Origin of the sequence: Microbispora rosea, assembly GCF_900156315.1 — a bacterium.
In the GTDB taxonomy this organism is placed as follows: domain Bacteria; phylum Actinomycetota; class Actinomycetes; order Streptosporangiales; family Streptosporangiaceae; genus Microbispora; species Microbispora rosea.
The window spans coordinates 190165-246966 of record NZ_FTNI01000007.1 but is presented as its reverse complement, the minus strand read 5'-3'; the positions used below and the strand labels follow the sequence as shown (position 1 = coordinate 246966).

Here is a 56802-nt window from a genome sequence, read left to right as displayed (position 1 = left end):
GGCCAACGCCTGGATGAAGCACCCGGTCGGCTACGAGGTCGTGGACGGCAGGGCCAGGATGACCGACCTGTGGGCGGTGCTGACCAACTCGACGGCCCTCGCCCAGGTGCCGCACGTCGTCGCCGCCTCGTTCGTCGTGGCGGGCGGGTTCGTCATCGCCGTCGCGGGCTACCGCATCCTGCGCGAGCGCGGCCTCACCGTGCTGCCCGGCCGCCGCAACGCCCCGGCCGCCCAGGACGCGACCGTGCCGGTGCGCCGTCTCCCGGACATGTGGCGCACGAGCCTGCGCGCCGCGCTCGTCATGACGGCGATCGCGGGGGCCGTCGTCGCCGGCAGCGGCGACCTGTCCGGCCAGCTGCTGCGCGAGCAGCAGCCGATGAAGCTCGCCGCGGCGGAGGGCCTGCGCCACGACACCGCCGGCGCGCCGTTCTCGATCGCGCCCGGCGTCGAGGTGCCCGGCCTGCTCAGCCTGCTCGCCGCGCACGACCCCCGCGCGACGGTCCAGGGCATCGACGACATCCAGGCGCGGTACGAGAAGACCTTCGGACCGGCCGACTACACCCCGAACGTGCCGGTCGTCTTCTGGTCGTTCCGCGTGATGATCGGCTTCGGCATGACCACGGTCGGCCTGTCCGCGCTCGGCCTGTGGCTGACCAGGCGCCCCCGGCGGCAGCGCGGCGGAACGGCGAAGCCGGTGCCCGGCTGGTTCGCCCGCCTGTGCGTTCTGGCGCTCCCGCTGCCCGCCGTCGCGATCATCTCGGGCTGGCTGCTGAGCGAGATCGGCCGCCAGCCGTGGACCGTGCAGGGCGAGCTCATGACGGCCGCCAGCGTGTCGCCCGGCGTCTCGCTCGGCGAGGTCGCGATCACTTTGGCGGTCTTCACGGTCCTGTACGGCGTGCTGGCGCTGGCCGAGGGCGTGCTGCTGGTGCGGCACGTCAAGGCGGGCCCGGAGCTGCCGCCGGTCGAGAACGCGCCCACCGGCGCCGTTCCCGCCCGCCCCGACGAGGCGCGGCTCACGCCGACGCTCATGTACTGAGGAGCCACGAGATGACGACCTTCTGGTTCATCGTGATCGCGTTCCTCTGGACGGGTTACTTCGTCCTGGAGGGGTTCGACTTCGGCGTGGGCGCGCTGCTGCCGCTGCTGTCGCGGTCGGAGGCCGACCGCAAGCAGGTGCTGGGCACCATCGGGCCGGTCTGGGACGGCAACGAGGTGTGGCTGATCACCGCGGTCGGGGCGATGTTCGCCGCCTTCCCCGCCTGGTACTCGGGCCTGCTCAGCGGCTTCTACCTGCCGGTCTTCCTCGTCATCGCCGGCCTGATCGTCCGCGGGGTGGGCCTGGAGTGGCGGGGCAAGGTCCACTCCCGGCGCGAGGTCGCGCTGTGCGACGCCGGGATCGTCACCGGCAGCGTGCTGCCGGCGTTCCTGTGGGGCGCGATCTTCGGCAACCTGCTGTTCGGCACGGCGCTGGCGACCGTGCTGGGCGGCGCCCTGTCGCTGTCGGTGGCCGTGCTGCACGGCGCGGTGTTCGTGGCGCTCAAGACGACCGGCGGGGTCCGCGCCCGGGCCCGCCGCGCCGCACTGCTCGCGGCCGTCGGCGCGGTGCCGGTCGCGCTCGCCACGCTGCCGTCCGTGCCCGGCAAGGGGCCCGGATGGACGCTGGGCACCGCCCTGCTCGCCGCCGCGGCGCTGGCTGCCGGGGTGACGCTGGTGTGGGGCCGCCGTGAGGGCTGGGCCTTCACCGCGACCGCGACGGCGATCGCCGCGACGACGGCCACCGTCTTCGGCGTGCTGTGGACCGCTCCCCTGCCCGGGCTCACCCTGGCCGAGGCGGCCTCGGCGCCGTACACGCTGACGGTCCTCACCTGGATCGGCCTGCTCGCCCTGCCCGGCGTCATCGCCTACCAGGCCTGGACCTACTGGGTCTTCCGCAAGCGCCTCACCGCCCACGTGTCCTGAGTCAGGAATGGCAGAAGGGGTAGATTTGGAAGGTAGACAGGGTAGAAGGGGGCGGCCGTGAGCTTGAACATCAAGAATCCCGAGGCCGAGCGACTTGCGGCCGAGATCGGGGCGCTCACCGGTGAGAGCAAGACCGCCGCCGTCATCTCCGCCCTACGGGAGAGGCACGAGCGGCTGCTCGCGAAGCTGCAGCAGACCGAGGACGCCACGATGGCAGACGACATCCTCGCCCTTGCCGCGAGGATCCGCTCGGGAGTAGGCGAGCTCGACCTGTCCAGCGACTTCCTCTATGACCCTGAGACCGGGCTTCCGTCGTGATCATCGACACCAGCGCGATCATCGCGATCATCAACGGAGAGCCGGACGCCATCGACCTGGCCAGAACCATCAGGGATGCGCCGACGCGACGGATCTCGGCGGGGACCTACGTCGAGTTGGCCGCGGTGGTCGAGCGTGCCCGCGACCCCGCTGCGTCACGGCTCCTGGACGACCTTCTCGCCCGGATGAGGGTGCAGATCATGCCGGTCACGCCTGAGCAGGCGCGGACCGCGCGCCGGGCCTACTGGGACTACGGCAGGGGCAGCGGTCACAAAGCAGGACTGAACTTCGGCGACTGCTTCTCCTACGCGCTCGCGAGAGAGTGCCGGGAACCACTCCTGTTCAAGGGTGACGACTTCACTCACACGGACGTGACCCCGGCGCTCTGACGGTGGTCACCGGTCCTGACGCAGGGCGTACAGGTCGGAGGGGGAGATGGGCATCCGGGCGATCGTGATGTCCTCGGCGTCCTCGACCGCACCGGCGATGACGGCGGAGACGGGGATGACCCCGGCCTCCCCCGCGCCCTTGATCCCGAGCGGGTTCAGCGGCGAGGGCGTCTCCAGGTGGGCCGTCTCGATGCGCGGCACCTCCGTGGCGTACGGCATCAGGAAGTCCATGAACGAGGCGTTCAGCAACTGGCCGTGCTCGTCGTAGGCCATCTTCTCGTACAGCGCCCCGCCGACGCCCTGGGCGACCCCGCCGTGGATCTGACCCTCGACGATCATCGGGTTGATCAGCTTGCCGCAGTCGTGGACGACGGCGTACCGCAGGATCCTGATCTCCGCGGTGTCCCGGTCGGTCTCCACGATCGCCGCGTGCATGCCGGCCGCGAAGGTGGACCTGACCGGTGAGTAGTAGTCCCGGCCCTCCAGGCCGGGCTCCTCCCCCTCCGCCACCGGCGGCCTGTCGTCGGAGGCGGCCCCGGCGAACTGGGTGGCCCGTCTGGCCTCCTCGTCGAAGGCGTACCGCAGCGGGTTGGACAGCACGGCGACGGTCGCCAGCGGGATCGACGCCGACGGCACGCCGGCGACGTGGACCATCCCGTCGGTGATCTCCAGGTCGCGCGGGTCGGCCTCCAGCGCCTCCGCCGCGATCCGCAGCGCCTTCTCCCTGACCTTCCGGCAGGCGAGCGCGATCGCGTTGCCGCTCATCACGGCCGCCCGTGAGGCGAAGGTGCCCACGGCGTAGCCGAAGCGCCGGGTGTCGCCGGTGACGACCGACACCTTCTCGATCGGCACGCCGAGCTCGGTGGCCGCGATCTGCGCGAACACCGTCTCGTGTCCCTGCCCCTGCGAGGTCAGGCCGGTCGAGACGTGCACCCGGCCGTCGGACGTGACCTGCACATGCCCGCCCTCGTAGGGGCCGACGCCGGTGCCCTCGACGTAGCAGCCGACGCCGATGCCGATCCTGCGGCCCTCGGCCGCCGCGCGGGCCTTCTCCTCGGGGAAGGAGTCCCAGCCGATCAGCTCCTTGAGCAGGCGCAGCGCCTCGGGGTAGTCGCCGCTGTCGTAGATCAACGGCCGCCCGTCCTGGAACGTCATGCCCTGGTCGTACGGGAACTCGTCCGGCTGGATGAAGTTGGCCGCGCGGACCGCGGTGCGGTCCCTGCCGAGATGGGCGGCGATGCGGTCCATCGTCCGCTCCATGCAGAACACGCCCTGCGGGCGGCCCGCGCCCCGGTACGGCGTGACCTGCACGGTGTTGGTGTAGATCGAGGAGAACTCGACCCGGTAGGCCCCCACCTTGTACGGCCCGAGCAGCTGCGTCGAGGTGATGATCGGCACGATGATCCCGTACGGCGTGTAGGCGCCGTGGTCGTGCAGGATCTCGACGTCGAGGCCGAGGACGCGCCCCTCGTCGTCGAACCCGACCCGCACGTGCTGGACCTGGCCGCGCTCGTGGGAGGAGGAGACGAAGTGCTCGCGCCGGTCCTCGGCCCACTTGACCTCGCGGTTCAGCAGCCGCGCCGCCCACGGCACGAGGACCTCCTCCGGCCACGGATGGACGATCTTGACACCGAACCCGCCGCCGACGTCGGGCGCGACGACCTCCACCTTGGGCAGCGGCAGCCCGAGCTTGGCCGCGATCGCCATCCGCACGCTCGTGGACGTCTGCGTGGAGGAGTAGACGCGCAGCGACCCGTCGTCGGCGTCCCAGCGGGCGTACACGCCCTTCCCCTCCAGGGGCATGCACGCGCTGCGCTCGATGTCGAGGCGGAACTCCAGCGTGTGCGGGGCGGCCGCGATCGCGTCCCGCGCGGTCACGCCACCCGGTCCCGGCACCTCCTGGACGAGGTGCGCGCCGACGTTGCCCGGCACGTCCTCGTGCACGAGGTGGACACCGCGCACGGCCTCCTCGATGCCCACGACCGGCTTGAGGATCTCGTAGTCGACCCTGATCAGGGCGCAGGCGTCCTCGGCGAGGTAGCGGTCGCGGGCGACGACCATCACGACCGGCTCGCCGACGTGCCGGACGATCTCCCGGGCCAGCGGGTACGCCGTACGGCCGTGGGTGAGCGCGGGGTGCGGGATCAGCAGCGGCAGCGGCTCGGCCAGCGCGCCCGGCAGGTCCTCCCACGTGTAGATCGCGACCAGGCCCTCGACGTCGAGGGCGGCCGACACGTCGATGTCGAGGATCCGCGCGTGGGCGTGCGGCGACCTGACGAAGGCGGCGGCCAGCGCGCCTTCGCCCAGGTCGTCGAGGTAGCGCCCCTGCCCGGTGATCAGCCGGCCGTCCTCGCGCCGCCGGACCGGCTCACCGAACAGCTTCGTCGTCACCGGTCCTCCTCCGCGTGAAGCTCCGCCTGCAACTCGGCGGCGCGGTGGACCGCCTTGAGGATGTTCTGGTAGCCGGTGCACCGGCACAGGTTGCCCGCCACGGCCTCCAGCGCCTCCTCCTCGGTCGGCACGGGGTTGTCCCGCAGGAACGCGGTGACCGTGCACAGGAACCCCGGGGTGCAGAACCCGCACTGCAGGGCGTGGCACTCGGTGAAGGCCCGCTGCACCGGCGACAGCTCGCCGTCGCGCGCCAGCCCCTCCACCGTCGTGATCTCGTGGCCGTCCACCGTGACGGCGAACGTCAGGCACGACCGCACCGGCTCGCCGTCGAGCAGCACCGTGCAGGCGCCGCAGACGCCGTGCTCGCAGCCCACGTGGGTGCCGGTGAGGCCGAGGTCGTGGCGCAGGCAGTCGGACAGCAGCCGCCGCCCCGGCACCGTCGCCTCCCGCAGGACCCCGTTGACCGTCAGCGTCACGTGATGGCGTGTCTCGTTCACGATTCCTCCCCGCGGGCCGCGGAGGCCGCGTCCCGCAGCGCCCGGGCGGCGAGCACCCCGGCGAGGTGCCGCCGGTAGTCCGCCGTCGCGTGGATGTCGCCCTCCGGATCGATCCGGTCCCGTACGGCTTCCGCCACGGCCTCCCACTTGATCGAGGCGGCCGGACGCGGGCCGCATGCCGCGGTCACGTCCAGGACGACCGGGACCGGTCCCACGCTCACGCAGGCGACGCGGGCGGCGGCGACGCGCAGGTCCTCGTCCAGCGTGACGGCGGCGGCCACCCCGGCCACCGCGTAGTCGCCGTGCCGCCGGGCCACCTCGTGGAAGGCCGTGCCCGACCGAGGGGGCAGCGCGGGGAAGAACGCCGACAGGGCCAGTTCGCCGGGCCGCAGCGCCGACTCCATCGGGCCGGTGAAGAACTCCGCGGCCGGCACCTCCCGCTCCCCGCCCCGGCTCGCCAGCCGTACGGATCCGCCGAGCAGGGCGAGCACGGCGGGCATCTCGGCGGCGGGGTCGGCGTGCACGAGGCTGCCCACCACCGTGCCGCGGTTGCGGATCACCGGATGGGCGACCAGCCGCAGCGCCTGCCGCAGCAGCGGCTGCGCGGCGGCGGCCCCCGGCGAGCGTTCCACCGCGGCGTGGCGGGCCAGGGCCCCGACGCGTACGCCCGGCGGCCCGGCCTCGATCCCTTCCAGGCCGGGCACGCGGTTCACGTCGACGATGTGGGCGGGCGCGGCCAGCCGCATGTTGAGCAGCGGGATCAGGCTCTGGCCGCCCGCCAGCACCTTCCCGCCCGGCCCGGCCTCGGCGAGGACGTCGAGCGCCTCGCCGAGGGTGGCCGGGCCGTGGTAGACGAACGGAGGCGGTTTCATCGCGTCCGCACCCGCGGCGCGGGCCGGTCAAACGGCCGGGTCGCGTTCGAGTCCGATCTCCCCACCCGTGACCTCCTTCGCTCGTCTGCCCGCGATGGCGCGGAGCAGGTGATAGCCGGCGAGCACCACGATCGTGCCGAGCGCGATCCCGGCGAGCGAGAAGTCGCCGGTGATCTGGTGGGTGACCGGCCCGATCGCGAGGATGATGCCCGCGCCGATCGGCACCATGTTGACCGGGTCGGCGAAGTCCACCCGGTTCTCCACCCAGATCTTCGCGCCGAGCAACCCGATCATGCCGTACAGGATGACCGTGACGCCGCCGAGCACGCCGCCGGGCGTGGCGGCGACCAGCGCGCCGAACTTGGGGCACAGGCCGAACAGGATCGCGATGATCGCGGCGATGTAGTAGGCGGCCGTCGAGTAGACCCGGGTGGCCGCCATGACGCCGATGTTCTCAGCGTAGGTCGTGGTGGGGGAGCCGCCGACGGCGGTCGCGACCGCGGTGCCGACGCCGTCGGCGATGACCGCCCTGCCCATCTGGGGGTCGACGTCCGCGCCGGTCATCTGGCCCACGGCCTTGACGTGGCCGACGTTCTCCGCGATCAGGGCGATCACGGCGGGCAGCACGACCAGCACGGCCGACGCCTGGAACGACGGGGCGTGGAAGTGCGGCAGCCCGATCCAGTCGGCGTCGGCGACGGCCTGGAAGCTCACCCGGGGATGGGTGTCGATCTTGCCGGTGCCCGCGTTGTAGGCGGTGATGTTCCCGAGCACCTTGTCGGCGAGCCAGGACAGGACGAACCCGAAGACCAGCCCGAGCAGCACGCCGATCCGGCCGAGGAAGCCGCGGAACAGCACGATGAACACGAACGTCGCGACCATCGTGATCAGCGCGATCCACGGGTCCTGCGGCCAGTAGACGTCGGCCACGACGTACGCCAGGCCGAAGCCGATCAGCATGACCACGGCGCCGGTCACGACCGGGGGGAAGATCCGGTGGATGATCTGCACGCCGAGCACGTGGATCGCCACGCCGCACAGGGCGAGCACCAGGCCGGCGACGAGGATCGCGCCGGTCACGACCTGGTCGGCCGCCGGGGTGTCGCCGCCGAACGCCGCACGCACCGCCACCACGCCGCCGACGAACGAGGCCGACGTGCCCAGATAGCTGGGAATCCGCCCCTGGGTGAAGAGCAGGAACAGGATCGTCGCGACACCCGACATCATCACGGCCGTGTTCGGGTCCAGCCCCATGACGAGGGGGAACACGAAGGTCGCGCCGAACATGGCGATCACGTGCTGGGCGCCGATGCCGACCATGCGCGGCCAGCTCAGCCTCTCGTCGGGTTTGACGACCTCACCGGGAGCCAGCCCTCTGCCGTCGCCGTGCACCGTCCATCTGAAAGCCATATACGCCCCTCTTGCTCACTGGGCCGTGGGCCGGTCGGCCACCCCGCAGGCGTCCCTCCGCGGCGTTCACCGTTTGGGGCACTGTAGGACTGGCGTGCGCGTCAGACATGGGCATGATCTGCCAAACCGGTGACCTCCGGGGCGTCACACCACGCGGATCGTGTACCCGTCGCCGGTGACGACCTGGCCCGCCCGGATTTTGCAGGCCTTGCGCAGCTCCACGCGTCCGTCGACGCGCACCCGGCCCTCCGCGACGAGGTGCTTGGCCGCGCCGCCGCTGTCGGTGATCTGGCAGAACTTGAGGAGATCGCAGAGCGGGATGTAGTCGCCGTCCAGCTCGAAGGTGATCGCTGGGGCCTTCGCGTCGTTCACCCCGCCAGCCTAGGAGTGTCCGGGGGTGCCGCCCGTCTCGGGGCAGGAGACTCGGGGCAGGACACTCAGATGCCTCGCATGCGCAGGACGTGCAGGGCGAGGGTGAGGTTGAGCCGCAGATGGGCGTCCTCGGTGAAGTTGCCCAGCATGCGCTCCAGCTTCCCGATGCGGTAACGCAGGGTGTTGTAGTGGAAGTGCAGGCGGCGCGCGGTCTCCGCGACGTTGAGGTTCGTCTCCAGCAGCGCCTGCAGGGTGCGACGCAGGTCGGCGTTCTCCGCGTCGTCGTCCCCGGCCAGCGGGCCGAGGGTCTCACGGACGAAGGCGTGCAGCTCATCGGTGTCGTTCACCAGCGAAAGCAGCCGGTAGACCCCCAGCTCGTCGAAGTGGGCGACCGCGCCGGCCCCGTGGAGCTGGCGGCCCACCCGGGCGGCCTTCAACGCCTGGCCGTACGCGCCGGGCAGGGCGTCCGCGCCGGAGGCGACCCGGCTGAGGCCGGTGGAGAACGTGCCGTCGGTGACGGCGGCGAGCGCGTCCCTGGCCACCTTGGCCGGGTCGGCCGCCGCCCCGACGATCGCCACGACCTCGTGGGAGAAGCCGGCGACCGCGCCGCGCGGGTCGTGCTTGCGCACCGACGCCTGCCACGCCGCCAGCATGCGGTCCTGGACCGGTCGTTCCTCGGCGTCCGGATCGATCTCGGCGACCAGCACGCTCACCGGGCGCTCCAGGTCCCAGCCGAACGCCTGGGCGCGCTCGGCCACCCGCAGCCCGCCCCTGCCGGTGAGCACGTCGCGAAGGAAGTCGGCGCGATATTTGCTCTCGACGGCGGTGACCGCCTCCTGCTTGGTGATCACCAGCGCGGCGACGGTCGCGGCGCGCTCCAGGATGCCGATGTCGCTGGGGGTCAGCGTGCCGTGGGCGCTGAAGGCCGCGATCTTCCCGTGGTGGTGCCCGCCCGCGACGACGGGCACCGCCGCGTAGTGACCGTCGCCGCCCGGCGGCGGGGCCGACGGCGTGCGCGCGAGGGCCGCGGTGATCTCCCGCAGCCGCGCCACCTGCGCGGACTCCCCGGCGGCCGCGAGGAGATGACCCGCGGCGTCGGTCGCCCCCACCGCCACCTGCAGCAGCCCGGCCACCTCCGCCGTGACCTCCCGCATCCCGCCCCCGGCCAGCACGATCTGCACGAGCGCCCGGTGCGCCTCCTCCGCGCGGGCGAGGATCGCCGCCTGGCGGTTGAGGATGTCGGTGAGCACCTGGTTGAGGATGTCGTCGAAGCCCACGTCGTTGGGCAGCAGGATCAGCGGGAAGCCCAGCCGGTCGGCCTGCTCGACCATCTCCCCCGGCAGCTCGTCCAGGTAGCGGCCCAGCTTGATCGCCAGCGCGGCGAGGCCGCGCTCGTCCAGGTCGGCCACGAGCCGGTCGAGCGACTGCGGCGTGTTGCGCAGCGGGTAGCCCGTGGTGAGCAGCAACTCGTGCGGCTTCACCCAGGCGAGGATGTCGGGCACCTCCATCACGTTGAGGCGCTGCACGATGCGGTCGAGACCGCTCCGCCCGGCGATCAGGCGGGCGTCCGCCAGCGTCGAGACCCCGAGCACCTCGCCCACCGACACGCCGTGGAGGATCGTTCCGGTGCTTGCCAGGCGCATCGCGGGCGGGGCCGGGTCGTTCTGCAATGCCGTCTCCGAGAGTGCCGTCACCGGGTCGCGACGTCCTCGGGCCGTCGGCCGCTCACCGCTCCTCGTTCGCTACGCGGGCCGCTCGTGCCTCGCGGACCGCTCCGGGGACGTCTCAGGCCGATTGTGCCCGACGGCGGTCCTGGCAGGAAGAGCCAAGCATTCGGCCGACTGTTGGCATCTTTCTCCGTACGGAGGGGGGAGGGCGGGGCTTAGCGTCGGCAACGACTGCTTCGGGAGGTCCGGTGAGTGTTGGCACGCGCCCGAGAGGGCGGCGGGCGGCGACGCCCGCGTCCCGCCCCCCGGCGGCCCCCACCTTCATGAGCGGCGCCGCGAGCGTGGCCGTGCGGCCCGCGCTCGAGGCGCCCCGCCGCCCGGCCAGAGTGCTCGCGGCCTTTCCCCTCGCGCTCTACCTGGAGATCAGGAGCGAGTCCGAGCCGCACGTCGTCGCCGTGGTCACGGGCGAGGCCACCCGCCTGCCCAACGCCGTGCTGCTCCCCGAGCGCCTCGACGGGGTGTCGGCGGGCGACGACGCCTGGGTCGGCGAGGGCTCCGTCGATGTCGGCGGCGTCTCGATCTGCGTGCGCCGCTGGTGGGACCCCGCTCCCCCGCTCGGCCCCGCCGATCCCGTACGGCTCGCGCCCGCCCTCGGCGTGCTCGGCCGTGTCCGCGGAGCCTCCCCCCGGCGGCCTGGACTCGACCCGGACGGCGCCCCGGCGCTGCTGGAGCGCGGCTGCCGGGCCGGTTCGCTGGTGGAGAGCATCACCGCGGCCGAGCGGCTGATCGGCCTCGGCCCGGGACTGACGCCGAGCGGCGACGACATGCTCGCCGGCCTGCTGGTCGCGCTGCGGCACCTCGGCGCGGCGGCGGGCGTGCCGCGCGCCGTCTGGCTGGCGGACTGGCTCGCCGCGGTGGTCACCTACGACGCCCGCACCAGGACCACGCCCATCTCGGCCACCCTGCTGCACTGCGCCGCGAGGGGGGAGGCGAGCCCGGAGGTCACCGGGGTGCTGCGCGGCGTGGCCGGGCACCAGCCGCTGGAGCCCGCCGTGCACCGCCTGCTCCGCCTCGGCCACACCTCGGGCGCGGATCTGGCGTGGGGCGTGCAGATCGGGCTGTCCGCCGTCCTCGCTCATCGGGAGGGCCGTTGAACGACCTGGTCGAGGTGCGCCCAGGGGTCTACCGCGACTCCGTCACGCTGATGCGGGTGAGCCGGGCGCTCACCGAACGGCCCGGGGTGGCCGTCGCCGTCGTCGCGATGGCGACCGAGCTCAACCTGGGCCTCGCCCGCGACCTCGGTTTCGCGGTGCCGTCCGCGACGCCCGGCGACCTGCTGGTGGCGGTCCGGGCCGGTTCGCCGGCGGAGCTGGAGGACGCCGCCGCCGAACTGGAGCGACAGCTCGCCGCACGGGCGCAGGCGAGCGGGACGCGGGGCGAGGCGCCGCCGCGCACCACCCGGGCGGCGGCGCGGGCCTTCGACGCGAGCCTGGCGCTGGTGAGCGTGCCGGGCGAGCACGCCTTCGCCGAGGCGCTCGACGCCGTGGAGGCCGGGCTATCCGTGATGATCTTCAGTGACAACGTGCCCGTGGAGCAGGAGATCCTGCTCAAGGACCTGGCACGGGCCAGGGGCGTGCTCGTGATGGGGCCCGACTGCGGCACCGCGGTCGTGGGCGGGGCCGGCCTGGGCTTCGCCAACGTCCTGCGCCCCGGGCCCGTCGGCGTCGTGGCCGCCTCGGGGACCGGCGCCCAGCAGGTGACGAGCCTGCTCGACCTCGCCGGCGTCGGCGTCTCCCACGTGCTCGGCGTGGGCGGCAGGGACCTGTCCGCCGCGGTGGGCGGGCGCTCGGCCGTGCAGGCGCTGCGCGCGCTCGACGACGACCCGGCGACCGAGCTGATCGTGCTGGTCTCCAAGCCCCCCGCCCCCGAGGTGGCCCGTGCCGTGCGGGACCTCGACCTGACGACGCCGGTCGTCGCCGCGCTGCTCGGGCCGGGGCAGGACGACCTGACCACCGCGGCGGAGAAGGTGCTGCGGGCCCTCGGCCGCGACGTGCCCGAGTGGCCCTCCTGGCCCGCGCCCGCGCGCGACGGAGCCGCGGAGCCGGGCAGGGCCCTGCGGGGGCTCTATGCCGGGGGCACGCTGTGCGCGGAGGCGGCCCTCGTGGCGGGTGCCGGCGGGTTCACCGACTTCGGCGACGACTCCTACACCCGGGGCCGGGCCCATCCCATGATCGACCCGGCGCTGCGCCTGGAGGCCCTGCGCGGCGTCGCCTCCGGCGTCGTGCTGATGGACGTCGTGCTCGGGCACGGCGCCGACCCCGACCCGTCCTCCTGGCTCGCGCCCGCGATCCGCGACGCGGTCGCCAGGGGCGTGGACGTGGTCGTGGCCGTCGTCGGCACCGACGGCGACCCGCAGGGGCTGCGCGCCCAGGCCGCCCGGCTGAACGACGCCGGGGCGGCGGTCTTCACCTCCAACGCCGCGGCCGCCCGGCACGCCCGTCACCTCGCGGGCGGGTGACGGGCGTGGCCGCGCCGACCCGGATCGGAGCCCGATGACCCTCTCCATGCTGTACGGCGAGCCGCGCGTCATCACCGTCGGCGCGCAGGTGCTGGGCGAGGCGCTGGACCGGCAGGCCGTGCCGCGGCGGGAGGTCGACTGGCGGCCTCCGCTGCCGGGCGCCTCCGCGGCGCTCGCGCGGGTGCTGGCCGACCCCCGGCGCGAGAGCGCCAACGCCACCGCCGTCGGGAGGATGCTGTCGGCCCGGCCCATGCTGACCGGCGTTCGCCCGGCGCGCGAGGTCCTCGGATTGGGGGCCGGGGAGTTCTTCCACGCCGGTCCGCCGATCACCTGGGAGCGCGCCTCCGGCCCGATGCGGGGGGCGCTCACCGGGGCGATGCTGTTCGAGGGCCTCGCGGCCACGCCCGAGGAGGCGGAGGAGCGCCTGGCCTCCGGCGCGGGGATCACTCTCGACTCCTGCCACCACCACCGCACGGTCGGCCCCATGGCGGGGGTGGTCAGCCCGTCCATGTGGATGCTGGAGGTCGCCGACGCCGAGCACGGCGGCACGGCCTACTGCTCCCTGAACGAGGGTCTGGGCAAGGTCCTGCGCTACGGCGCGTACGGGCCCGAGGTGATCGAGCGGCTGCGCTGGATGGGCGAGGTGCTCGGACCGGTGCTCGCGGCGGCGCTGGAGCGGTGCGGCCCCCTCGATCTGCGCACGCTCATCGCGCAGGCGCTGCAGATGGGCGACGAGCTGCACAACCGCAACCGCGCCGCGACGTCCCTGCTGGTACGCGAGATCGCGCCCGCGATCGTGGAGGCGGCCCCGGACCGCGCGGCCGAGGTGCTGCGATTCATCAATGGAAATGATCATTTCTTCCTGAACGCGGGAATGGCGGCGGCGAAAGTCAGCGCCGACGCGGCCCGCGGCGTGCCCGGATCGAGCCTGGTCGTGGCGATGGCACGCAATGGAACCGATTTCGGAATACAGGTGTCGGGCCTCGGCGACCGGTGGTTCACCGGCCCCGCCGGCGTGCCCGACGGCCTGTACCTCGGCGGGTACGGCCCGGACGACGCCAACCCCGACATCGGCGACTCCACCATCACCGAGACGGCGGGCCTGGGCGGCTTCGCGATGGCGGCGGCCCCCGCGATCGTCCGGTTCGTCGGCGGCGAGGTGTCCGACGCCGTGGCCGCCACCACCTCGATGTACGAGATCACCTTGGCCGAACACCCGGCGTACCAGATCCCGGGGCTGGGCTTCCGCGGCACGCCCGCAGGCATCGACGTCGCGCTCGTGGCCAGGACCGGTCTGCTGCCCGTCGTGAACACCGGCATCGCGGGCAGGATCGCCGGAACGGGGCAGGTGGGAGCGGGTCTGGTGAGCCCGCCGTCCGGGGCCTTCACGGCCGCCCTCGACGCCCTGTGCGACGCGTGAATTCCCATTGACCGTCATCAGACCGTAATATCGTCGTCAACCTCAGATATCCGATGCAATTCGCACGGTCCGTTCGGGAGATCTTGCGGAGCGAGCGTGAATTGGGGACCTAATCTATGACGACAGATCGCCTGCTCGGTATGGTCCCCCCTATGCCAGAGGGTCAGGGACCTGTGGGTCGCGCCCCCGCGGGGGGCGCCCCCGAAGGGCAGGGACGTCTCGTCGGCCGGCGCTACCGGCTGCTGTCCCCGGTGGGCCGCGGCGGCATGGGGATGGTGTGGCACGCCCACGACGTGCTGCTCGACCGGGACGTCGCGGTCAAGGAGCTGCTCCTGCCGTTCGGGCTCGACAACGCCGGCGCGCAGACCGCCCACCGGCGCATGCTGCGCGAGGCGCGCTCGGCCGCCCGGCTCAGCCATCCCGGCATCGTCACCGTCCACGACGTCGTCGAGGAGGACGGGCGCCCCTGGATCGTGATGGAGCTCGTCCGCGCCTGGTCCCTGGAGCAGGCCGTACGGCAGAGCGGGCCGCTGCCGGTCGTGCAGGCCGCCGAGATCGGCATCCGGGTGCTCGACGCGCTGCGTCACGCCCACGCCGCCGGCATCCTCCACCGCGACGTGAAGCCCGGCAACGTGCTGCTCACCGCCGACCGCGTGGTGCTCACCGACTTCGGCATCGCCGCCATCGAGGGCGATGTCACGATCACCCAGACCGGGCTCCTCATGGGCTCGCCCGCCTACATCCCGCCGGAGCGCCTCCAGGGCCGCCCGATCACCCACGCCGCCGACCTGTGGAGCTTCGGCGCGACGCTGTACGCCGCCGTGGAGGGCCGGCCGCCCTACGAGGGGCCGGACGCGGTCGCCGTGCTCGGCGCGGTGCTGACGCAGGAGCCCAACCGGCCGCGCCGGGCGGGCGCGCTGCTCCCGGTCATCGAGGGCCTGCTCCGCAAGAACCCGGCCGACCGCCTTCCGGCCGCGCAGGTCGCGGAGATGCTGGAGCGGGTGCTGCACAGCCACGGCGCCGGGCTGCCGGGCCGCGCCGGCACGCCGACGTCGGTGCCGACCCCGCAGGACTCCACGCCCGCCGGGTTGCTGCCGCCGCTCGACATCCCCTCGGGGCCGCTGCCCTCGCGCATCATCGAGACGCCCTCGGGTCCGGTCCGCGTGCCGCTCACGGCGGAGAGCCTGCCCGCGGGCGTGGCCGTCCCGCCCGGCACCGTCCCGCCCGGCACCGCAGCGCCCCGTCCCGCCGAGCCCCGTCCCGCCGGGCCCCATGCCGGGGAGCCGCGGCCCGCCGGCCCCGCGTACGAGCCCCCGGGCGCGTTCGGGCCCGTGAACGCCTTCGGGCAGGCCCCGCCCTTCGACACGGCCTTCGACACGGCCTTCGACCCGCTGTCGTCCCCCTCGGGCTCGACGCACGCGCCGGAGCGGCCGAAGGAGGCCATGTGGCCGACGCCCACGCCGGGCGACATGCCCGGCGACCTGGGCGGCACGCCGCGGCCGCAGCACCGGTCCGGGCAGCACGCGATGCCCCAGCAGACGGGACCGCAGCACACGGGGCCGCAGCACACGGGGCCGCAGCACACGGGGCCGCACCAGGCCGCCGCACCGCAGGGCCCCACACCGCAGGGCCCCACACCGCAGGGCCTCTCGTCACAGGGCCTCTCGTCACAGGGCGTCTCCTCGCAGGGCGGTGACTTCGGTCCCGTCGGCGACGCCACGGGTCCGCACGCGCCCCGGGCCGGGCGCAGGCGCAAGGAGCAGGCCGACGAGGCCCCCGGCGGAGAGGGCCGGTCGAAGCTGCTGCTCGCCGTCGCCGCCGCGGCCGTGGTCGCGGTGATCGCCGCGATCGTGTTCGTGCTGCTGCCGAGCGGCCCGGACGAGGCCGTGGTCTCACAGCAGGACGGCAGGTCGGGCGCCACCCTCACGCCCCCCGACACCGCCGCGCCGACCGCGCGCCCCCTGTCGGCCGTACGCGTGCCCGAGGGCTACCAGCCGGTGACCGAGGGCGGGGTGTCGCTCGCGGTGCCGAAGGAGTGGAGCACCGCGGTCGAGGACGGCACCGTCAGGCTCACGGGCCCGAAGGACAGCGGGCAGAGCATCACGATCAAGAGGATCCCCGACGGCAGCCTGGCGGCGCTGCAATCCGCCGAGCAGAACCTGGACATCAAGGACTTCACCGACTACACGCAGGTCCAGCTGCGCCAGGTGGACTACCGCTACCCCGCGGCCGAGTGGGAGTACACCTACACCAACGCCAGCGAGGTCACCGTCCACGCGGTCATCCGCTACTTGGAGGCGGGCGAGCGCGCCTACGCGATCATGTTCGCCTCGCCCGACTTCGACTGGAACGAGTCGGCCGCACCGGTCCGGCAGACCCTCTGGAGCAGCTTCCGGCCCTCCTGACGCCCGGTCCCCGCCGGGGCGACGCGGCAGCGCGCGCTCGCCTCGGCGGCGTCGCGTGGCGAGCGGTTCCCGCGCTCTTTGGACAGAATGTCCTGATCGACCACGCGTGAGTCCGGATTCCAAGGAGTGCCGGTGCGGACCTTCGAGGCGCTGCGGGAGGACGATCCCCGGGAGGTGGGGCCCTTCCGGATCGAGGCACGCCTGGGTGAGGGCGGGATGGGCCGTGTGTATCTCGGGCGTTCGCGGAGCGGGCGTGCCGTCGCGGTGAAGGTCGTGCGGCCCGAGCTGGCCGGCGACGCCGATTTCCGCCGCAGGTTCGACCGCGAGGTCGCCACGGCCCGCAGGGTCAACGGCTTCTTCACGGCCGGAGTGGTGGACGCCGACCCCCAGGGGTCGCCGCCGTGGCTCGCCACCGCGTACGTGCCCGGGATGTCGCTGGAAGACGCCGTGGACGAGCACGGGCCCTGGCCGGAGGAGTCCGTCCTGGCCCTGGCCGCGGGGCTGGCCGAGGCCCTGGAGTCGATCCACGCGGCCGGGGTCGTCCACCGGGACCTCAAGCCGTCGAACGTGCTGCTGGCCGACGACGGCCCCCGCGTCATCGACTTCGGCATCTCCTTGGCCGCCGAGGGCGGCTCGCTGACGAAGACCGGCATCACCATGGGATCTCCCGGGTTCATGTCCCCTGAGCAGCTCAAGGGCGCCCGGGTCGGACCGGCGAGCGACGTGTTCTGCCTGGGGCTGGTGCTCGCGTTCGCCGCGACGGGCAGCGGGCCCTTCGGACAGGGGTCCTGGCAGGGGCTGTGGTATCGCATCGTCCACGAGGAGCCGGCCCTCGACGCGCTGCCGCCCACGGTACGGACGCTGGTCGCGCGGTGCCTGGCCAAGGAACCGGGCGGGCGGCCGACCGTGTCGGCCGTGCTGGACGAGCTCTCCGACAGCGGCCGAGTCTCCGCCTCGCCCGTCCAGCAGAGCGGGTGGCTCCCCCCGAGCGTGGCGCAGGCGGTGCGTACGCGCGTCGCCCCGACCCGCGCCCTGACCGCGTCACCGGAGACGCCGCGCTCGCTGCTGTCCGACGGGCCCGGCGCGGCGGCGTCCGATGCGGCGGCGTCCGGCCCGGGGACGCCGAGAGCTCCGGGAACGCCGTGGACACCGGGAACGCCTGGAACGCCGGGAACGCCTGGAACGCCGGGAACGCCGGGAACGCCGTGGACACCGGGAACGCCGCGTCCGCACATGGCCGGCCCGCCCGGGGATCCCCGGGCGGGCGGCGGATCGGCCCCGCCGACGTTCACCCCCGGTCCGCGGCCGGCCTATCCGGCGCCGGGCCCTCCGTTCTCGCGCCCCGTGCCCTACCCGGCGGGACCCGCGCGCCGCCCCGCGAGGCCGTACGCGCCGCCGGTGCGTCCCGCGGCCGGGCGACGGCCCAGGCGGTACCCCGCCTGGTTGCGGCGCACCACGCGCGCCTGGGCGGTCCTCTGCGGGCTCCTCGTGGCCGTCGCCGCCGTGTGCGAGGTCGGCATGGGCATCTCCGCCACGCCGAGGAGGATTTCCACCGACGGTTCCGCGCTGACCGTCACGCTGAATCCCACGCTGAAGCCGGCGATCTACGTCTCCGGCGCGTCACCGGGCCCGCGCTGCGAAGTCGCGAACGGCCGCGGGCGGAACGTCAGGCTGGCCCGGCCGGCGGCGAGCTACCGGCCGTTCACCACGGGCGACACCGAGTGGCGGCTGCTCTACGAGATCCGCCCGCCGAAGACGGACACCTACACGGTGACGTGCTCCGGCGACGACACCGTGTTCGGCGTGGGAGCGGCGCCCTCCTCCGGCGCCCGGAACGTCTCCGCCGCCGCCGTGGCACTCCTGGTGCTCCTCGCCGTCTTCGGAGCGCCGGCCCTGCTGGTGGCCGCTTTCATCACCAGGAAGTGACGTCCGGCCCCCCTGGGCCGAAGGCGCCCGGCCTCCGCCTGTCACTTGGCGTCGGCGTAGCAGGTGACGGCCACCGCCTCCATCGGGAAGCGGACCGTGGTGTCGCCGAACAGCAGCCGGGTCGCCTCGTCCGCCGCGCGGCCGACGGCCTGCCTGACCTCGCCCGCTACGTCGAGCGGGCAGTGCACCATCACCTCGTCGTGCTGGAAGAACACCAGCCGGGCCGGGTCCGGCAGCAGCCCACGCAGCACGGCGAGGAGCGTCAGCGCCCACTCGGCCGCCGTCGCCTGCACGACGAAGTTGCGGGTGAACCTCCCCCGGTCCCTGGCCGCCCTGGCGCCCTCGGGACCGGCGACCAGGCGCCGCCACCGGTCCGACGGGGGCGGGCAGGTGCGGCCCAGCCACGACCGGACGAGCCGTCCCTCCTCCCCCGCGCGGGCGGCGTCCTCCACGAACGCGTACGCCTTGGGGAACCGCTGCCGCATGACGGCCAGCAGCTTGCTGGCGTCGCCGCTGGTCCCGCCGTACATCGCGGACAGCATGGCGATCTTGGCCGACTCGCGGACCCCGCCGAACGCCTGGGCCAGCGCGGCGTACAGGTCGATCTCCCCGGCCGCCCGCGCGAGCCCAAGGTCACCGGACAGCGCGGCCAGCACCCGGGGTTCGAGCTGCGCGGCGTCGGCGACCACGAGCGTCCAGCCGTCGTCGGCCATCACGACCTTGCGCATGACCTTGGGGATCTGCAGCGCGCCGCCGCCGCTGGTGGCCCACCGGCCGCTCACCACCCCGCCCACGACGTACTCGGGCCGGAAGCGGTCGCCGCTGACCCACTGCGCGGCCCAGGTCCAGCCGTGGAAGCTGTACAGGCGGGCCAGTTCCTTGTACGCCAGCAGCGGCGCGACGGCCGGGTGGTCGACCGTCTTCAGCACGTGGGAGCGGGTGGACGGGATCTCGATCCCCGCGGTCTTGAACGCCCTGACGATCTGCTGCGGGGAGTCGGGGTTGACCAGGTGGCCCAAGGCGGCCGACACCTCGTCGGCCAGGGCCTGGAGCTTCGCGGGCCGCATGCCGTGGGCGGGGCGGGGCCCGAGCAGGTCGGTCAGCAGCGCGTCGTGGACGTCCTCGCGCCAGGGCATGCCGTCGTGGCCCATCTCCGCGGCGATGAGCGCACCGGCCGACTCGGCGGCGACGAGCAGGCGGAACCGCCCGGGATCGGGCTTGCGCGCGACGCGGCGGCGCTGGTCCTCGAAAACCTCGGCGACCATGTCGGCCTCGGGCACTCCGTGCCGCGGCGGCGCCGGGTCGAACAGGCTCGCCTGCGTCCCGCCCCCCTGATGCGCGTCAGAGGCCTCGTGCGGGTCGTCGGGCACCGGGAGGCCGCGCAGGCGCGCGTAGGCCGCCTGGACCCCTCTGGGCTCCCCGTAGCGCCCGTCCGCCGCCAGCAGCAGGTTCTCGGTCAGCGTGACGTCGTGACAGCGCGACAGCCGCACCCCGGCGGCCAGCAGCGCCGGGTAGACCCGGCGCGCGTCGGCCCACACCCAGCGGGGCCGCTCGGCGGCCTCCAGCGAGCCCACGGCCGCCGCGAGATCGGAGACGCGGCTCGCCGGCCCGCCGAGGGGCTTGACGGTGCCGCCCCCCTCGGCGTCGGCCGCCACCACAACGTGCACCCCACCAGCGTGCCAGGCGGCGCCGACATTTCCCCAGCCGACGTCTCCAGCCGACGTTTTCCCAGCCGGCGTCTCTCCGACCGACGTCTCCCCGGCCGATGCCTCTCCGACCGTCGTTTCCCGGCCGTCGTTTCCCGGCCGGGCCTACCGGTCAGAGCGGTATCTCGACCTCGTCCTCCAGCGGCGGCTCCTCCTCCTGCGGGAGGCAGCCCGTCGCGGCGAAGCAGCGCAGCCGGACCGTGTCCCCGGTGACCGACAGGTGGAGGAAGCTCTTGAAGAAGGGCGGAGTGTCCCAGTCGGACAGTTCGGAGATGTACCGGTGGAAGACCCGCCCCACCGGCAGGCGGAACGGCATCGGCCAGCCGCCGAGCAGCCGGGCCGCCCACTTCACCCGCGCGCCGATCGGCGCCCCGGGCGTGGGCCTGGGCGGGGTGTTGCCGATCCGCCGGGACATCAGGGCCAGGCCCTCCTCCGGCGTGACGTACAGCCCGGGCAGGCGCAGCCTCCTGCTGTAGAGCAGGCTGTAGAAGGACAGCGAGTCGCCGCGCAGGGGATAGCACTTGAAGTCGTCCTCGTGCACGCCCGCCACGTCCACCCGGGGGATCGTGTGGGTGGCGTGCATGAAGGCCCCGCCGCCCCCGGACACCACGTACTGGATGAGCCGCCCGTCCACGCGGACCGGGTAGCGCTGGTAGTTGTGCACGTCGCCGCCGATGGCCGCGACGTAGTTGTGCGCCGGGTCGCGGACCACGTCGTCCACCGTGCCGCCGCCCTCGATCTCGCACGGGTGGTAGGCGTTGTTGACGTAGATCGGCTTGCCGGTGATCAGGATCTTGGGCCGGGGGTCGGCGGAGACCCGGCGCAGCCAGTCGCCCTGCTCGCGGTCGAGCGTGCCCTTGATGCCGGTGTCGATGCCCACGAGCAGCAGGCGGCCGGTGTCGATCACCCAGTAGGGCCCCGGCAGCGCCGGGCCCGGGTTGGGCCGCATCTTCCTGGCCTGGGCGAGGGCGTCCTCGTCGATCGTCTCCGGCTTCTTCCACAGCAGCCCGCGCAGCCCGTCCGGCGAGAGCCGGAACCCCCGCTGTTCGGCGGACAGGGAGTGGGCGTCGCAGAAGACCCGCATGAAGCCGCCGAGCCCGTCGTACCAGTCGTGGTTGCCGGGCACGGCGAAGATCGGGGCCGGGTAGTCCTTGTAGGGCCGGAAGAACTTGTCGCCGTATTCGTTGCCCGAGCCGGTCGGGTAGATCACGTCGCTGGCGATGACGGCGAACGCGGTGTCCGCGCCGAGTTTGAGCAGCCCGGGCACCACCGCGTACTGCGAGGCGTCGCCCTCGCCGGTGTCGCCGAGCACCAGGAACGAGAACTCCTCCCCCAGATCGAGCCTGATGCGGAAGTCCTCGTCCACGCCGCGGTCGCGCTGGGCCGCCACCCAGCGGCGGCGGACCTGCGGCGAGGGGTCGCCGAACAGCTGGGCGAGCACCTCGTTTCGGGAGCGCCACAGCGTCGCGGGGTTCAGCCAACTGAAGGAGCTCCGGGTGGGTCTCAGCGCGTCGAACGTGCCGATCTGCGCGCAGTCCCAGCCCGCTCCGGCCTGCGACACCCGTGACGAGACCTGCTTCCCCCGCGCGGCGGCCGCGCCCATATCGACCATGGGAACAATCTTGGCAATTTCACGGGATCAGCACACCCGGGTTGAGGATCCCGGCGGGGTCGAGCCGCTCCTTGACGCCCCGCAGGATCTCGCCGCCCAGGTCGCCGATCTCCGCGGCGTACGCCTCGCGATGGTCGCGGCCGACGCCGTGGTGGTGCGAGATCGTGCCGCCCGCCTGCACGATCGCCTCGTTCGCCGCGCGCTTGGCGGCCGCCCACTGCCCGAGCGGGTCGCCGGTCTGCGCGGTCACTACCGTGAAGTACAGCGAGGCCCCCGTGGCGTAGACGTGGGAGATGTGGCACATCACCAGCGGGGACCCGAGCGCGCCGAGCAGGGCCAGCCGTACGGCGTCGTACAGGCGCGGCAGGTTCGACCAGAAGCAGGCGGTCTCCAGGGTCTCCACCGTCGCCCCCGCGGCCAGCAGGGAGTCGCGCAGATAGGGGGCGGAGAACCGGCCCTGCGCCCACGCGTCCCCCGGCTCGGGCCCGAGGTGCACGCCGCCCGCCTCCACCAGCACGGCGGCGGCCAGGTCCCGCCGGTAGGCCACGTCGCCGGTGGAGCCCTCGAAGCCCGCCACCAGCAGGCAGCCGGAGTCGCGCCCCGCCGCGCCGAGGTCGGTGGGTTTCGCCAGCCCCACCATGGTCTCGGTCTCGTCCGACAGCCTCAGCACCGTGGGCGGCGGGGCCTCCTGCTGCGCGAGCCGCCGCATGGCGGCCGCGCCCTCGGCGAAGCCCGCGAACCGCCAGCCCTCGTACGCCCTGACGGCCGGGGCCCGCCGGACGCGCAGCCGAAGCGAGGTGATCACCCCGAAGGCGCCCTCTGAGCCCAGGAACACCTGGCGCAGGTCGGGCCCGGCGGCCGACTTGGGCGCGCGGCCGATCTCCAGAGTGCCCCGGGGCGTCGCCACGGTCATGCCGGCGACCATGTCGTCGAACCTGCCGTACCCGGCCGAGGCCTGCCCGCTGGACCTGGCCGCCGCGAAGCCGCCCAGCGTCGCGTACTCGTACGACTGGGGGAAGTGCCCGAGCGTCAGCCCGTGCGCGGTGAGGAGCTGCTCGGCCTGCGGCGCGCGCAGCCCCGGCTCCAGCTCGGCGATCATGGACACGGGATCGACGGAGACGAGCCGGTTGAGCCTGGCCAGGTCGAGCGCGACGACGCCGGTGAAGCCCCCCTCGGAGCCACACCGGGCCGCCACGAGGCCGCCGACCACCGAGGTGCCCCCGCCGAACGGCACCACGGCCACCCGATGCTCCGCGCACAGGCGGAGCACGGCGGCCACCTCGTCGTGCGAGCCGGGGAGCACGACGGCGTCGGGCGCGTCCGAGGCGTCCCCCGCGCGCATGAGCAGCAGGTCGGGGGTGGACTTGCCCCGGGTGTGGCGGATGCGGGCGTCGTCGTCGGCCCGCACATGCTCGTCCCCCACGATCGCGGCCAGCGCGGCCAGGAGGGGCGGCGGCAACGCGACCGGCGGCAGCCGCACCTCGCCGAACGTCGCCGCCGGTGTGGCGGGCGCCCGGACGCCGAGGAGTTGCGCGAGCAGGTCCCGCACCGGCGCGGGCAGCTCGGCGGCCTTGGCGGGATCACCCCAGCCCGACCAGAGCATGGGTTCCGCCGCGGTGAGAGGGGATTCCATAGCCGTCACGCCTCCAGGTAGGTTACTAAAGAGTAATGCGCAAGTAGTGGAGGGGAAATGAACTCCTCACTGAACGCGGCCAGGCGCCGGTGGGAGCTCGACGAGGCACGTACGGACGTCGTCGACGTCCTCGTGGTCGGTCTGGGGGCCACGGGGGCCGGAGTCGCGCTGGACGCCGCCTCACGCGGGCTGTCGGTCGCCGCCGTGGACGCCCACGACCTGGCGTTCGGCACCTCCCGGTGGAGCTCCAAGCTGATCCACGGCGGGCTGCGCTACCTGGCCAGCGGGCAGGTCGGCGTGGCCTGGGAGAGCGCGGTGGAGCGCGACGCCCTGCTGCGCTTCATCGCGCCCCATCTGGTCGCCGCCCACCCGTACCTGCTGCCGCTGACGCCGGACGTCCCCCGGACCCAGGCCGCGGCCCTGATGGCCGGCTATCGCCTGGGCGACGCGCTGCGGGCCGCCTCGGGCACGCCGCGGCGGCTGCTGCCCGGCCCCTCCCGGGTCGCGGCCGGCCGGGCGCTCGCGCTCGCCCCGTCGCTGCGCGCGGACGGCCTGCGCGGGGCGCTGCTGTCGTGGGACGGGCGGGTGGTGGACGACGCCCGCCTGGTCGTCGCGCTGGCGCGTACAGCCGCCGCCCACGGCGCGCGGATCCTGACCCGCTGCCGGGCGCTGGCGCTCGGCGGGGACGGCGCCCGGGTGCGCGACGAGCTGACCGGCGAGGAGTTCGACATCCGGGCCCGTGCGGTGATCAACGCGACCGGTGTGTGGGCCGGAGAGCTGACGCCGTCGGTGGCGCTGCGTCCCTCGCGGGGCACGCACCTCGTCCTGCGCCCCGGGGCGCTCGGCGCGCTGCGCGCGGGGCTGCACGTGCCGATCCCCGGTGAGCGCGCCCGCTTCGCGCTGGTGCTCCCCCAGGCCGACGGGCGGGTCTACGCCGGGCTGACCGACGAGCCGCTCGACGGCCCGGTCCCGGACGTCCCCGAGGCTCCCGAGAGCGACGTCGCGTTCCTGCTCGACGTCGTCGGGACGGCGCTCGACCGGCCGCTGCGGCGCGCCGACGTCGCCGGCGCCTTCGCCGGGCTGCGGCCCCTCGTCGACGGCCGCGTCGGCGCGGCGGACGCGGCCTCCGGCCCTGCGGGGGGACGCAGCGCCGACCTGTCCCGCCGCCACGCCGTGCTGCGCTCGCCGGACGGCGTCGTGACGGTCGTGGGCGGGAAGCTCACCACCTACCGGCGGATGGCCGAGGACGCCGTCGACGCGGCCTGCCCGCACGCGCGCGCGAGCCGTACGGCGCGGCTGCCCCTCGTCGGCGCCGGACCGGTGCGGCCGGGCACGCCGGGCCGGCTGGCCCGCAGGTACGGCTCGGAGGCCTGGGCGGTGCGCGACCTGATGCGCGAGGACCCGGCCCTGGCCGAGCCGGTGGCGCTGGGGATCACCCGGGCCGAACTGGTGTGGGCCGTGCGCCACGAAGGCGCCCTGGACGCCGCGGACCTGCTGGACCGGCGGACCAGGATCGGACTGGTGGCCGAGGACCGCGCGGCGGCCCTGCCCGCCGCCGAGGCCGCCCTGGCCTACTCCTGATCGTCGCCCGCCTGCATACGGGGGCGGGCGTGCCGGCCCCCATCATGGGCCCCTTCCCGCCGCGCGCGTCCCGTTCCCCGCTGCGCGGGCCCCCTTCCCGCCCCGCGGGCCCCTTTCCGCCGCCCGGGTCCGTTCCCCGGCTGCCTGGCACATACCGACAGCATCGGGATATTTACGGATTTAACGTGGATTTACGGACCCACTCCCACACCCCCCGGCGTCATTGGTTAAGGTTAGTCTTACCTAAGAAACGCGAGAGAAGGACGGGACCGGATGGCCAACGGGTGCGAGCACCCCGCCGCCTGCCACACGGGGGAGGCGCCGATCCTCGCGAGCGCGACCAAGAAGGGCCGGTTCTGGCTGCTCATCGAGCACGCGGGGCCCTGGGCCGCGGAGCTGGAGGAGTCCCGCCTGCCCGATGCGATCCACCGGCTGATTTCCCGCGCCAGGGCTCTTGACATCCGGCCGCAACTGATCCGCCGCCCCGGCCGCCGCGAGGCCGTCACGGGCCCCCTGCACGTCTACGTCGCCGCGTCCGCGGTGGACCATCCGTGGCTCGCCGAGGGCTTCGTGGAGCGCCCCGACGATCTTGACCTGGGCGCTCTCGTGCACGGAGTGGTTCCGGAGTCCTGCATACTGGTGAACGAGCCGATGTACCTGGTCTGCACGCACGGACGGCACAACGCGTGCTGTGCGCGTCTCGGACTCCCGCTGGCGCGGTTCCTCGACGAGAACCTGCCCGGCGAAGTGTGGGAAACCACACATGTCGGCGGCGATCGATACGCCGCCAACCTCGTATGCTTGCCACACGGGCTTTACTACGGCAGCATGTCTCAGGCTGCTGCGATCGCGGCGGCAAACGCGTACCGGCACGGCGAGGTCGTCCTCGACCGTTTCCGGGGACGCGCGGGTATCCCTGAGCCACTGCAGGCCGCCGAGCACTTCGTCCGGACTCACACCGGCGAGATCTCGGTCGGCGGGGTGGCCGTGGAATCCTCCCGGTCGGTTGACGACTCCACGATCTGCGTCGTGCGTTGCACGACGCGGCGTGGGACGTCGCGGTTTCGGGTCGTGGTCGAGCCCACGGTGTGCACAGCACCGTGCGGATCGATCTGCGCCGACGGAATCCCGACCTACAGGTTGGCCGAGCTGAGCGAGCTCACGCCGGTATTGACCTGAGGGCTCCGCCCCGGAGCCGGGAACACCACGGCCTATCCCGGCGTTGGCACAAGGGACGCCACAAGCGTCCAATGCGGCACAAACACTGAAATACCTCTCACCAAAGGTGGTTTCTCATGTCTCAGGTACGTCGGCAGCTCGCCCGCCCGCGCCCCAGCTGGGGTTGGCAGGATGATGCCGCGTGCCGGGGAGAGGACCTGGTGCTGTTCTTCGGTCCTGACGGTGAGCGTCAGCCCGAGCGCGACATCCGGGAGCGCAAGGCCAAGGCCATCTGCGCTCAGTGTCCTGTGCGAGCTGAGTGCCTCGACTACGCGCTCTCCCGCCCGGAGAAGTACGGCACGTGGGGCGGCCTCAACGAGGACGAGCGCGCGTCGGAGCGTCGCCGTCGTATGCGCCGCGCGGCCAGCGCCGGCATCAGCGCCGTCGCCTGAGCGTTTCCCCCTTCCCCGACACGCGTCACCGCTGGGCGCTTCGCGTCCCGTCCCCCGAATGCGGGCGACGGCGCACGCGGAGCGCCCTTCAGGTGTCATCCGTCCCGCCCCGCCCCGGCCAGCAGGCCCAGCACGTCGTCATCGGAGAGCTGGTCGAACCGCCGGTACCACTGACCCACCGCGCGGAAGTTCTCCGGCGTGACCGGCACGACGATCTCGTCCGCCTCGCCCCGCATCGCCTCCACCGTCTCCGGAGCGGCGACCGGCACCGCCAGGGTCACCCGTCCCCGCCCCGCCTGGATCGTCCGTACGGCCCGCAGCGCCGCGCGCGCCGTTCCCCCGGTCGCCAGGCCGTCGTCCACCACGATCACGTCACGGCCGCGCAGCTCCGGCAGCGACCGGTCTCCCCGGTAGACCCGCACCCGCCTGGCCAGCTCACGCCGCTCCCGCCCGGCCACCTCCGCCACGTCCTCCGGCTCCAGTCCGAGCCGGTCGAGCATCTCGGAGTCGAACACGGGCCGCCCGCCCTCCGCGATCGCGCCCACTCCGAGCTCGGGCCGGGCCGGGTGCCCGATCTTCCGGGTCACCAGCACGTCGAGCGGGGCGCGCAGCCGCTCCGCGACCGGTGCGGCCACCGCGACGCCGCCGCGCGGCAGGGCGAGCACCACCGGATCCCGCGGGGCCATGTCCCACAGGATCTCGGCGAGGAGCGCACCCGCCTCGGCGCGGTCGGCGTACGGCAGCCGCACCCGCATCGTCTTCACGTTCCGGTCATACCCGCCGGGGACGGGAGCCACCCGGACCTACGGGCGGCTCATGCCCCGCATCTGCTTGTGGATGGTCTTCCACTTGCGGGTCTCCTCGGCGCGCAGCCGGGCGTCGGTGCGGCGGGCCATCCAGGCGGCCTCGCGCTGGAGCCTGTTCCAGCTCTCCAGCCGCCGCTCGGGCAGCTCGCCCGACTCGACGGCCGCCAGCACCGCGCAGCCCGGCTCCGACCGGTGCCGGCAGTCGGAGAACCGGCAGTCCTCGGCCAGCTCCTCGATGTCGGAGAAGACCAGGCCGACGCCCTCGCTCATCTCGTACAGCCCGACCCTGCGGATGCCGGGCGTGTCGATGACGAGCCCGCCGCCGGGCAGCGGGATGAGCTGCCGGTGGACGGTGGTGTGCCTGCCCCGCCCGTCGGCGGCCCTGACCTGCTGGGTCTCCATGACCTCCGCACCGGCGAGGGCGTTGACGAGCGTGGACTTGCCCGCGCCCGACGGGCCGAGGACCACCGCGGTCCCCGAGGGACCGAGGTGGGCGCGCACCAGGTCCACACCGTCGCCGGTGAACGAGCAGACCGGATGGACGTCGACGCCCGGCGCCGCCGCGGCGACGTCGGCGAGGAGATCGTCCAGCCCCCGGTTCGGCAGATCGCCGAAGAGGTCGGCCTTGGTGACGAGCACGACCGGCCGGGCGCCGCTCTCCCAGGCGAGCGCCACGAGGCGCTCGATCCTGCCGAGATCGGCGAAGTCCGTGGCGTGCATGGACGGCTCGGCCACGAAGACCACGTCGACGTTGGCGGCCAGCACCTGGCCCTGGCCGTCTCCCGACAGCCCCCCGCGCGAGTCGCGGCTCACGCCGCCCCGGACGAAGGCCGTACGGCGGGGCAGCACCTCGGCCAGTTCGTAGCGGCCCCCCTGGGATGAGGACAGGTCGAGCCGGGCGAGCGCGACCCAGTCCCCCACGCACGGAAGCGCGAGCGGATCGGCCGCCGCGGCCCTGCGTACGCGGGCGCCGAACCGCGCCTGATGGGTTCCGTCGGCGGCGATGACCTCGGCGGCGCCCCGGTCGACCCGCGCCACACGGGCGGCAACGGCGCCGCCGGGCAGGTCGGGGAGCTGCTCAGCGAGCCCGTCGTGCCAACCGAGAAGAGAAAGATCGTTGAACACTGCTGGTGAACACCCTTCGGAAACCGGGTGTCCCAGCGAGAAGAGCTTAGGCGGGCACCCGGGAGTTGACGGACGGCATGGTCGTCAGAAAGACCCGCATAGTCCTCACCTCCCTGGTCCCGGCCGCGTGGTCGCGGCGACGGGGGAACACTAACAGCCCCGCACTCACCCGCCGCAACCCATTTATCCCCCACCCATGCCGGTGATCTTGTAGTTTGTCGCAGAGCGAAGAGAAAGCGCAGGTAGACGACATAGCAGCGCAGTCGTGATCTTGCAGAGATTCATCGAATCAGCCGCCGACCCGGCCTTCAAGTGCCCGTGATCTTGCAGTCGGCGGAGACCGCAAGATCACGCTGCGACTATCAGCAGGCCAGGTGGGCAGCCGCGACATCTCGTGCAAGATCAAGCACACGGACGGCGCAGGTGACCGGCTGTCGATGCGACAAACCGCAAGATCACGGTGGTTGGGGGGTCAGGAGAGGCCGGGCGCGGGGAAGCGGCCGGTCAGCTCGGTGACCTCGCCGTGCACCCGTGCGATCACGTCCTCCGCGTCGCCCTTCGCGACGGCGGTGACGACCTCGTCCATCCATGCGGCGATCTGGCGCATCTCGGCCTCGCCCATTCCGCGCGAGGTGACCGACGGCGTGCCGATGCGGATGCCGGACGGGTCGAACGGCTTGCGCGGGTCGAAGGGCACGGTGTTGTAGTTGGTCTCCAGACCCGCCCGGTCGAGGGCCTGCGCGGCCGGCTTGCCCCCGACGCCCTTGGACGTGAGGTCCATCAGGATCAGGTGGTTGTCGGTGCCGCCGGAGACCAGGTCGAACCCGCGGGCGAGCAGCTCGTCGGCGAGCGCCTGGGCGTTCTTCACGATCTGCGCGGCGTACGCCTTGAACGTCGGCTGGGCGGCCTCGTGCAGGGCGACCGCGATGGCGGCGGTGGTGTGGTTGTGCGGGCCGCCCTGCAGGCCGGGGAACACGGCCTTGTCGAGCGCCTTGGCGACCTCGTCGGTGTTCGCCATGAGCATCGCGCCGCGCGGGCCGCGCAGGGTCTTGTGGGTGGTCGTGGAGATCACGTCCGCGTGCCCGACCGGCGAGGGGTGGGCGCCGCCGGCGACGAGGCCCGCGATGTGGGCGATGTCGGCCGCGAGCACCGCGCCGACCTCCTTGGCGATCTCGGCGAAGGCCGGGAAGTCGATCGTGCGCGGGATCGCGGTGCCGCCGCAGAAGATCAGCTTGGGCCGGTGCTCGAGCGCCAGCGCGCGCACCTCGTCCATGTCGATGCGGCCGGTGTCGCGGCGCACGCCGTAGCGGACCGAGTTGAACCACTTGCCGGTGGCGGACACCGACCAGCCGTGGGTGAGGTGGCCGCCGAAGGGCAGGCCCATGCCGAGCACGGTGTCGCCCGGGTTCAGGAACGCCAGGTAGACGGCGAGGTTGGCGGGCGAGCCCGAGTAGGGCTGGACGTTGGCGTGGCTCACGCCGAAGACCGACTTGGCCCGCTCGACCGCCAGCGTCTCGATCTTGTCGATGACCTGCTGGCCCTCGTAGTAACGCTTGCCCGGGTAGCCCTCGGAGTATTTGTTCGTGAGGACGGTCCCGGTCGCCTCCAGGACGGCCCTGGACACGTAGTTCTCTGACGCGATCAGCTTGACGGTGTCGGCCTGCCGCCGCTCCTCCGCCCTGATCAGTTCGGCGATCTCGGGATCGACGACGTTCAGCGAGTTCTCAGCCATGGCGCCTTCCTTCTCCACGTCGACGTCGGCGGCGACCCAGGCGCACGGCCTCCGCAGATTCGCTCCCCGGTGGTGCCCCACCTGCGCCCATCGGGCGCTCCAGCGCCAGTCGCGATGCCTTCAACCCTATCGGAGCGCGCCTCGTCCGAGAGCCGGGCGCGGGACCGGCGGATGCCGGTCGAGGAACCGCCGGGCGACGCGGTACAGGCCCTCCGGGCCGGGCCGGGCCACCGCCGCACGGCGGTCCGCCGGGGGCGGCGTACGGGGGCGGCGTACGGGGGCGTAGGGCCGATCATCGCCGGTGCGTCGCGGTGGGGTCACCGGGGGAAGGCTGTGCGCCCATCGGCGCCCGCTACCGGGACAGATCAGCCTTTACCAGACTTGCGGTGATGGTGCTCGTGCCTGGTGGCGCCGCGCAGCGGCCAGAGCCGGTCCACCTCCGCGTTCAGCGTCGCGCCGATGAGCACGGCGAGCGCGGTGATGTAGAGCCACAGCAGCACGGCGATCGGCGCCGCGAGCGAGCCGTAGATCGACAGCGGCGTGAACCAGGCGGCCAGCACCTCGCGCAGGAACGCGGCGCACACGATCCAGATCAGCAGCGCCAGCACGGCCCCCGGGACCTCGCGCCACCAGCGCGTGCGGTGCGGCACGCTCACGTGGTAGAGCAGCGTGAGCATCAGCACCGAGCCGATCACGAGCACGGGCCAGTAGAGGATAGTCACGAGCGCGGCGTACTTGGGCAGGGCGTTGGACATCAGGGTGGGCCCGATGACCAGGATCGGCATGACCACCAGCCCGATCAGCAGCGCCGCGAGATAGAGGACGAACGACAGGACCCTGGTGCGGATGATCCCCCGGGTCTCCCCCAGGCCGTACGCGATGGATATCAGGTCCACGTAGACGAACAGGGCCCGCGAGCCCGACCACAGCGACAGCAGGAAGCCGACGGAGATCAGCGAGACCTGCCCGCCGCTCAGCACGTCGGCGAGCAGCGGCTTGACGACCCGCTGAACGGTGTTGTGGGTGAACAGCAGCTCGGACTGGTCCACCACCCAGCGCTTGATCTCGGCGATGGCGGCCGGGCCGAGCAGGCCGCTCAGGTGGCCCATGACCCCGAGCAGCCCGAGCACGAACGGCGGCAGCGACAGCAGCGCGAAGAACGCCGCCTCGCCCGCGAGGCCGGTCACCCGGTAGTTGACGCCCGCCATCGTGGTCGCCTTGACCAGGGACCAGAGGTTCGTGTCGCGTATCCAGGTGAGACGCGCCCGGGCGAGCGCCATGCCCTTGCGCGTAAGCCGCGGCCTGCGCGATGGCGCGTCCGTGGAGGTCATGGCACCCAACCGGTCATGAGAACTGGGCTCTACCCGCTGCCGCGGCGGTTAGTACGTGACCTGCGGGCGGATTGTCGCCGCCAAGAATAGGGGCCCCCACCCCCTGCTCGCGAGAACCGTCGCTCGCGAGAATCGTGTCCGTATCTCGGCCGGGACCGGCGGCGCGCCCCTCCGGTTCGCTCGGTCTGCAGCACGGCGTTCACAATGGAGACATGATCTGCCCAGCGTGCAGGGAGCACCGGCACGAGGAGTGCCGCGGCGGGTCCTGGTGTGACTGCCAGCATCAGGAGCCGTCCGAGAGGGAGCACGAGGCCGAGCCGCCGGAGAACTGGGTCCGCAAGGGCTGACGCGCGTTACATTGCCGTCACAATCCCGCATCCTGGACACGAACTTGGACATCCAGGATCTCAGAGGTATCGTTTGGGACATGCCAGCGGACCCGTTGCTCGTCGTGCGACGCCACGTCGATCTCCTGCGTGTCCGTAGCGCGATCTGTATCGACGCCGGCTGACCGTCGCCCTCCGCTGTTCCATCCCGGGCGCTCGGCCAGGCGTCGTTTTTGTATGCCCTCACACTCGACGGCGAGGTGAGAGGCCGCCTGCGCCGGTGTCCGCCGAAACCCGATCTCAGACCGAGCCTCGGAGAAGGACGTGTGCCCATGAGCACCCCGGCCCGCCCGGCGAACCGCCACCACAAACGCCCGCGTGGCGAAGGTCAGTGGGCTCTCGGTTACCGTGAGCCGCTGAACAAGAACGAGGAGAACAAGAAGGCCGATGACGGGCTTAACGTCCGCCAGCGGATCATCGACATCTACTCGAAGGGCGGGTTCGACTCCATCGACCCCGCCGACCTCCGGGGACGCTTCCGCTGGTTCGGCCTCTACACCCAGCGCAAGCCCGGAATCGACGGCGGCAAGACGGCGATCCTGGAGCCGGAGGAGCTGGACGACCGCTACTTCATGCTGCGCGTCCGCATCGACGGCGGGCAGCTCAGCCTGGAGCAGCTCCGCGTGATCGCCGACATCTCCAACGAGTACGCCAGGGGCACCGCCGACATCACCGACCGGCAGAACATCCAGCTCCACTGGATCGACATCGAGTCGGTGCCGGACATCTGGCGGCGGCTGGAGGCGGTCGGCCTGTCCACCACCGAGGCGTGCGGCGACACCCCCCGCGTCATCCTCGGCTGCCCGCTGGCCGGGATCGACGCCGGCGAGGTGATCGACGGCACGCCGCAGATCCGCGACATCTACGACCGGTACATCGGCGACAAGGCGTTCTCCAACCTGCCGCGCAAGTTCAAGACGGCGATCAGCGGCTGCACGGCCCACTGCACCGTCCACGAGATCAACGACGTGGCGTTCGTCGGCGTGGTCAACGAGCAGGGCGAGCACGGCTTCGACGTCTGGGTGGGCGGCGGCCTGTCGACCAACCCGATGTTCGCCAAGCGGCTCGGCGCATTCGTACGGCCCGAGCAGGTCCACGAGGTGTGGGCCGGGGTCGCGGGCATCTTCCGCGACTACGGCTACCGCCGCCTGCGCCACCGGGCGCGGATCAAGTTCCTGGTCAACGACTGGGGCGCGGAGAAGTTCCGTCAGGTCCTTGAGACCGAGTACCTGAAGTACGCCCTGCCCGACGGCCCGGCTCCGGAGGCGCCCCGCGGCGGCCGGCGCGACCACGTCGGGGTCCACCCCCAGCGGGACGGCGGCTTCTACGTCGGCTTCGCCCCGCGCGTGGGCCGGGTGGACGGCGACACGCTGCACCGCATCGCCGACATCGCCGAGCGGCACGGGTCCACCCGGGTCCGTACGACCGTCGAGCAGAAGATGGTCATCCTCGACGTCGCCCCCGACAAGGTGGAGTCGATCGTGGCGGAGCTGGAGGCGGCCGACCTCCAGGTGAACCCGTCCACGTTCCGCAGGCAGACGATGGCCTGCACCGGAATCGAGTTCTGCAAGCTCGCGATCGTCGAGACCAAGGCCACCGCCTCGGCCCTGATCGACGAGCTGGAGCGGCGCCTGCCCGACTTCGCCGAGCCGCTGACGATCAACGTCAACGGCTGCCCGAACTCCTGCGCGCGCATCCAGACGGCCGACATCGGCCTCAAGGGCCAGCTGGTGGTCAACGACAGGGGCGAGCAGGTCGAGGGCTTCCAGGTGCACCTGGGCGGCTCCGTGGGCCTCAACCCGAGCTTCGGCCGCAAGGTGCGGGGGCTCAAGGCCACCGCCGAGGAACTGCCCGACTACGTCGAGCGGGTCGTCCGCAACTTCCAGAAGCAGAAGAACGAGGGCGAGACCTTCGCCGAATGGGTCCAGCGGGCCGACGAGGCCGACCTCAAGTGACCGAGCGGAGCGAGCGAACCGGTGAGCACAGCGCGTTTCGCGAATGCGACCCCGAGCCGCCAGGCGAGGGGGAGACATGAGCGAGCGCGCCGCGCCGTTCTACTGCCCGTACTGCGGCGAGGAGGACCTGGAGCCCTACGTGACCGAGGAGGAGAGCCACGGATGGTATTGCAGGTCCTGCGCCCGCGCCTTCCGGGTGAAATTCCTCGGCCTCGGCGTGCGTTCGTAATCCCCAAAGGCTTTTCAGCCCATCATCCGATGAATCAATGAACGACGTGTGAGGAGTAACAATGTCGGTGGCGGAGATAGAGGCAGGACTGGAGCGGCAGCGGGTGACGCTGGACCTCCAGGGCATCGTGGAGTCCGCGGCGCGCTTCCTTGAGGACGCGCCCGCCCGGGAGATCATCCGTTGGGCCGCGGCCACCTTCGGCGACCGCCTCTGTCTCACCTCGTCGATGAGCGACGCCCTGCTGATCGATCTGGTCAGCAGGGTCAAGCCCGGCGTCGACGTGCTGTTCATCGACACCGGCTACCACTTCGCCGAGACCATCGGCACCCGGGACGCGGTCGAGGCGGTCTACCAGGTCAACGTGATCAACGTGAAGCCGTCCAGGACTGTCGAGGAACAGGACCGCGACCTGGGGCCGCGCCTGTACGGGCGCAACCCCGACCTGTGCTGCTACCTGCGCAAGGTCGAGCCGCTCAACCGGGCGCTCGAGCCGTACCTCGCCTGGGTGTCGGGCATCCGTCGCGACGAGTCGCCCACCAGGGCGAACACCAAGGTCGTGGAGTGGGACGCCAAGCGGCAGATGGTGAAGATCAACCCCATCGCCCGCTGGACCCAGGAGGACGTCGACAACTACATCGCCGACAACGGCGTCCTGATCAACCCCCTGCACTACGACGACTACCCCTCGATCGGCTGCGCCCCCTGCACCCGCCGGGTGGCGGCGGGCGAGGACCCGCGCAGCGGCCGCTGGGCCGGCCTCGGCAAGATCGAGTGCGGCATCCACCTCTGATGACCGTCCCGCACGAAGGCGCGCCGCTGATCGCGGTGGCGCACGGGTCCCGCGACCCGCGCGCCACCGCGACCGTGGAGGCGCTGCTCGACGGCGTACGGCGGGCGCGGCCCGGCCTGGACGTCCGCGCCGCCTATCTCGACCACTCCACGCCGTCGCTGCCGCAGGCGCTGTCGGGGCTGGACGAGGCCGTCGTGCTCCCCCTGCTGCTCACCGCCGCCTACCACAGCCGGGTGGACATCCCGGCGGCGCTGCGGGAGGCGGCCGGCCGCACGCCGCGACTGCGCGCCGTCTGCGGCCCCACTCTCGGCCCGCACCCGCTGCTCGTCCGGGCACTCGAGCGCCGCCTCGCCGAGGCCGGCGTGGAGATCGGCGACCCCGGCACCGCCCTGGTGCTCGTCTCGGCCGGCTCCAGCGACCGCCGGGCGAACGCGACGATCGCCGCCGTCGCCCGCGAGTGGGCGCGCACCCGCCCCTGGTGGTCGGTCAGCGCCGCCTACGCCTCGGCCGCCGCGCCCACCCCTCGGGACGAGGTCGTACGGCTGACGCGCGCGGGTGCCCCGAAGGTCGTGGTGGCGCCTTACCTGCTGGCTCCCGGCTACTTCGCCGACAGGGTGGAGCGCGACACCCTGGAGGCCGGGGCGCACGCCGTGGCCGGCGTCCTCGGCCCCGCTCCCGAACTGGTCACGCTCCTGCTCGAACGCCACGCCCAGGCCGTACGCGCCGCCTCCGAGGCCGCCTGACCGCGCGACCGGGGCTAGGTGAAAAGGTCGTCGGCGGAGGCGACGGTGGCGGCCCTGCGGACCCAGGTGCTGAGCTGGCTCAGGTCCTCACACCGGCGGATCCGTTCACGCGCTTCGTCGGAGATCTCCAGACCACGGGCGTCGAGCACCGTGAGAATCGAGTTGATCTCGCCTTCCGCACGGCCCTCCTCACGACCTTCCGCACGACCTTTGTCAACCCAGTGGGAGAAGTACTTCTCGCCGAGGTAGTCGAAGTCCTGAATGGTGGTCACCATCTCCTCCAGACGCTTGACGGTCACTTCGGGTAGCGAGCCGAACACGTGGTTCAAATATATTCTGACCCGATCCTCGTCCAGGGTCGCCAGCCCTGCCAGCATCGCCTCCAGCACCTGCTCGCTCTCGGCCTCGTCGGAGTGCGCCACGGCCGACAGCACCGCGAGCTCGGGGCAGGCGCGGGCCTGCTCGGGGTCGGTGATCAGGGGCATGCGGCCGGGGTGGATCGCCAGCGGGATGATGACACCGTTCGGGCCCAGCCGGATCGCCTTCTCGCACCAGCGGGCCATCGACTGGTCCGGGCAGATGACCAGCAGTGCGGTGTCGCACTTGTGCTGCGATCGCAGCGTTGCGACGTAGACAGGCCAGCTGAACCTCTTGGCGGCATCCCGTCCGAGCTGCACCTCCACGATCACGGCCAGGAGCGCCGTTCCGGTCTCGTCCCGCACGACCACCACCGAGTCGGCGCGGCGCTCGATCGGTCCCGGCTGGGTGCAGTCGGCCGCCTCGACCCGAGCGACGGCAACGGGCGGCATCCGCATCCCGGTCACACTGTGCAGTAGCTCAAGTGCGGTCTCCGGCCGGTTGCGGATGAGCTCGATCGGCATCTCGTGATCAATACCAGGCATGGCCGAGATATTACGTAGAGCATTCGTACAATCACGCAGAGTTTGCCAAAATGGCGGTGATTGGCGGCTATTGAATGTCGACGGACCTCGGCCGATTCGGTCAGGGCCGAGAGGAACCTCCGGTCCTCGCGATACCCGCTTCGCTCCCTCCACCCTCGGTGGACATTGGCGGACAGCACGCTGGCGCATGACAACCTGGACGAATCGGGACGTATTCGTTTAGTGCTGTGACCGGCATCATTTACCGGGGCAACCGCTGGACCGAGTTTCGCAGGGCTTATAGGTTCCCGACGTGACTGATGACGGCAAGACGCGGATCCGATTCGCAGAGGAAGCAGATGCAGCCGTGATCGCGCGGATCCACATGACCTCTCGGTCGGCGACGATGCCCTACCTGCCTCCGCAGAAGCGCAGTCACGAGCAGGTGACCAGATGGATCCAGAACGTCCTGCTCAAGCTGTGTCGCACGTGGGTCGCAGTGCGTGATGCGGAGATCATCGGCTATGCGGCCCTCGACGGCGACATGCTCGAACACCTCTATCTGCGCCCGGACGTCCGCCGCCAGGGAGTCGGCACGCTACTGCTCGACGAGGTCAGGCGGCACAGCCCTGACGGGGTGTCACTGCACGTCTTTCAGCAGAACACCGATGCCCGCGCGTTCTACGAGAGCCACGGTTTCACCGTCCTCGACACCAACGATGGTGATCGCAACATGGAGAACCTGCCCGACATGACGCTTCGCTGGACGCCGAACAGCGCTCAGTGATCTGTACCGGCCAGACGAGCCGAAGGCTCCGCCGCGGCTGAGAGTGGTCGGCCGCCCCCGCCGGACATGACAGACCGAACATCCAACGGAGCTCCTGTTGGACTGTGATCTTGGTCGACGCTGCTCTAGCAGGAGCTCCGTTGCTGTCTCCGCCACCCTTGGCAATCCTTACTGATCGGCAGCTGAACGGCATTGGCACTAGCCCTGCGGGGATGGCGGCTTCTCGCTGGGCTGGTCGCAGGCCGAGGACAGGATCTCCCGCCCGTTCGGCCCGCGGATCACGATGTCCCTGTCGCAGTTGATGGGCGTCGGCGCCACGGTCAGCAGCCACGCCTCCCGGATCGTCACCCTGCCGCCGGTCCGGTATTCGCCGGTCTCGCCGACGACCCGCTCGGCCTCCTGCTCGCCCAGCGCGGGAATCGGCGCGCCCGGGTCGCCGTCCGCCGCCACCCGCTGGACCGGCACCAGCGCGACGTCCACCTCGTTGTCTCCCCTCAGATCCCCGCCGGACTCGTCGATCCACGAGATCAGGTGGTCGACCTGGTCCCTCTGCACGCCGCAGACGCCCTGCGTCTCCAACCGGCCGTTCAGCCAGACGAACGCGTACGACGGCTCGCGGCAGTCGACCTGCACGTTCACCGAGGTGCTGATGCCCGTGTAGGGGAACCGCAGGACGCGCCCGCCCGTCTCGATCTCCTTTTCGAGGAACACCCGCTGCCCCGCGAAGTACGACACCCCCGGAGTCAGCGCAGGGCCGGCCATGGCGGCGGCGGCCGGGCGCTCGTCGGGCGCGATCGTGACCGTACGCGGCGAGGTCGCGGCCATCACCACGGCGGCCAGGCCGGCCAGCACCGCCCCCGCAGCACCGCGACGGCGCCGGATGCGCCGCACCCGCCGGTCGACGTCGGCCAGGGTGACACCCGCGCCTCCCGCCGTGGACGCGTCCCGGGCGAGCAGGTCACGCAGGTAGTCGTCGGTCATTGTCATGTCAGCCCTCCAGGCTCATCGCGGAGCGGGCGGCGGAATCGACGCGCAGCCTGGCCAGGGCCCGGCTCGCCTGGCTTCGAACGGTGGCGGCCGAGCAGCCGAGGATCTCCGCGATCTGGGCGTCACCCAGGTCGGCGAAGTAACGCAGCACGATCACGGCGCGCTGTTTCGGCGGCAGACAGGTGAGGGCCTGCCGTACGGCGTCGCGGGAGCCGAGCAGGTCGGCGGAGTCGCAGACGGCCGGTTCCGGCAGCACTCCGGTTGGCTGCTCGCCCCGCCAGCGTCTGCGCCACCAGGAGGCGTGGGTGTTGGCCAGAATGCGGTAGACGTACGGGTCGGGGTTCTCGCCGACCCTGCGCCAGGCCAGCCACGCCTTGGCCAGCGCCGTCTGGAGCAGGTCCTCGGCGGTGGCCCAGTCACGGCAGAGCAGGTAGGCCGTCCGCAGCAGTCGGTCCGAGCGCTGCTGGACGTAGCGCTCGAAGTCGGCCCGGTCGCGCATGTGCGGCCCCCAGGTTCTCGGTGATCCCTTGGTGAACGGTCACCGATGACTACGCCGTGGGGGCGTCCCGACGTTGCCCGGCGGGCCGATCCTCCGGGTGGCCGGCCGACGCGGCCCGATCAGTGGGCCCGATGAGTGGGCCCGAACGATCAGTGGGCGCTATCAGTGGGCGCGATCAATGCAGGCCGCGGTGGCGGCGGTGGGGCACCTCGTATCCGCCGTGGCCCGGGCGCTGGCGGCGCTCCTGCCACCACTCGCTCCAGGCGAACAAGCCACGCTTGATCGGCTCGGCCCGCGAGTCGCCGATGATCTTCACATCGCCCATCAGCACGTACGCCGTGACCTTGACGACGGGGGCGGACTGGCCGCGAGGCGCCTCGACCACCTGGACCTTCTTGTCGCCCATGATCGTGACGCCGGAGAGCTCGACGTCGACACCGTCCGGCACGATGATCTTCACGTCGCCCATCACGCACGTGGCGACGATGTCCACCTCACGCCCGCGCACCTCGGCCTGGCGCAGGTCGAGGACCACGTCGCCCATCACGCAGACCGCGCCGATGCCGTCGTCGATCCGCCACGTGCCTGTCCTCTTGGCGTCGCCCATCACCGCCACGATCCACTTGCGCATCCTGCCCTGCGGGGCGGCCGGCACAGCGGGCCCGGGAGTGGGGGAGGGAGCGCCGCCCGGCAGGTCGGCGGTGATCTGGGCGAGCTCGCCGTGGGTCTGTGCCAGATAGGCGGCCTCGGTCCGCTCCGTCAGTTCCGCGAGGGTCAGCCGTCCCTCCGCGGAGGCCACGCGCAACTGCTCCACCGCTGCCTCGCGTTCGGCGTCGGATGCCCGCATACCACCCGGATCGTTCACGCCCTACACCGTATCCCGGCCGGCCCCGCTCTCCCTCCTCCCTGGGAACGATCCTGGGAACGATCTCGGAGACGACCCGGAGAGACGAATCCCGGAGACGATCCGGAGAGACGATCCCTGCGGACGACGCACGGAAGGGGCTGTGTGAGCATGGAATCGTGACCCGCAGCAGGTTATTGGAAGCGGTGGCGGGAGGGGACGTCTCGCGGGTGGCGGCGATGCTGCACCCGGACACCGCCGTGAACCCCGCTCAGGGGACGACGCCGCTCTACCGGGCGGCCGTCTGCGGTCACCACGACATCGTCAGGCTGCTCCTGGAGTACGGCGCCGACCCGGACCAGCCGAGCGGGGGGCACGAGGAGGGCCTTCCGCTCTGCGCGGCGGCGTGCTGGAACCACGCCGAGACCGTGCAGGCGCTGCTCGACGGCGGGGCCGACCCCGACGCGGCGGAGGAGGGCGGCTGGACGCCCCTGCTGTGGGCCGCGGCGAACGGCAACCTGGAAGTGGCCGACATCCTGCTCGACGCCGGGGCCGATCCCGGCCGGGCCGACGACGACGGCGACACCCCGCTGACGCTGGCCGCGATCTTCGGGGCGTACGGGATCGTCTGGTCCCTGCTGGAACACGGCGCCGACCCGTCCGCGCCCGGCTGGGACGGCGCGACCCCCCTGGAGATCGCCGTGCGGCTGACGGCGGTGGATCTCGAAGCCGTGTTGCGCGAGGAGATCTCCACGAGGGTGGAGGGCGAGCACACGGTGCTGGTGGTCCACGCCTGCGGCGCGGACGGCACCCGGCGGGTCACGGTCGAGGCGCGCGGCGCCGACGGCCTCTACTCGATCACCCGTCAGCAGGGGCACGCCGCGATCGCGACGGTCCTGGAGGCGACTCTCGGCCTGCGGCCCCCCGCGGACGTGCTGCTCAGGCGCGCGCTGCCCTATCGCGATCTGGACGAGGACGACGAGACGTGGTGGGCGGCCGTCCACGCGCTCCAGTCCCGTCACGACGAGGAGACGTTCCTGGCGCTGGCCCGGCTGTGCGAGAGCGACGACCCGGTGGAGCGGGAGTTCGGCGTCGACGTGCTCGCGCAGTTCGGCCAGATGACGGACGTCGGCGGGCAGACGGGGCTGGGCGAGCCGGGACCCGGCGGGGAAACGGGCCTCGGCCATGCCATCGGGCACGACCCCTACCGGGATCGCGTCCTGGAGATCCTGCGCGACCTGGCCCGGCACGAGACCGAGCCCGCGGTCGTCGAGGCGCTGCTCCGCGCGTTCGGCCACCAGGCCGACGAACGGGCGCTCCCCGAGGTGCTCACGATCATCAATACCCCCGGCCGGGAGCCCACGGTCCACGACCCCATGGCACTCGCCGCGGTCATGCCTCCGGACCACGAGGACGGGCTGGCCACGTTGATCCGGCTGAGCCGGTGCGCCGACGACGAAGTGCGCGACTGGGCCACCATGGGCATCGCGGGGCTGCCCGCCGACACCGCCCCCATCAGGGACGCCCTGGTCTCCCGGCTGACGGACCGCGATCTGACGACGGTGGCCGAGGCCGCGCGGGGCCTGGCCGGGCGCGGGGACCGGCGCGCGATCGAGGGCGTCCACCGGGTGCTGTGCGAGGCGGGCGCCGACCAGGACTACGCCCGCGACCTCGCCCTGGAGGCGGCCCAGGAGCTCGGACTGGAGATTTCGGGCGCTTGACCGTTTGCCGTCCGGTGTTTGTCGCGGCCGCCCGAGATGTTGAGATGGAGTCCCGGCATGGACGAGTCCCGGCATCGACCACAGGAGGACCAGTGACCCACGACGTGACCAACCAGGTGCCCCCGCTCACCGGCCACGACGTCGCGGCCGACCAGGCTCTGCTGGAGGGGCTCACCAGGGAGGGAGCGGACTGGGCTACGGGGGAGCTGCGCCAGCTCGGCCTGCTGGCCGGTTCGGCGAAGGCGCAGGAGTGGGGGCGGCTGGCCAACGAGCACCCGCCCGTCCTTCGCACCCACGACCGCTACGGCAACAGGATCGACGAGGTCGAGTTCCACCCGGCCTGGCACGAGCTGATGACGGTCGCCGTCGAGAGCGGCGCGCACGCCGCGCCCTGGACGTCGGCCCGCCCGGGTGCGCACGTCGCGAGGGCCGCCAAGTTCTTCACCTGGTCCCAGGTCGAGGCCGGGCACGGCTGCCCGATCTCCATGACGTACGCCGCCGTGGCCGCGCTGCGGCACTCGCCGTCGCTGCGCGCGGAGTGGGAGCCGCTGCTCGCCTCCCGCACGTACGACTTCGGGCTGCGCCGGCCGCAGGACAAGCGCGGCGTGCTGGCCGGGATGGCCATGACCGAGAAGCAGGGCGGCTCCGACGTGCGGGCCAACACCACCAGGGCCGAGCCGCTGGGCGACGGGAGCTTCGCCCTGACCGGTCACAAGTGGTTCAACTCCGCCCCGATGTGCGACGTGTTCCTGGTGCTGGCCCAGGCCCCGGGCGGGCTGTCGTGCTTCCTGCTCCCCCGTGTGCTGCCCGACGGCACCCGCAACGCGGTGCACCTGATGCGGCTGAAGGACAAGCTCGGCAACCGGTCGAACGCCTCGGCCGAGGTCGAGTACGAGGGCGCGGTCGCCTACCTCGTCGGCGAGGAGGGCCGGGGCGTCCGGACGATCATCGAGATGGTGAACATGACCAGGCTCGACTGCGTTATCGGCTCGGCCGCCGGCATGCGGTACGGCCTGACGCAGGCGCTCCACCACGCCCGTCACCGCAGGGCGTTCGGCCGGACGCTGGCCGAACAGCCGCTGATGCGCTCGGTGCTCGCCGACCTGGCGCTGGAGTCGGAGGCGGCGACCACGCTCATGATGCGCCTGGCCGGGGCGACCGACAGGGCGATCCGGGGCGACGCGGCCGAGGGCCTGTTCCGGCGGGCGGCGCTCGCCGCCGGCAAATACTGGGTGTGCAAGCGGGCGCCGGTCCACGCGGCGGAGGCGCTGGAGTGCCTCGGCGGCAACGGGTACGTCGAGGAGTCGCAGATGCCCCGGCTGTTCCGGGAGTCGCCGCTGAACGGCATCTGGGAGGGCTCGGGCAACGTGGCAGCCCTCGACCTGATGCGCGTGATGGCCAGAGAGTCGGAGGCGGTCGAGGCGTTCTTCGCCGAGGTGGCCCTGGCTCAGGACAGGAGGATCGCGGACGCGGCCGAGCGGGTGCTGAAGAGGCTCGCCTCGGCGGGAGAGGCCGACGCGCGCCGGGTGGCCGAGGAGATGACGCTGGTCCTCCAGGCGTCCCTGCTCGTACGGCACGCCCCCGCCGCGGTGGCCGACGCGTTCTGCGCCTCGCGCCTGTCCGGCGACTGGGGGCGGGCCCTCGGCACGCTCCCCTCCGGCCTCGATCTGGAGGGGATCCTGGACCGCGTGGCGCCGGCGTGAGCCGACCGGCCATGCCGGTGGGCCATGCCGGTGGGCCATGCGCACCGGCGGCGGCGTTAAGGTCACTGTGGATAGGCTCCGCTTACTGAAGGGATATCGCCATGGCGACCACTCGTACCGCGACGACGCAGTGGAAGGGCGCGCTGCTCGACGGTTCGGGCACCGTTTCGCTCGACACCTCCGGGGTCGGCTCCTTCGACGTCTCCTGGCCCTCCCGGGCGGAGGCGGCCAACGGCAAGACGAGCCCGGAGGAGCTGATCGCCGCGGCCCACTCCTCGTGCTTCTCGATGGCCCTGTCCGCCGGCCTGGCCAAGGCGGGCACGCCGCCGCAGTCGCTGGAGACCCGGGCGGACGTGACCTTCCAGCCGGGCGAGGGCATCACCGGCATCGTGATCTCCGTCCGCGGGCAGGTGCCCGGCATCTCGGCCGAGGACTTCCAGGAGGCCGCCGAGACGGCCAAGGCGAACTGCCCGGTGAGCAAGGCGCTCGCCGGCACGACGATCACCCTCAACGCCGAACTCGTCGGCTGAGCACCAGCGGGAGCCCCCGCCGGACCCGATCCGGCGGGGGCTCCCGCGTTCCCGTGCGAGAGCAGGGGTCGTCGCGGGTGCACGATTCGCCCGAGCAGTGGAGAATGAGGTTACATGCGCGAGGTTTGGCCTGGAGAGCCCTACCCGCTCGGCGCCACCTGGGATGGTGTGGGCACCAATTTCTCGGTGTTCTCAGAAGTGGCCGAGCGGGTCGAACTGTGCCTGTACGACGACAGGGGTGAGGAGACCCGCGTCGACCTGCCCGAGGTCGACGGGTTCGTCTGGCACGGCTACGTGCCGGGAATCATGCCCGGCCAGCGGTACGGCTTGCGCGTGCACGGGCCCTACCGGCCCGACTACGGGCACCGGTGCAATCCGTCCAAGCTGCTGCTCGACCCGTACGCCAAGGCGATCGAGGGCTCGGTGCGGTGGAACGAGTCGCTCTTCTCCTATCACTTCGCCGACCCCGCGCGGCTCAACACCGAGGACTCCGCGCCGTACATGCCGAAGAACGTGGTCGTGAACCCGTTCTTCGAGTGGGGCAACGACCGGCCGCCCCGCACGCCCTACCACGAGACGGTGATCTACGAGGCGCACGTGCGCGGCCTGACCATGCGCCATCCCGCCGTCCCCGAGGAGCAGCGGGGCACCTACGCGGGGCTCGCGCACCCGGCCGTGATCGACCACCTCCAGTCGATCGGCGTGACGGCGGTCGAGCTCATGCCGGTGCACCAGTTCGTGCCCGAGCACTTCCTGGTCGCCCGGGGGCTGACCAACTACTGGGGCTACAACACGATCGCCTACATGGCGCCGCACAACGCGTACGCCAGCTCCGGGCAGCGCGGCGAGCAGGTCCAGGAGTTCAAGGCGATGGTGCGCGCCCTGCACGACGCGGGGATCGAGGTGATCCTCGACGTCGTCTACAACCACACCGCCGAGGGCGACCACATGGGCCCCACGCTGGGCTTCCGGGGCATCGACAACGTCGCCTACTATCGGCTGCGCGAGGAGGACCGCCGCTACTACCTCGACTACACCGGGTGCGGCAACTCGCTGAACGTCCGCTCGCCCCACGCGCTTCAGCTGATCATGGACTCGCTGCGCTACTGGGTGCTCGACATGCACGTGGACGGCTTCCGCTTCGACCTCGCCGCCGCGCTGGCCCGGGAGCTGCACGACGTCGACCGGCTGAGCGCGTTCTTCGACCTCATTCAGCAGGACCCGGTGATCTCGCAGGTCAAGCTGATCGCCGAGCCGTGGGACGTCGGCCCCGGCGGCTACCAGGTCGGCAACTTCCCGCCGTTGTGGACGGAGTGGAACGGCAAGTACCGCGACTCCGTGCGTGACTTCTGGCGCGGGGCCTCCCGGACGCTGCCCGAGTTCGCCTCGCGTCTGGCCGGGTCGAGCGACCTGTACGCCAGCAGCGGCCGCCGCCCGGTCGCCTCGATCAATTTCGTGACCGCCCACGACGGGTTCACCCTCACCGACCTGGTGTCGTACGACCACAAGCACAACGAGGCCAACGGCGAGGGCAACCGCGACGGCACGGACGACAACCGCTCCTGGAACTGCGGCGCCGAGGGCCCCGTGGAGGATCCCGGCATCGTACGGCTGCGCCGCCGGCAGCGGCGTAACCTCCTCACCACGCTGTTCGTGTCCCAGGGCGTGCCGATGCTGCTGGCAGGCGACGAGTTCGGCCGCACCCAGCAGGGCAACAACAACGCCTACTGCCAGGACAACGACACCTCGTGGATCGACTGGTCGCTGATCCGGCAGGAGGGCGACCTGCTCGATTTCGTCCGCCGCCTGGCCGCGTTACGGCGGGCGCATCCCGTCTTCAAACGGCGGCGGTTCTTCCAGGGCCACTCGTTCGGGGACGGCAGCAGGGACATCATCTGGCTCACGCCGTCCGGCACCGAGATGACCGACGGCGACTGGCACACCGGCTACGCGAAGTCGCTGGCGGTGTACGTCAACGGCGACGCGATCAGCGAGCCCGGCCCGCGCGGCGAGCGGATCACGGACGAGACGTTCCTGCTGCTGATCAACGCGCACCACGAGAACCTGACGTTCGCCCTCCCGGGGCCGGAGCTGGGGGCCGCCTGGCGCCCCGTCCTCGACACCGCCGACGAGGACGTCCGCGACGACCCGTACGCCGAGGAGATCCTGCCCGCCGAGGCCAAGGTCTGCCTCGCCGACCGGTCCATGCGGGTCCTGGTCTGCGCCGGCGGCTGAGCCGTTCCCGCCGCCGCCCCGGCCGCCGGAAGGCCGCGTCGTGACCGGGCCCGCTGGAAGGCGGGATTCCGGCAGGGCCAACCGGGAAGCCGGATCCTGGCAGGGCACGCCGGAAAGCCGCGCGGTCGGGACCGCCGGAGAGCCGGGCCACGACCCCGCGCGGGTCTCCCCCCGGTAGGGGTCGGCGGCACGAACCCGGCCACTCACCCTCATACGGGACGTTCCTGCACGCTTCGTTACTCTCGGGCGCGTGACCACGACACCAGTGCAGGCCGGCCTGCCGCCGAAGCCCCGGGCGGCGGTCGTGCGGGACGCCCTCGGGGTCGGCACGGCCGTCGGCCTGTCGGGCTTCGCGTTCGGCGTGACCTCGGCGGGCGCGGGGATGACCGTCGTCCAGACCTGCGTGCTGTCGCTGTTCGTGTTCACCGGGGCGTCCCAGTTCGCGCTGGTGGGCGCGCTCGGCAGCGGCGGGAACCCGCTCGCCGCCGCGGCCGGGGCGCTGCTGCTCGGCGTCCGCAACGCCTTCTACGGGCTGCGACTGTCCCAGCTGCTCGGGCTCCCCGCATCGGTCCGCCCGCTCGCCGCGCAGTGGGTGATCGACGAGACCTCCGCCGTGGCCCTGGCCCAGTCCGACCGGCGCCTCGCCCGGCTCGGGTTCACGGTCACCGGGGTCAGCCTGTACGCCGGATGGAACATCACCACGTTCCTGGGCGCGCTGGGCGCCTCCGCGCTCGGCGATCCGGCGGCGTGGGGGCTCGACGCCGCCGGTCCGGCCGTCTTCCTCGCCCTGCTCCTGCCCATGCTCCGGGCCCGCTCCTCCTCCGCGCCCGCCACTGCTCCCCCTGCGGCTTCCCCGGCCTTCCCGGAACCGGCCGATCAGCTGGCCCGCCCGCAGGCGGCGCCGCCCGGCACGCCACCACCTGCCACTCAAGCATCCGGCACACAGGCACCTGGCGCATCACCACCTGGAACACGGGCACCTGGAACACCGGCAGCCGGCGCATCGCCGGCCCGGGGCCCGCTCCCCCGGCGCGCGGAGGCGGCGGTGGCCGTGGCGGTGGCGGCGCTGGCCGTCGTGCTCGCCCTCGTCTGCGTGCCGTTCGTGACCGCGGGCGTGCCGGTGCTGGTGGCCGTGCTCGCCGCGCCCGCCGTACTCGCCGTACTCGCCGTGTCACGGCTGCTCACCCGTCGCCCGTCCCGAGGAGGACGCTGATGGTCTGGGTCGCGATCGTCGTCACCGCGGCCGGGTGCTACGCCGTGAAGCTGCTCGGCCTTTCGGTGCCGGCGGCGGTGCTGGAGCGGCCGCTCGTCCGCAGGCTGGCCGCGCTGGTGCCGATCGCGGCGCTGGCCGCGCTGATCGCCCTGCAGACCTTCGCCGACGGCCGCACGCTCGTCGTCGACGCCCGGGCCGCCGGGCTCGCCGCGGCGGCCGTCGCGCTGCTGCTGCGCGCGCCGTTCCTGGTGGTCGTCGCGGTCGCCGTCGTCGTCACCGCGGCCGTCCGCGCACTGGCGGGCTGAGGGTCAGGCCGGCCGACGGCCCGGCGGCGCAGCGGGTCAGCGGGTCAGCGGGTCAGCGGGCGAGGATCTTGTCGAGGTCGTAGCTCACCGGGCGTTCGAGCTGTTCGTAGGTGCAGGACGCGGGGGTGCGGTCCGGGCGCCAGCGGCGGAACTGGGCGGTGTGCCGGAAGCGATCGCCCTCCATGTGGTCGTAGGCCACCTCGACCACCCGCTCCGGCCGCAGCGGGATGAACGACAGATCCTTCTTGGCGTTCCACCGTGACACGGCCCCGGGCAGGCGCTGGCCCTCGGCGCCGCCCCCCGCGACCTCGGCCCAGTGTCCCCACGGATGCTCGCTCAGGTCCTGCACCCGGTAGGGCGCGAGCTCCTCGACGAGCTCCTCGCGCCGCTTCATCGGGAAGGACGCGGCGACGCCTACGTGGTGCAGGCGGCCGTCCGGCGAGTAGAGCCCGAGCAGCAGCGAGCCGACGATCGGCCCCGACTTGTGCTCGCGGTAGCCCGCCACGACGCAGTCGGCCGTCCGCTCGTGCTTGACCTTGAACATCACGCGCTTGTCCGGCGTGTACGGCTGGTCGCCCGGCTTGACGACGATGCCGTCCAGGCCTGCGCCCTCGAACGCGTCGAACCACTCGGCGGCCCGGCTCTCGTCCCGGGTCACCGGTGTGAGCCGCACGGACCGGCCCGCACCCGCCAGCATCTCCTCCAGCCGGGCCCTCCGCTCCGAGAACGGCGCCTCCATGAGGTCTTCCGTCGCGGTGGCGAGCAGATCGAAGGCGACGAAGGACGCGGGCGTGTTCTCCGCCAGCAGCCGCACCCGGGACTGCGCGGGATGGATGCGCTGCTGCAACGCGTCGAAGTCGAGCGACTGCCCTCTGATCAGCACGATCTCGCCGTCCACCACGCACTTGGGCGGCAGCTCCCGCCTGACGGCCTCGACCAGCTCGGGGAAGTAGCGCGTGAAGGGCCGCTCGTTCCTGCTGCCGAGGAAGACCTCGTCGCCGTCGCGGAAGACGATGCAGCGGAAGCCGTCCCACTTCGGCTCGTAGTAGAGCGTGCCGTCCTGCTTCGGCAGCCCCTTGACGGCCTTGGCGAGCATCGGCGCGACCGGCGGAACTACCGGCAGATCCAGGTCGGGGATCTCCGGCTCAACCGGAAGCTTCATCCTGCGCCTCCCTGATGTAGCGGCAGAAGAGGAAACCGTCCTCTTCGAGCACCTGGGCGAGGGTCAGCGGCGTGTGCGATGCGACGCCGTCCAGTATGCGCGCCGCGTCGCCGCCGGTCAGCAGCGGGCTCACGGTCAGCGCCAGCTCGTCGACCAGGCCGGCGGCGGCCAGCTGCGCGTTCACTCGGGGGCCGCCCTCGCACAGGACGCGGCCGAGCCCCCGGTCGCGCAGCTCGCCCACGGCCCTCGTCAGATCGACCCGGTCGTCGCCCGCGACGATGAGGTCCGCCCTCGCGGCCGCCTCCTCGCGGCGGTCCTTCGGCGCCGACTCCGTCGTGATCACGATCGTCCGGGCGTACGGCTCGGCCTCGGTGAACAGCGAACTGCCGAGATCGAGGTCGAGGCGGCGCGTGACGACGGCGACGGGCGGCGCCGGAGGCCTGCCCTCCCGCAGATCCCGCCACGACTCGCGCGGACGGGCGGGCCGGTATCCCTCCGTGCGAACGGTGGCGGCCCCGGCCAGCACCACGTCGGCCAGGCCGCGCAGCAGTCCGAAGATCCGCTTGTCGGCCCGGCCGGACAGGCCCTCCGAGTGGCCCTCGACCCAGGCCGCGCCGTCGGCGCTGGCGACCATGTTGAGGCGCAACCAGTGGTCGCGCGGGTAGGCGTAGGCGGCGGGGATGTCCGGCTCGTCCTCGGCGTAGGGGTGGATGCGGCGCACGCTTCCTACAGTGGCACACGAGAGAACCCGACGCAGTGAGCGGAGTGAGCGGTGAGGAACGAGCCGCTCCGCACCGGGTGACCCGCTGCCGCCGATGACCGTTTCATCCCTCCCGGCACCCCGACACGGCGCGAAATTCACGATCCCGGGGCTTCGCCGTTCTAATCTTTCGGCCGGTCGCAACAGGCCACAGGATCCGGTGAACATTCGGGGGGCGGACATATGCGCGGGCCGAGCAGGCGGGAGATGCTGGCGTCGGCGGTGCTGGGCACGGCGGCGATCGCGTTCGGGGTGAGCGGGGCGGCGGCGCACGCGGACCCGGTCCGGCCGCCGGTCCGCCGGCGGCTCGGCGACATGACCAAGCAGCAGTGGGAGGCGTTCGTCCGGGCGGTGCGCGCGCTGAAGGCACGGGGGACCTACGACGCGCTGGTCAAGACCTACACGGACAACTTCGCGGCCACCCACGCCAACGGCTTCTTCCTGCCGTGGCAGCGCAGGCATCTCCTGCACTTCGAGCAGGAGCTCCAGCGCATCGATCCGGCCGTGTCCGTGCCGTACTGGGACTGGCCTCTCGACAGCCGGGCGCCGGAGCGCTCGACGGTGCTGTCGAAGGCGTATTTCGGGGGAAACGGCAATGCGAAGCACGATCAGGCCGTGCTCGACGGCGCGTTCGCGGGGTGGACCGCCAGAATCCCGCAAGTCCATCCGCTCCGGCGCTCCTACGCCGACGGCGGGAAGATCTCCCCATGGGCCTCGGCCGATCTCATCGCCACCATGCTGAAAAATCCGGACTTCCAGGTGTTCAACATGCAGCTGGAGATCCACATCGGCGCGGTGCAGATGGGCATCGGAGGGGACCTGGCCCAGGCTGCCGCCCCGAACGACCCCCTCTACTGGGTCGTCGCCTGCTTCGGCGACCTGCTGTGGCAGATGTGGCGATCCCGCCATCCCGAGGTCCCGGTCCGGTCGGCGTACGGGAACGTGACCGAGAACAGCCGCCTGCCCCGGTACGGCGACACGGTCGCGGGCGTCCTGGACGTCGAGAAGCTGGGCTACCGCTACGACGGCGTGTGGCCGCGTACGCGCTGACGCGGGGCCCCTCGGCCCGAACGGCGGACCTCACCACGCGTACAACCGGCATGGAGGGGAAGGGCAGACGAAGGGGACAGCGGCGGTGAGGCTCGATCGGCGGGCGTCCGACGAGCCCGGAGCCGATCGGGCGGAAGCGGGTCGTACCGCCGCGGCCCCACCCGCGCGGAACGCCGCCGATGTGACGGGACATCGAGACGGCGAACCCGCTGCCGTGGGGAGACAGAACTCATGTGCCGCTGGCTGACCTACACCGGCTCGCCGATCGCCCTGGAGAAACTGCTCTACGAGCCGGAGAACTCCCTGATCGACCAGAGTCTCCACGCCAGGTACGGCGAGGAGACGGTGAACGGCGACGGATTCGGCGTCGGCTACTACGGCGACGCCGGCGTGCCGCCCGCGGTGTTCAAGGACACCAAACCCGCGTGGGGCGACCGCAATCTCCGCGAACTGGCCCGCCATGTCCGGTCGCCGCTGTTCATGGCGCACGTGCGCGCGTCCTCTGGAACGGCGATTCAGCAGACGAACTGCCATCCGTTCAGGTACGGCTCCTGGCTGTGGATGCACAACGGCGCGATCTCCGAGTTCGGCCGTCTCAAACGGGATCTGGTCCTGGCCGTCGCCCCGGACCTGTTCCCGGCGATCGAGGGGTCCACGGACTCGGAGGTCATGTTCTTCCTGGCGCTCACGCTGGGGATGCGCGAGGACCCGCCGGGAGCGGTGGAGCGGATGGCCGGTCTCGTGGAGCGGACGGCGCGCCGCCACGACGTGGACGATCCGCTCCAGATGTCGCTGGCCACCTCGGACGGGGAGTGCCTGTGGTCCTTCCGCTACTCCAGCGACCGCCGTTCGCGGTCGCTCTTCCACAGCTCGAACACCCAGACGCTCCGACACCTCCATCCGGAGGTGTTCGAGTCGGCCGATCTCTCCGACGACGCGCGGCTCGTCGTGTCCGAGCCGCTGCGTGACCTGCCCGGCCTGTGGCTGGAGGTGCCGGAGTCGACGTACACGGTCGTCAGACCGAACTTTTTCGATATGCACCCATTCAGCCCAGCTACACCCTGACCCGAGACGGAGAGGAGCGGACGGTGACTCCACAGGAAGGCAGGCGGGCCGGGCAGCGGCCGGTATGGGTCAACCCGTTGTTCGGGGTGACCGACCCCGCCTCCGGGATCACGTCGGTCCCTCCCCGGAGCCGGCTGCCGGAGGGGCCCACGGCGCCCGCCAGCGTGTCCCGGCTCATCCGCGACGAGCTGATGCTCGACGGGAACCCACGGCTGAACCTCGCCACATTCGTGAGCACCTGGATGGAGCCGGAGGCGCACGCGCTCATGGGCGACATGGCCGACAGAAACCTCATCGACAGGGACGAGTATCCCGCGACCGCCGAGCTGGAGCAGCGCTGCATCCCGATGATCGGCCATCTGTGGAACGCTCCCGACCCCGACTCCTCGATAGGGACGTCCACCGTCGGGTCCAGCGAGGCGTGCATGCTCGGCGGGATGGCGCTCAAACGCCGCTGGATGCGGCGCAACGCCGGCCGCTACGCCGCCGGAGCGCGGCCCAACCTGGTCATGGGCGTCAACACCCAGGTGTGCTGGCAGAAGTTCTGCAACTACTGGGAGGTGGAGCCCCGCACGGTACCCATGGAGGGCGACCGGTTCCATCTGGGCGCCGAGGAGGCGGCCGGGCAGTGCGACGAGAACACGATCGGCGTCGTCACCGTCCTCGGCTCCACCATGGACGGAAGCTACGAGCCGATCGCCGGCATCTGCGCGGCGCTCGACGCGCTCGAGGAACGCACCGGGTGGTCCGTCCCCGTGCACGTGGACGCCGCGTCGGGCGGGATGATCGCCCCCTTCCTCGAACCGGACCTGGTGTGGGACTTCCGCCTTCCGCGGGTCGCCTCCATCAACGTCTCCGGGCACAAGTACGGGATGGTCTATCCGGGGCTCGGGTGGATCCTGTGGCGGGACCGGGACGCGCTCCCGGGTGATCTGGTGGAGCACGTCGACTACCTCGGCGGAGACGTCGCGACGTTCACACTGAACTTCTCCCGGTCCGGGTCGCAGGTCGTCGCGCAGTACTACAACTTCCTCCGGCTCGGTTACGAAGGGTTCCGCGAAGTACAGGGCGCCCTCCGGCGGGTGGCGACCCATCTCGCCGAGCGCATCGAGGGCCTCGGCTGCTTCCGGCTCCTCACCCGGGGCGACCAGCTGCCGGTGTTCGCCTTCACCACCGGCGACGACGTCACCAGGTTCAACGTCTACGACGTGTCCCGGCGGCTGCGGGAGTGGGGCTGGCTGGTGCCGGCCTACCCGTTCCCGCCCAACCGGGACGACCTGCACGTGCTGAGGGTGGTGTGCCGCAACGGCTTCTCACTCGATCTGGCCGATCGCCTGGCGGACGACCTTCACAGCCTGCTGCCCTGGCTGCACAGGCAGCCCGCCCCGATGTTCGGCCCGGACGCCGCGACCAGCTTCCACCACTGATCCACCCACCGGCACGCGCCGGGACGCCGACGGCCACCGCGCGTTCCGGCCAGGCCGGTGCCGGGGTGGCCGGCGGCGTGACCGGGCGCGCGTGCCGCACGGCCCGGCGGGCCCTCGTGTCAGGCCCTCGACGCGGCGCGGGCCCTGCCGGGCGTCTGGGCGACCGTCTCCCGCTCCTGCCTCTCCTGCTGGCGAGCGGTCCTGGAGAGGTCCTCCAGCTCGTGCGCGGTCTCCTCGAACTCCTGCGCGGCCTCACGGCTCATCTTGCTCACGATCCTGCGCCCGCGGAGCGCCATGTCCTCGTACACCTCGCCGGCCTTGGCGAGGGCGTACGGCCCGACGCCCGCGAGGGCGCAGAACGGCTTGGACATCGTGATCCTCTTGACCGGTGTCGTCACTTGGTCACTCTCCATACATATCGGTCTAGCGGCGGCTTCCAGCTGTTCCGGGCAGGGGACAACGGCCGTGCGTCAGGAAGGCGGCCTGCCGAGGGCTTCCATCCCGGACGCTGACGGCGCCGGCGGCCCGCTCCGGGCCGACGTCCGCGGCCCTGGCAGCCGTCCGCGGATCCGTCCAAGTGATGTGGCCGGGACTCCCGCGGTCGTCGTCAGGTTCGCCGCGGCCGCAGCTCAGGCACATGCGGATGTCTCCCCCTGCTCGGTCGTGTGCACAACGGCCCCGCCCTCGGCAGCGGTACGAGGGCGAGGCTCGTGGGTGTTCCAGGTTCGTCCGTATGCGGTCTTGCCCGGGGACGAGCGCCCGCTCCCCCGTCGGCGAGCGCTCGCCAGGACCATCCCCGCACCCATCTCCAGGGACACCGAGCGGGAATGCAAGAGCCGATCAAGAGCAGAGACAGGCGGACAAAAACACCGTTCGGCGAGTCAGGATCAGCTGGACGGCCTCGCCTTGCTCGGCTGCACGCGCCTCGGCTCGCCGGGCATCTTCGGGTAGTTCGGCGGGTACGGCATGTCGCCCCGCTCGTCGGCGTCGTACCACTCCAGCAGCGTGCCGATGTCGTAGGCCCGGTCGTCGATCGCCCGCTGCACGTCGCCCAGCTCGGCGAACCGCTCCGGCATCGTTTTGATGTCGAAGTCGCGCGGGTCGCAGTCGGCCAGCTCCTCCCAGGTCACCGGGGCGGAGACCCGGGCGTCGGGCCGCGCGCGGACCGAGTAGGCGGCCACCACCGTGCGGTCGCGGGCGTTCTGGTTGTAGTCGATGAAGACCTTCTCCCCCCGCTCCTCCTTCCACCAGGCGCTCGTCGCGAGGTCCGAGCGCCGCTCGACCTCCCGGGCGAAGGCGATCGCGGCGTACCGCACCTCGGTGAAGGTCCAGCGGGGCTCGATGCGCACGTTCACGTGGACGCCGCGGCTGCCCGAGGTCTTGGGGAAGCCCGTCATGCCCAGCTCGTCGAGGATCTCCTTGGCCGTGAAGGCCACCGTGCGGGCCTGCTCGAACGAGGTGCCGGGCTGCGGGTCGATGTCGATGCGCAGTTCGTCGGGGTGGTCGAGGTCGGCGCGGCGGGCGTGCCACGGGTGGAAGTCGATCGTGCCGAGGTTGGCGCACCACGCGATGGCCGCCACCTCGGTCGGGCAGAACGCGTCGGCGGTGCGCCCGCTGGGGAAGCGCACGGTGACGGTCTCGATCCAGTCGGGATGCCGGGGCATCCGCTTCTGGTAGATCGCCTCGGTGCCGACGCCGTCGGGGTGCCGCTTGAGGTAGGTCGGCCGCTCCCGGAGGGCGCGCAGCACGCCGTCCCCCACGCTCACGTAGTACTCCACCAGGTCGCGCTTGGTGGCGCCGATCTCGGGGAAGTAGACCTTGTCCGGATTGGTGACCTTGACCGTGCGGCCACCCACCTCTATCTCGATGTACGGCGAAGCCATGGAGGTGACCCTACCCGGATGAGGGGGTCCGTCCCGGGCTGCCGACGGCGGCCGGACCGGGCGCTCCCACGGCCGCGCCCTCCCGGCGCAGGCACGTGGTCGCGTACGGCGCGCTCGCGTTCGGACGGCGCCGCACGCGACGGGACGGACCACGGCGGCCGCCCGCGGGCGGCCTCCTCTCACCGTCCGGCGGCGTCCAGCACGGGTCGGGTGCCTCGCCGCCCTAACGGCGGTGCGGGTGACCGCCCCCGCGCGGGTGACGGCGATCAACCCCCTCGTCAGTGAAGACGCCGGAAGACCTGGAAAAGGATGCTCCGGCTCACCAACATGTGCGGGGAAGATCCGGGGCGTCCCTGGAGTTTCTCACTTCGTAATCCCCGCGAGGGGCTGCCGAAGGCAGGGTGGTGAGCATGGAGAAGGTAATCAAGAGCGACGCCGAGTGGCGCGCGCAGCTTTCCCCCGAGGAATACCGGGTCCTCCGGCAGGCGGGTACCGAGCGCCCGTTCGCCGGCGAGTACGTCGACACCAAGACCGTCGGCGTCTACTCCTGCCGTGCCTGCGGGGCGGAGCTGTTCCGGTCGGACACCAAGTTCGAGTCGCACTGCGGCTGGCCGTCGTTCTACGAGCCGTCCGAGTCGGCCGCCGTGACCCTGCACGAGGACGACTCGCTCGGCATGCGCCGGGTGGAGGTCCGCTGCGCCCGTTGCGACTCGCACCTCGGGCACGTGTTCCACGGCGAGGGCTATCCCACGCCGACCGACGACCGGTACTGCATCAACTCGGTCTGCCTGACCCTGCAGCCGGGCGAGTGACGCCTATTTCGGCTCGGGGTAGGTGACCCGGCAGTCGTCGTCGTCCGGGCCGAGGACGTTGGCGAGGACGGGGTTGCCGTTCTCGCCGAACCGGGACTGGACGAACACCACGGGGTTGGCCTCCCCCCGCTCGGCCAGATACTCCAGGCCGCGTTTGCACAGCGTGATCGCGGTCTTGGAGTTGTCCGCGTTCTCGGGGAGGTTCGTGTAGATGCGCAGGTAGCCGCCCTCGCTGCGGATGTCCTTGACCCGCTTGGCGGTCTTGTCGCTCCACCTGCTGCGGAAGTAGGCCTGCGCCGTGGTGTCGGTGTACTTGGACGGTCCCGACGCCTTCTCCTCGGCCGCCTTCTTGTCCCGTTTCGCGGCCGGCTTCTTGTCGGTGTCGACGCTGGCGACGGTCAGCTCGCCGGCCGGGGAGGCCTGCGGCGCCGGCGCGGCGACCACCTGCCCGGGCTCCGCGTCGGACCGCGACAGCGGCCAGGCGATCGCGACGGCCCCGACGGCGAAGGCGGCCACCCCCAGGGACACTTCGACGACGTGCGAACGGGCCCGCCTCTTGCGGCGGCGCCCCCTGGAACGTGCCAGCCCGCTAGCCACTCTGCCTCACCCAGACGTCCATCCTTCGTCACAGTATGGCAAAGACTTCGGGCCGCCAAGACCGTTTTCGACGCTTAGCGCAAGATCCGCCCGAATGTCCCTTGCGTACTCCGCCGAGGCGTGGACCGCTCCGGCCCGCAGGACGTCCGTCGTGGCCGGGGCCCGGGGACGGGTTCCCGACGTGGCTGATGGCGGGCATAAGCCGCCGCTATGAGCAGATCGGAAGCTCCGCGCCGTTTCCCGCTTTCACCTCTTCGAAGCGCCGAGCCGCCCATCCGGCGGCCGGCGACGAACCGAACGAACCGAACGAACCGAGGGTGAACGTGATGACCGTGGAAGTGACGACCGGGGAGCTGGCGGGACAGGGCGCTCTGGTCACGGGGGCCACCAAGGGAATCGGACGGGTGACCGCGCTGACGCTGGCCCGGCTCGGCGCCGAGGTGGTGCTGTCCGGCCGCGACGAGCGGCAGGGCGAGCAGGCGGTCGAGGAGATCCTCGCGAGGGGCGGCCGGGCGCACTTCGTCGCGGCCGACCTGCGCGACGAGGCGTCCGCGCGGTCGCTCGCGCGGCGCGCGACCGAGTTGGTGGGCCATGTGGACGTGCTGGTGAACAACGCCGGCGTCTACCCCTTCGCCCCCACGACGGACATGACCGAGCAGGACTTCGACGGGGTCTACGACGTCAACGTGAAGGCCCCGTTCTTCCTCGTCGCCGAGTTGGCGCCGGCCATGGCCCTGCGCGGCGGGGGCGCGATCGTCAACGTCACCACGATGGTGGCGGAGTACGGCCACTCCGGCTACAGCCTGTACGGCTCCAGCAAGGCCGCGATCGTGCTCCTCACCAAGTCGTGGGCCGCCGAGTTCGGCCCCAGGGGCGTGCGGGTCAACGCGGTGAGCCCCGGCCCGACCCGCACGGAGGGCACCGCGCCCATGGGCGAGGACCTGGAGATCCTCGCGCG

52 protein-coding genes and 1 riboswitch (2 of these 53 cut by a window edge) are annotated in these 56802 nt (G+C 72.3%); of the genes, 30 read left to right on the top strand and 22 right to left on the bottom strand.

Annotation, left to right across the window (positions count from 1 at the left end; translation table 11 throughout):
- The 4 genes in view from BXA11_RS13010 to BXA11_RS12995 are tightly spaced (at most 57 nt apart) and all read left to right on the top strand, a layout consistent with a single transcriptional unit that may run on beyond the window.
- Positions 1-1036: the 3' portion of a cytochrome ubiquinol oxidase subunit I gene (locus tag BXA11_RS13010; RefSeq protein ID WP_076434712.1), read on the top strand. The gene continues 434 nt to the left of window position 1, outside the view; only the last 1036 of its 1470 coding nucleotides appear in the window; its start codon lies beyond the left edge, outside the window; its stop codon occupies positions 1034-1036.
- A gap of 11 nt (positions 1037-1047) precedes the next feature.
- Positions 1048-1959 carry a cytochrome d ubiquinol oxidase subunit II gene (gene cydB, locus BXA11_RS13005; protein WP_076434711.1) on the top strand — a complete coding sequence of 304 codons (912 nt, stop codon included), beginning with the start codon at positions 1048-1050 and terminating at the stop codon, positions 1957-1959.
- A gap of 57 nt (positions 1960-2016) precedes the next feature.
- Positions 2017-2277, top strand: a complete 261-nt coding sequence (locus BXA11_RS13000; protein WP_076434710.1) for a type II toxin-antitoxin system VapB family antitoxin — start codon at positions 2017-2019, stop codon at positions 2275-2277.
- On the top strand, positions 2274-2666 hold the full coding sequence (locus BXA11_RS12995; RefSeq protein WP_076434709.1) for a type II toxin-antitoxin system VapC family toxin: 393 nt from the start codon (positions 2274-2276) through the stop codon (positions 2664-2666). Before BXA11_RS13000 ends, BXA11_RS12995 begins: the two co-directional genes overlap by 4 nt.
- A 6-nt stretch (positions 2667-2672) precedes the next feature.
- On the opposite strand, the gene cutA is transcribed toward BXA11_RS12995, so the two are convergent.
- The 6 genes from cutA to BXA11_RS12965 form a co-directional block, all read right to left on the bottom strand.
- Positions 2673-5057 (bottom strand): aerobic carbon-monoxide dehydrogenase large subunit, encoded by a 2385-nt coding sequence (cutA, locus tag BXA11_RS12990; protein ID WP_076434708.1) that lies wholly within the window; start codon positions 5055-5057, stop codon positions 2673-2675.
- A complete protein-coding gene (locus tag BXA11_RS12985) occupies positions 5054-5554 on the bottom strand; it encodes a (2Fe-2S)-binding protein (RefSeq protein ID WP_030505373.1) in 501 nt (166 codons plus the stop codon). The genes cutA and BXA11_RS12985 overlap by 4 nt, the downstream gene beginning before the upstream one ends.
- Positions 5551-6426 carry an FAD binding domain-containing protein gene (locus tag BXA11_RS12980; protein ID WP_076434707.1) on the bottom strand — a complete coding sequence of 292 codons (876 nt, stop codon included), beginning with the start codon at positions 6424-6426 and terminating at the stop codon, positions 5551-5553. The genes BXA11_RS12985 and BXA11_RS12980 overlap by 4 nt, the downstream gene beginning before the upstream one ends.
- Positions 6427-6453: 27 nt before the next feature.
- Positions 6454-7836, bottom strand: coding sequence for a uracil-xanthine permease family protein (locus BXA11_RS12975; RefSeq protein WP_030505375.1), 1383 nt, complete (start codon positions 7834-7836; stop codon positions 6454-6456).
- A gap of 144 nt (positions 7837-7980) precedes the next feature.
- Positions 7981-8208, bottom strand: coding sequence for an RNA-binding S4 domain-containing protein (locus tag BXA11_RS12970; protein WP_231513690.1), 228 nt, complete (start codon positions 8206-8208; stop codon positions 7981-7983).
- Positions 8209-8273: 65 nt separating this feature from the next.
- Positions 8274-9851, bottom strand: coding sequence for a PucR family transcriptional regulator (locus BXA11_RS12965; protein WP_076434782.1), 1578 nt, complete (start codon positions 9849-9851; stop codon positions 8274-8276).
- Between the two features lie 272 nt (positions 9852-10123).
- Here BXA11_RS12965 and BXA11_RS12960 point away from each other — a divergent pair, with 272 nt between their 5' ends.
- The 5 genes from BXA11_RS12960 to BXA11_RS43905 all read left to right on the top strand — a co-directional run bounded on the left by BXA11_RS12960 (position 10124) and on the right by BXA11_RS43905 (position 18144).
- Positions 10124-11029, top strand: a complete 906-nt coding sequence (locus BXA11_RS12960; RefSeq protein ID WP_030505378.1) for an oxamate carbamoyltransferase subunit AllH family protein — start codon at positions 10124-10126, stop codon at positions 11027-11029.
- Positions 11026-12393: an AllF/FdrA family protein gene (locus BXA11_RS12955; protein ID WP_076434706.1), complete on the top strand. Its 1368-nt coding sequence runs from the start codon at positions 11026-11028 to the stop codon at positions 12391-12393. The genes BXA11_RS12960 and BXA11_RS12955 overlap by 4 nt, the downstream gene beginning before the upstream one ends.
- A 34-nt stretch (positions 12394-12427) precedes the next feature.
- Positions 12428-13813 (top strand): YlbE family protein, encoded by a 1386-nt coding sequence (locus BXA11_RS12950; protein WP_076434705.1) that lies wholly within the window; start codon positions 12428-12430, stop codon positions 13811-13813.
- Between the two features lie 152 nt (positions 13814-13965).
- The gene (locus BXA11_RS12945) at positions 13966-16218 is read left to right on the top strand and encodes a serine/threonine-protein kinase (protein ID WP_143734229.1); all 2253 of its coding nucleotides are present in this window, start codon (positions 13966-13968) and stop codon (positions 16216-16218) included.
- Between the two features lie 132 nt (positions 16219-16350).
- A complete protein-coding gene (locus BXA11_RS43905) occupies positions 16351-18144 on the top strand; it encodes a serine/threonine-protein kinase (protein WP_076434703.1) in 1794 nt (597 codons plus the stop codon).
- A 41-nt stretch (positions 18145-18185) separates the two neighbouring features.
- On the opposite strand, the gene BXA11_RS12935 is transcribed toward BXA11_RS43905, so the two are convergent.
- From BXA11_RS12935 to BXA11_RS12925, 3 genes are all read right to left on the bottom strand, one after another.
- Positions 18186-19811: a bifunctional 3'-5' exonuclease/DNA polymerase gene (locus BXA11_RS12935; protein WP_076434702.1), complete on the bottom strand. Its 1626-nt coding sequence runs from the start codon at positions 19809-19811 to the stop codon at positions 18186-18188.
- A gap of 151 nt (positions 19812-19962) precedes the next feature.
- Entirely contained in the window at positions 19963-21462 is a 1500-nt protein-coding gene (locus BXA11_RS12930; protein ID WP_083744192.1) for a metallophosphoesterase family protein, read from the bottom strand.
- Positions 21463-21481: 19 nt separating this feature from the next.
- A complete protein-coding gene (locus BXA11_RS12925; RefSeq protein WP_076434700.1) occupies positions 21482-23065 on the bottom strand; it encodes an FAD-binding oxidoreductase in 1584 nt (527 codons plus the stop codon).
- Positions 23066-23152: 87 nt separating this feature from the next.
- On the opposite strand from BXA11_RS12925, the gene BXA11_RS12920 reads away from it, so the two are divergent.
- From BXA11_RS12920 to BXA11_RS12910, 3 genes are all read left to right on the top strand, one after another.
- Positions 23153-24676 (top strand): glycerol-3-phosphate dehydrogenase/oxidase, encoded by a 1524-nt coding sequence (locus tag BXA11_RS12920; RefSeq protein WP_076434699.1) that lies wholly within the window; start codon positions 23153-23155, stop codon positions 24674-24676.
- 273 nt (positions 24677-24949) lie between these two features.
- Positions 24950-25855 carry a ferredoxin family protein gene (locus tag BXA11_RS12915; protein WP_076434698.1) on the top strand — a complete coding sequence of 302 codons (906 nt, stop codon included), beginning with the start codon at positions 24950-24952 and terminating at the stop codon, positions 25853-25855.
- 116 nt (positions 25856-25971) lie between these two features.
- Complete coding sequence (locus tag BXA11_RS12910) at positions 25972-26286, top strand: WhiB family transcriptional regulator (protein WP_076434697.1); 315 nt, start codon at positions 25972-25974, stop codon at positions 26284-26286.
- Positions 26287-26381: 95 nt separating this feature from the next.
- Here the strand turns inward: BXA11_RS12910 and BXA11_RS12905 are convergent, their stop codons facing one another.
- The 4 genes from BXA11_RS12905 to BXA11_RS12890 form a co-directional block, all read right to left on the bottom strand.
- A complete protein-coding gene (locus BXA11_RS12905; protein ID WP_167769258.1) occupies positions 26382-27041 on the bottom strand; it encodes a phosphoribosyltransferase in 660 nt (219 codons plus the stop codon).
- A 48-nt stretch (positions 27042-27089) separates the two neighbouring features.
- A complete protein-coding gene (rsgA, locus tag BXA11_RS12900) occupies positions 27090-28217 on the bottom strand; it encodes a ribosome small subunit-dependent GTPase A (RefSeq protein WP_204053637.1) in 1128 nt (375 codons plus the stop codon).
- Between the two features lie 472 nt (positions 28218-28689).
- Entirely contained in the window at positions 28690-29967 is a 1278-nt protein-coding gene (glyA, locus tag BXA11_RS12895; RefSeq protein ID WP_425293410.1) for a serine hydroxymethyltransferase, read from the bottom strand.
- 9 nt (positions 29968-29976) lie between these two features.
- A riboswitch (ZMP/ZTP riboswitch) is annotated at positions 29977-30072 on the bottom strand.
- A 242-nt stretch (positions 30073-30314) separates the two neighbouring features.
- The gene (locus tag BXA11_RS12890) at positions 30315-31280 is read right to left on the bottom strand and encodes a YihY/virulence factor BrkB family protein (RefSeq protein WP_239104974.1); all 966 of its coding nucleotides are present in this window, start codon (positions 31278-31280) and stop codon (positions 30315-30317) included.
- A gap of 212 nt (positions 31281-31492) precedes the next feature.
- Here BXA11_RS12890 and BXA11_RS45325 point away from each other — a divergent pair, with 212 nt between their 5' ends.
- The 6 genes from BXA11_RS45325 to BXA11_RS12870 all read left to right on the top strand — a co-directional run bounded on the left by BXA11_RS45325 (position 31493) and on the right by BXA11_RS12870 (position 35383).
- Entirely contained in the window at positions 31493-31627 is a 135-nt protein-coding gene (locus BXA11_RS45325; RefSeq protein ID WP_275409698.1) for a hypothetical protein, read from the top strand.
- 80 nt (positions 31628-31707) lie between these two features.
- Positions 31708-31791 (top strand): putative leader peptide, encoded by an 84-nt coding sequence (locus tag BXA11_RS45735; protein ID WP_357054749.1) that lies wholly within the window; start codon positions 31708-31710, stop codon positions 31789-31791.
- 147 nt (positions 31792-31938) lie between these two features.
- Complete coding sequence (locus BXA11_RS12885; protein WP_076434695.1) at positions 31939-33621, top strand: nitrite/sulfite reductase; 1683 nt, start codon at positions 31939-31941, stop codon at positions 33619-33621.
- A 76-nt stretch (positions 33622-33697) separates the two neighbouring features.
- The gene (locus BXA11_RS12880; protein WP_076434694.1) at positions 33698-33850 is read left to right on the top strand and encodes an Insertion element protein; all 153 of its coding nucleotides are present in this window, start codon (positions 33698-33700) and stop codon (positions 33848-33850) included.
- A gap of 61 nt (positions 33851-33911) precedes the next feature.
- Complete coding sequence (locus tag BXA11_RS12875) at positions 33912-34640, top strand: phosphoadenylyl-sulfate reductase (RefSeq protein ID WP_076434693.1); 729 nt, start codon at positions 33912-33914, stop codon at positions 34638-34640.
- On the top strand, positions 34640-35383 hold the full coding sequence (locus tag BXA11_RS12870) for a sirohydrochlorin chelatase (RefSeq protein ID WP_076434692.1): 744 nt from the start codon (positions 34640-34642) through the stop codon (positions 35381-35383). The genes BXA11_RS12875 and BXA11_RS12870 overlap by 1 nt, the downstream gene beginning before the upstream one ends.
- A gap of 14 nt (positions 35384-35397) precedes the next feature.
- Here BXA11_RS12870 and BXA11_RS12865 read toward each other — a convergent pair whose 3' ends face one another.
- Positions 35398-36285: an RpnC/YadD family protein gene (locus tag BXA11_RS12865; RefSeq protein WP_076434691.1), complete on the bottom strand. Its 888-nt coding sequence runs from the start codon at positions 36283-36285 to the stop codon at positions 35398-35400.
- A 292-nt stretch (positions 36286-36577) separates the two neighbouring features.
- Between BXA11_RS12865 and BXA11_RS12860 the strand changes: the two genes are divergently transcribed.
- Positions 36578-37051 carry a GNAT family N-acetyltransferase gene (locus BXA11_RS12860; RefSeq protein WP_076434690.1) on the top strand — a complete coding sequence of 158 codons (474 nt, stop codon included), beginning with the start codon at positions 36578-36580 and terminating at the stop codon, positions 37049-37051.
- Positions 37052-37249: 198 nt separating this feature from the next.
- On the opposite strand, the gene BXA11_RS12855 is transcribed toward BXA11_RS12860, so the two are convergent.
- From BXA11_RS12855 to BXA11_RS12845, 3 genes are all read right to left on the bottom strand, one after another.
- Positions 37250-38038, bottom strand: coding sequence for a hypothetical protein (locus tag BXA11_RS12855; RefSeq protein WP_143734228.1), 789 nt, complete (start codon positions 38036-38038; stop codon positions 37250-37252).
- A gap of 1 nt (position 38039) precedes the next feature.
- Positions 38040-38537, bottom strand: a complete 498-nt coding sequence (locus BXA11_RS12850; protein WP_030505400.1) for a SigE family RNA polymerase sigma factor — start codon at positions 38535-38537, stop codon at positions 38040-38042.
- Positions 38538-38712: 175 nt separating this feature from the next.
- Positions 38713-39402, bottom strand: a complete 690-nt coding sequence (locus BXA11_RS12845; RefSeq protein WP_083744189.1) for a DUF1707 SHOCT-like domain-containing protein — start codon at positions 39400-39402, stop codon at positions 38713-38715.
- Between the two features lie 158 nt (positions 39403-39560).
- Between BXA11_RS12845 and BXA11_RS12840 the strand changes: the two genes are divergently transcribed.
- From BXA11_RS12840 to BXA11_RS12815, 6 genes are all read left to right on the top strand, one after another.
- Positions 39561-41102 carry an ankyrin repeat domain-containing protein gene (locus BXA11_RS12840; protein WP_239104973.1) on the top strand — a complete coding sequence of 514 codons (1542 nt, stop codon included), beginning with the start codon at positions 39561-39563 and terminating at the stop codon, positions 41100-41102.
- Positions 41103-41146: 44 nt separating this feature from the next.
- Positions 41147-42805 carry an isovaleryl-CoA dehydrogenase gene (locus BXA11_RS12835; protein ID WP_076434687.1) on the top strand — a complete coding sequence of 553 codons (1659 nt, stop codon included), beginning with the start codon at positions 41147-41149 and terminating at the stop codon, positions 42803-42805.
- Between the two features lie 101 nt (positions 42806-42906).
- Positions 42907-43335 (top strand): OsmC family protein, encoded by a 429-nt coding sequence (locus tag BXA11_RS12830; RefSeq protein WP_030505403.1) that lies wholly within the window; start codon positions 42907-42909, stop codon positions 43333-43335.
- 114 nt (positions 43336-43449) lie between these two features.
- A complete protein-coding gene (glgX, locus tag BXA11_RS12825) occupies positions 43450-45570 on the top strand; it encodes a glycogen debranching protein GlgX (RefSeq protein ID WP_076434686.1) in 2121 nt (706 codons plus the stop codon).
- Between the two features lie 250 nt (positions 45571-45820).
- The gene (locus tag BXA11_RS41295) at positions 45821-46783 is read left to right on the top strand and encodes an AzlC family ABC transporter permease (RefSeq protein WP_239104972.1); all 963 of its coding nucleotides are present in this window, start codon (positions 45821-45823) and stop codon (positions 46781-46783) included.
- Positions 46780-47088 carry an AzlD domain-containing protein gene (locus BXA11_RS12815; protein ID WP_030505406.1) on the top strand — a complete coding sequence of 103 codons (309 nt, stop codon included), beginning with the start codon at positions 46780-46782 and terminating at the stop codon, positions 47086-47088. The genes BXA11_RS41295 and BXA11_RS12815 overlap by 4 nt, the downstream gene beginning before the upstream one ends.
- A gap of 52 nt (positions 47089-47140) precedes the next feature.
- Here the strand turns inward: BXA11_RS12815 and BXA11_RS12810 are convergent, their stop codons facing one another.
- On the bottom strand, positions 47141-48250 hold the full coding sequence (locus BXA11_RS12810) for an ATP-dependent DNA ligase (protein ID WP_239104971.1): 1110 nt from the start codon (positions 48248-48250) through the stop codon (positions 47141-47143).
- Entirely contained in the window at positions 48234-48971 is a 738-nt protein-coding gene (locus tag BXA11_RS12805; protein ID WP_076434685.1) for a pyrimidine reductase family protein, read from the bottom strand. Before BXA11_RS12805 ends, BXA11_RS12810 begins: the two co-directional genes overlap by 17 nt.
- Before the next feature lie 222 nt (positions 48972-49193).
- Between BXA11_RS12805 and BXA11_RS12800 the strand changes: the two genes are divergently transcribed.
- The 3 genes from BXA11_RS12800 to gad all read left to right on the top strand — a co-directional run bounded on the left by BXA11_RS12800 (position 49194) and on the right by gad (position 52552).
- A complete protein-coding gene (locus tag BXA11_RS12800; protein ID WP_076434684.1) occupies positions 49194-50060 on the top strand; it encodes a tyrosinase family protein in 867 nt (288 codons plus the stop codon).
- Between the two features lie 231 nt (positions 50061-50291).
- The gene (locus BXA11_RS12795) at positions 50292-51125 is read left to right on the top strand and encodes a class II glutamine amidotransferase (protein ID WP_076434683.1); all 834 of its coding nucleotides are present in this window, start codon (positions 50292-50294) and stop codon (positions 51123-51125) included.
- 23 nt (positions 51126-51148) lie between these two features.
- Positions 51149-52552 (top strand): glutamate decarboxylase, encoded by a 1404-nt coding sequence (gene gad, locus BXA11_RS12790; protein WP_076434682.1) that lies wholly within the window; start codon positions 51149-51151, stop codon positions 52550-52552.
- A 119-nt stretch (positions 52553-52671) separates the two neighbouring features.
- Here gad and BXA11_RS12785 read toward each other — a convergent pair whose 3' ends face one another.
- Both BXA11_RS12785 and ligD read right to left on the bottom strand, forming a co-directional pair.
- Complete coding sequence (locus BXA11_RS12785) at positions 52672-52950, bottom strand: hypothetical protein (protein WP_143734227.1); 279 nt, start codon at positions 52948-52950, stop codon at positions 52672-52674.
- Between the two features lie 489 nt (positions 52951-53439).
- Entirely contained in the window at positions 53440-54435 is a 996-nt protein-coding gene (ligD, locus tag BXA11_RS12780; RefSeq protein WP_076434680.1) for a non-homologous end-joining DNA ligase, read from the bottom strand.
- A gap of 410 nt (positions 54436-54845) precedes the next feature.
- On the opposite strand from ligD, the gene msrB reads away from it, so the two are divergent.
- Positions 54846-55247 carry a peptide-methionine (R)-S-oxide reductase MsrB gene (gene msrB / locus BXA11_RS12775; RefSeq protein WP_030505414.1) on the top strand — a complete coding sequence of 134 codons (402 nt, stop codon included), beginning with the start codon at positions 54846-54848 and terminating at the stop codon, positions 55245-55247.
- Between the two features lie 3 nt (positions 55248-55250).
- Here the strand turns inward: msrB and BXA11_RS12770 are convergent, their stop codons facing one another.
- Positions 55251-55775, bottom strand: a complete 525-nt coding sequence (locus tag BXA11_RS12770; RefSeq protein WP_143734226.1) for a hypothetical protein — start codon at positions 55773-55775, stop codon at positions 55251-55253.
- A gap of 395 nt (positions 55776-56170) precedes the next feature.
- On the opposite strand from BXA11_RS12770, the gene BXA11_RS12765 reads away from it, so the two are divergent.
- Positions 56171-56802, top strand: partial view of an SDR family NAD(P)-dependent oxidoreductase gene (locus BXA11_RS12765; protein ID WP_051761250.1) — the 5' portion only. It continues 130 nt past the right edge of the window; 632 of the gene's 762 nt are visible here — the first part of the coding sequence; its start codon is at positions 56171-56173; its stop codon lies off the right edge, out of view.

What these genes read in the sequence shown, in the direction of transcription:
- cydB (WP_076434711.1), top strand. Translation starts at nt 1,048, where the DNA reads ATGACGACCTTCTGGTTCATCGTGATCGCGTTCCTCTGGACGGGTTAC.
- BXA11_RS12980 (WP_076434707.1), bottom strand. Translation starts at nt 6,426, where the DNA reads ATGAAACCGCCTCCGTTCGTCTACCACGGCCCGGCCACCCTCGGCGAG.
- BXA11_RS12975 (WP_030505375.1), bottom strand. Translation starts at nt 7,836, where the DNA reads ATGGCTTTCAGATGGACGGTGCACGGCGACGGCAGAGGGCTGGCTCCC.
- BXA11_RS12965 (WP_076434782.1), bottom strand. Translation starts at nt 9,851, where the DNA reads ATGCGCCTGGCAAGCACCGGAACGATCCTCCACGGCGTGTCGGTGGGC.
- BXA11_RS12950 (WP_076434705.1), top strand. Translation starts at nt 12,428, where the DNA reads ATGACCCTCTCCATGCTGTACGGCGAGCCGCGCGTCATCACCGTCGGC.
- BXA11_RS12945 (WP_143734229.1), top strand. Translation starts at nt 13,966, where the DNA reads ATGCCAGAGGGTCAGGGACCTGTGGGTCGCGCCCCCGCGGGGGGCGCC.
- BXA11_RS12930 (WP_083744192.1), bottom strand. Translation starts at nt 21,462, where the DNA reads ATGGTCGATATGGGCGCGGCCGCCGCGCGGGGGAAGCAGGTCTCGTCA.
- BXA11_RS12925 (WP_076434700.1), bottom strand. Translation starts at nt 23,065, where the DNA reads ATGCTCTGGTCGGGCTGGGGTGATCCCGCCAAGGCCGCCGAGCTGCCC.
- BXA11_RS12920 (WP_076434699.1), top strand. Translation starts at nt 23,153, where the DNA reads ATGAACTCCTCACTGAACGCGGCCAGGCGCCGGTGGGAGCTCGACGAG.
- BXA11_RS12915 (WP_076434698.1), top strand. Translation starts at nt 24,950, where the DNA reads ATGGCCAACGGGTGCGAGCACCCCGCCGCCTGCCACACGGGGGAGGCG.
- BXA11_RS12910 (WP_076434697.1), top strand. Translation starts at nt 25,972, where the DNA reads ATGTCTCAGGTACGTCGGCAGCTCGCCCGCCCGCGCCCCAGCTGGGGT.
- BXA11_RS12905 (WP_167769258.1), bottom strand. Translation starts at nt 27,041, where the DNA reads ATGCGGGTGCGGCTGCCGTACGCCGACCGCGCCGAGGCGGGTGCGCTC.
- BXA11_RS12890 (WP_239104974.1), bottom strand. Translation starts at nt 31,280, where the DNA reads ATGACCTCCACGGACGCGCCATCGCGCAGGCCGCGGCTTACGCGCAAG.
- BXA11_RS45325 (WP_275409698.1), top strand. Translation starts at nt 31,493, where the DNA reads ATGATCTGCCCAGCGTGCAGGGAGCACCGGCACGAGGAGTGCCGCGGC.
- BXA11_RS45735 (WP_357054749.1), top strand. Translation starts at nt 31,708, where the DNA reads ATGCCAGCGGACCCGTTGCTCGTCGTGCGACGCCACGTCGATCTCCTG.
- BXA11_RS12885 (WP_076434695.1), top strand. Translation starts at nt 31,939, where the DNA reads ATGAGCACCCCGGCCCGCCCGGCGAACCGCCACCACAAACGCCCGCGT.
- BXA11_RS12880 (WP_076434694.1), top strand. Translation starts at nt 33,698, where the DNA reads ATGAGCGAGCGCGCCGCGCCGTTCTACTGCCCGTACTGCGGCGAGGAG.
- BXA11_RS12875 (WP_076434693.1), top strand. Translation starts at nt 33,912, where the DNA reads ATGTCGGTGGCGGAGATAGAGGCAGGACTGGAGCGGCAGCGGGTGACG.
- BXA11_RS12870 (WP_076434692.1), top strand. Translation starts at nt 34,640, where the DNA reads ATGACCGTCCCGCACGAAGGCGCGCCGCTGATCGCGGTGGCGCACGGG.
- BXA11_RS12865 (WP_076434691.1), bottom strand. Translation starts at nt 36,285, where the DNA reads ATGCCTGGTATTGATCACGAGATGCCGATCGAGCTCATCCGCAACCGG.
- BXA11_RS12855 (WP_143734228.1), bottom strand. Translation starts at nt 38,038, where the DNA reads ATGACAATGACCGACGACTACCTGCGTGACCTGCTCGCCCGGGACGCG.
- BXA11_RS12850 (WP_030505400.1), bottom strand. Translation starts at nt 38,537, where the DNA reads ATGCGCGACCGGGCCGACTTCGAGCGCTACGTCCAGCAGCGCTCGGAC.
- BXA11_RS12835 (WP_076434687.1), top strand. Translation starts at nt 41,147, where the DNA reads ATGGAGTCCCGGCATGGACGAGTCCCGGCATCGACCACAGGAGGACCA.
- BXA11_RS12830 (WP_030505403.1), top strand. Translation starts at nt 42,907, where the DNA reads ATGGCGACCACTCGTACCGCGACGACGCAGTGGAAGGGCGCGCTGCTC.
- glgX (WP_076434686.1), top strand. Translation starts at nt 43,450, where the DNA reads ATGCGCGAGGTTTGGCCTGGAGAGCCCTACCCGCTCGGCGCCACCTGG.
- BXA11_RS12810 (WP_239104971.1), bottom strand. Translation starts at nt 48,250, where the DNA reads ATGAAGCTTCCGGTTGAGCCGGAGATCCCCGACCTGGATCTGCCGGTA.
- BXA11_RS12800 (WP_076434684.1), top strand. Translation starts at nt 49,194, where the DNA reads ATGCGCGGGCCGAGCAGGCGGGAGATGCTGGCGTCGGCGGTGCTGGGC.
- BXA11_RS12795 (WP_076434683.1), top strand. Translation starts at nt 50,292, where the DNA reads ATGTGCCGCTGGCTGACCTACACCGGCTCGCCGATCGCCCTGGAGAAA.
- ligD (WP_076434680.1), bottom strand. Translation starts at nt 54,435, where the DNA reads ATGGCTTCGCCGTACATCGAGATAGAGGTGGGTGGCCGCACGGTCAAG.
- msrB (WP_030505414.1), top strand. Translation starts at nt 54,846, where the DNA reads ATGGAGAAGGTAATCAAGAGCGACGCCGAGTGGCGCGCGCAGCTTTCC.